This window comes from Alteromonas infernus (assembly GCF_902705815.1).
The window spans coordinates 57458-115128 of sequence record NZ_CACSIG010000063.1; the positions used below are offsets into that span (position 1 = coordinate 57458).

Genomic DNA, 57671 nt, shown 5'->3' on the forward strand with positions numbered 1-57671 from the left:
CTGTCTACTTCTGGTCGATTAATTAGCTCGTCATGGCTTAGCTTAACGCTGACGCAGTGTGCAGCCCAGTCGATTTTATCTACATCGGTCGGTAGAAGAGCAAGGTGTTTTCCGCCTGGAAGCCAATTATTGGTATCTACAACCAGCAGTACAATTTCCCAGCTTCGCGTATCAATAATAAAGTTACTGATGTGGCCGACATTATCAGTGGTTGTAGCCACCTCGTATCCGCCCACCTCTGCAACAGCACGCAGGTGATTCGTGGATTTTTTAGGGTGGACCGTGTCTGATTCCTCAGCGTGCTGTAATTCAACTAACTCATCGGGATGAGCAAACTCCCCCCAAGCTCCTGGTCCTATCCAATAATAGCCATACCCGAAGTATTTGAAGAGATTCTCCTCATATTCACGAGATACAGGTTTATGCTCATCAATAGACGGACTGTTTTTAAGAGTATCAACCGTCATGTTTATTTGAATGGACTCCTCCTCGGCTTCTAAACCTGTCACAGAGATAGGAGATATCACAACCTTGCGGCTAAGTGGAAGCCAGGTGTTTGTATCTGCAACCAAATAGCGTACGGTAAAGGTCTCGTCATCAAAAAGGATATCGCGGATGCCGCCCACTTTGTCATCCACGGCGTGAATGGAAAAGTGAGTAAGCTGTTTTGAACTAATGATCATCGTTGCGCCTCCTTTGCTTGGGCTCGTTATTCAAAGCGATATTAACAAGTAAATTGGCATCGCTTTGTATTAGTCTAAGTGTAGACAGTCCTTAACGTTTCTTCATTTTGTTCTTGCCAAAAGTTGATTGAGATCATTTCGAGTCGTAAAACAAAAAAGCTCGCCGGAGCGAGCTTTTTTAAGAGGGTCAAATGATTATGCTACATCGAATTCATCGTCGGAAAAGTCGTCGTCATAATCCGATTGATTACTCGCGCTGCTGTGAAGCGTATAAAAGTGCTTCTTGCCTCTTGCTAACCGGACATACTTCGCCCACGCCTTTTCTAGGTTGTTACTTGCTTCAACCTTGCCGCTAATGAAGTCAACAAAATGCGCTTCATCGTCGTTTTGTGGTGTAAGTTCACCCGTTTCTAATTGCAGTAACGTTTTACCGTATTGAGTAAGAAGATCTGCTTCTGCAATGCTAAAGTCACCTGATTTGCGAAATCCATAGGGAAATTTTTGACGGTCAATATAAGGTTTTGCTGATGGTCGAATAGCTAAACGTTTCATGATGTACCCAACGTAATGTTTTGTTCAGCGCACTTTTATGACAATTAAAAACGAAGATAAAACAAAAGATTTTTCTCTTATCAATAAAAAATTTTTAACGGTTTAAAAAGTAACAAAAAAATAAAAATGTAGCTTGCTTTTTGAGCAGTTGCTCGGCAAAGAGAAAGGGGCACTGTTATTGCTTTAATTACTTGTAAAATAGCAATAAAAATTATTTTTATAGGGTTTTATAACTTCCGCGCTTACGGTGCACCATAGTACAGCTAACTGGCAGAAACATAGTTTTAAGCCAATCAAAGCGTGAATCATCAAAAATTATTATCGCTACGATGATTAAAATTCGTTTTTCATTTTATGGCTTAGGATAATAATTAAGGCGTGTTAACTACCTAGAGAATGCAATGAGCAAAGACTATCGTTACCAGCGTGAAGAATGGGACTCGGTAGAAGACGAAGGTTTTCACGCTAAAAAGCCAAATGCTAAACGTCATAGCGATGTGAAGGCAAAGCAAAAGCGTGACCTGCAACGTCGTGATAAACAGCGTCGCCTGCACCAAGAAGAGTATTAATTCATCGAGTTGGTGAAATTTTAATAAAGCGTACCGTTACATGCGGTACGCTTCTGTGCTTTTGTGTTTACTTGCCGTATTATCTGTGCCAACTTAGTTTTACTTTGATTTGGTTGTACAACAAGCATGGATATACGCTTTCTCACCACGTTTATAGAAGTGGCAAAAACCCGTCACTTTGGTAAAGCCGCAGAGAATCTTTACCTCACTCAGTCTGCCGTAAGCGCTCGCATAAAGTTACTTGAAGAGTACTTTCATACCACGTTGTTCATAAGGCAAAGAAATAGTATCCAGCTTACTCAATCGGGCGAAAAATTATTGCCCTACGCTCGACAGCTTTGCGCGACGCTAAACGAGGCAAAACAAGAGCTACAAATTCAGTCATCTGAATATGTTGTGTGCGGCGCCACACAACTAGCGAGCGAGTTATTATTACCCCAAATGTTAAGTCACTTGCACAGTACATTTCCCGATTGGTCAGTGAAAGCCGAAGTGCTTACGCTCGATAGCTTGTCCAGACAACTTCATGAGCGTGTAACCGATCTTTCTTTTTCCACCGAACCGCTTAAGTCAGAAGAAGTAAACAGTGAGGTTTTACTAGAACAAGAGTTAGCGCTTTATCGCATTGGAGAGACATCCGATACCATTGATGCGGCAGACTTTGTGGCTATTGATTGGGGAACCAAAGCAAGAGATTGGTTACTGACAGCTTACCCTCAACTGCGCGACGCCAAGTTGAGAACAAATTCACTTAATCTTGCACTAAACAATTTGCAAAGCGAGGGGGGCGTAGCTGTTTTGCCAATCCACGTTGAAAAGCAGTTACCGCAACATATAAAGGTGACGAAAATAAAGGCAGTAGAAAACGTATCGCTAAAAGTATACGTACATAGCATGAAGCAAGTGAGACGCGTAGGTTTAGCTGAAATTATTGACAGCGTATCTACCGCGTACTAACTGCGACCAGTAAACGAAATTTGCATGATGTGCCTATCGCGCCTGCAAAAGACAGAATTTAAGTGAGAACCTTATGTCACAATTACACCCATTATTAGAAAAAAATGCCTTTCAACGCCTAGAAGCGAGCTTAGCTACAATAAAAGCCGAAGAAAAATTATTCATTTTAAAAGATGAGCATGGCTGCGTGATGCTGACAACCGATGAAGAAGACGGCGTACCTGTATGGCCTGACGCTGAGCTAGCACTACTGTGGGCCACTGAAGATTGGGCGCACTGCGAGGCTATGGAGTTAACCACACAGGAATTTTTGACGAAATGGGTACCGGGAATGACGCAAGATGAGCTAATGGTTATAGTATGTCCGGTACCTGCAGAAGAAGGTGAGGTGATTACACCTGAAGAGTTCGCAGAGTATTTATAGCGTGTGATCTTAGAGGCTTTTGCTTAGGTAAACATTAAGCAGGGAGTGTAAGGCTGCTTTATTATGGAAATTTGAACACCGGTTTAAATACGCCAGCGACGCTTAATAAGTACTCCCTATCTCTATAGTATCAAGGAGGCGTTATGTTTACCGAGCAACCCACAATGAATAGCTTGTTTAGTCAACTTGGCTTAGGTAGTTCAGATGAAGAAATTGCCGAGTTTTTCGAGACACATCGCGGTCTAAACAAGAATCAACATCTTCACGAAGCCCCTTACTGGAATGAGAGCCAAGCTGCGTTCTTAAAAGACGCCATTGTTGAAGATGCCGCTTGGGCCGAAGTCATTGATCAACTTAACGTTGAGCTTCACGAGTAGCGGTGGCCCTGTAAACCGGTTTTCGATCTCTTTACTTCGCTACATTTTAATCAAAGGTAATATCAATTTTGTTGCACCCAACTATTGACGACTTGTGGTTTGTCCCCTTAGGGGGCACTGGCGAAATAGGGATGAATCTCAACTTGTACGGCCACAATGGCCGTTGGTTAATGGTGGACTGCGGTGTATCGTTTGACGAGCCTCTCGTTCCAGACTATAAAAAGGGCAGCAATATTGGTTCCACTGAATCTAAAGGTGCAACACATCGGGTGGTTGCGCCAGACCCTTCCTTTATTGCAAATCAAAAAGACGCGTTAGCGGGGATTGTTATCACCCATGCTCACGAAGATCACGTGGGCGCTATACCTTACCTATGGGAAAGGTTTAGAGCGCCGATTTATACAACGTCGTTTACCGCTGAGGTGCTAAGGCGCAAGCTAGCAAGAAGTAAATTGGCAAATCGGGTGCCGATAATAGAAGTAGATGCAGGTGATACCCTTCAAATTGGGCCTTTTAGCGTTAACTGGCTTGCCATTACTCATTCGTTGCCTGAACCATTTGCCCTTAAAATTGCGACGCCGGTAGGTACTGTCCTTCATACCGCAGATTGGAAAATTGATGCTAACCCCATCACAGGCTTGCCGTTTGATGTAAATCTGTATAAGCAATTAGGTAGAGAAAATATTCTCGCCATGGTGGGAGATTCTACTAATGCCCCCAAACCTGGCTTTTCTATTTCCGAAAGAAATTGCTACGACGGATTGCTGAGCACAATTGCTCCTATAAAAGGTAGGGTAGTGGTAGGTTGTTTCGGCAGTAATATTGCGAGGCTTATTTCAATAGCCAAAGTGGCAAAAAAGACTAAGCGGTACATGGCGCTGTATGGCCGTTCGCTTATGAACATGTACGGTATTGCGAAGCAACAGGGTATTTGGCCCGATGACTTGCCAATTACCGATCCTCAGCATTTAGGCTACTTACCTCCTCACGAAGTACTTGCAGTGGCTACAGGTAGTCAAGGGGAGAAAAATACCGCGCTGGCGCGACTAGCAAAAGACAGTCACCCGCATTTACAGCTGGAAAAAGGAGATACCGTTTTATTTTCCTCAATAGTCATACCGGGTAATGAAGAAAGTGTAGAGCGGCTAAGCAAAGCGTTGGCGGCTAAAGGCGTGGCAGTTATCCATAGCGAGGATAGCACATTGCCAATTCACGCAAGCGGCCACCCTTGTGAAGAAGAGCTCAAACTTATGTATCACTGGGTCAAGCCTGAGATTGCTATTCCAGTCCATGGTGAGCATTCACACCTTAAGGCTCACGCAGACATTGCGAAAGCGAGTGGTGTTTCAAAACATTATGTAGGGCAAAACGGCGACTTGTATCGGTTAGCGCCGCAGCCAAGTATTAGAAGACAGGTTATCCCGGTGGGCCGGATCCCCGTTCAACAAGATTAACCACATCGAAGTTAAAAGATAGCGCAAGGCGTGGAGCTGCAGATCTTTAGTACATAGCTTCACACGTAAATTGCAAAAATAGCTTATTATTATCAATACGATAGTCGCTAATAACTTCTGTGTTAAACCTTAGTTATGAAACTGCCCAAGTTTCAAACATTCTGTTACACTTAGACTTATAATAACAATTTCAAACGTGCGACCCATTCCCAATGAGACGTTTTGCTTACTTATTTTTGCTGATGGCAATCACCGCGACGCAAGCGGTGGCGGCGCCTCGGCTCTCTAACCCTGTATTCCAATCACTGTCGACTAAGAACGGCCTTCCCCAGGATATCGTCAACGATATTGTCATCAATAGCGACGGATTTGTTTGGATAGCGACAGACGGTGGGTTGGTTCGTTGGGATGGCATTAGAACGAAGCGTGTTGCTGGGCCGGATAACCTACTTTTCGACGCTTCAATCTACCGTTTAGCACTACAGGGTGAAGAGGCGCTTTGGTTTAGTGTTTACGGCCGTGGTGTGTATTACCTCGATTTAGAATCACAAAAAGTCGTACAAATTGAACCTACTGACTTTCGCGATTTAGAAGGTTTTGTGCAGCACGGTGAAACCTTCCATTGGCAGAGCGATACGCAGTTAATTATTGCGCTGAGCGAAGAAGTACAGCGGTTCAATACACAGACAGGCACCCTTGAAACCTTAGCTAAATTACCCGAAACGCTGCTCGACAATAAGCAAGCCATTAGGGCAGCGATAACGGTTGAAGATATCTTAGTGGTAGCAACCACTGACGGCGTCTACACCAAAAATGTTAACGACATTGCGCAGCCGCTTAAAGAGCTAGATTATCTTGCCGATATTCCCGCCAACTTGGATAACTTAAATGCCAAATTTTTGTTGGAAGACGATAGCGGTAGAGTATGGATTTCCACTGTTTTGGGTGTCTTCGTAGCGAATAAACAGGATTTCCTTCAGCAGGTACGTGGCGAAAAAGAACATGTATTTACGCAAGTAGTTGCAGATAGAAACGTTTGGACGCTAGTACAGCATAAAGATGATGCTTTTTGGATGGGCACTAACAAGGGGCTTTATCAATTAACCTGGTCAGCAAATGATGGCTGGCAATACGAACATATTCTTGAGCCTAATAACGGCTTAACAGAAATATCAAACAAAAAGATTGCGGCAATTGCCAAAGACGAATCCGATAACTTGTGGCTAAGTTCGGTCTACGCAGGCGCGTTGTATTTCGGCACTAAAAGCGCAAATATCTTTGCGATACAAAACGAGCGCTCTGTCGGTAACGACGTTCTTACTAGCCATGTTATATGGGCGTTCGCAGAGACAGAGCCAAATAAACTTTGGCTAGGCACAGAAAACGGGCTAAATCATTACGACTTTTTGGCCAAAAGCGCTGAAAAATACCTGTATTCAAACAGTGAATATGCGATAGCAGGCGATGGCGCAGTCGATGGTATTATACCTGGCCCGGACGGAACAATATTTCTTGAGACCTATGATGGTATACGTATTTTTAACCCAAATAGCGGTGAAGCAAAACGGCCAGAGATAGCAAACGGTGGTGATAGCAGCGTTTTCGATGCTTATGGTCCGGGCGCGACGCTCTCTAGCAACGGCCAACTGTATTTCATTGGCAATGAAGGTTATTGGAAATATGACATCGCCGAAAAATCAATTTCGCCGTTACAGCTCGACCCTCGTGTTTTCGATATTAATTTCTCCTACGGGTTTTTAGGCGAGTCTGAGTATCACCAAAAAAGGTTGTTTTTCGCAACAGAGGGTGGGTTGTGGTTAATTAATCCAGAGACGAGCCAGCACGAAATCGTATACCGTTTCTCTGAGGTTCATCGAGGAAGGGACCGCTCTATTGGTTCTTGGGTAATCGACGATTTAGGTGTGTTGTGGCTTGCTTATAGCGGCGTGGGGTTAATTGGCGTAGACGCTGATACCTTTGAACCCCTTTACAACTTAAATGACAGCAACATATTACTCTCAAACATTGTTTATGGGCTGCAAAAAGATGAGTCTGGCAATATTTGGTTCAGCTCGCATAAGGGGCTACATAAATACGACCCATCAACAGGCCAAATTAAAAACTTTATTTATGGCCGCGAACTTAGCGTGTCCGAGTTTAATCAAGGTGCTTCAATTAAGTTGAAAGACGGGCGACTCGCCTACGGCTCTACAAGCGGGGCTGTGGTTTTTTTCTCCGTCACAATTAGAAAGTTTAGAGCCTGAAGGGAGTTTACTTGGTAAGCAAACCGCGATTACTGAAGTGGCGGTAGACAATCGAGTATTGAATCAACCCTTAAGGAACTTAAATGGGCACCACTTCGACTTAAACTACGAAGATTATGGTTTAACTATCCACTTTTCTTCGTTGACTATGTCGGGCGTCGGGAAAGTTAAATACTATTACAAGTTATTAAATGGCGACAAAGTGGCGACCGAAGGGGTTACGGAAGACGCGAAAATTACGTTTACCAACATATCGCCCGGCGATTACGTCTTCTCTGTGGTACCCACCCCGGGCAGCTTCGATTTTAACGTGTTACCGGCCGAGATAACTCTTTCTATGCCCTATGCGCCGCTGCGCTCACCGTTGGCTTACACTATTTATGCAACGCTTGTTATTGGCTTATTCGTCGCTTATTTACTCTCCAGACAGCGTCAGTTGTTCAAATTACAAAAGGCGAAACAACAGGTTACGCTATTTAGCGATGCCTTCAGACAAACCCGCGATTGGGTATTAATTTTCGATAAAGAAAAGCGCTTAGTCGCAGCTAACCCTGCTTTCGAACAAGTATTTGGTTTTAACAATAAAGAGCCCTTACCCAAGCAACTCGCTAAGTTGTATATGCGCTATCCGAACTTAAATCGCCAGCTGTCTGGAAAACTTCCTGAGATGCAAGGCGGTGACTTTTGGAAAGACGAGGCGGTTATCGATGGCGCTGACGGTAAACGTTACGATGTACTAATTGATATCACAGCAGTAAGCGGCGAAAGCAATGCAGCCGACCATTACCTAATTGTTATCTCAGATATCACTGAACAAAAAAATGCTGAACGTAAATTACTGAAAATAGCCACCTACGACAGCTTAACCGGGTTGGTTAACCGTACTTTGTTACTCGATAGGCTAGAGCATGCTATTGGGCTTGCTCGTCACAATAAGCATCGCGTAGCCGTGATGTTTGTAGACCTAGACAGGTTTAAAGGCATTAACGACTCGCTAGGTCATGACTACGGCGATAAGCTATTGCGCATCGTTGCCAATCGAATGAGAAATTTGGTGGCCGAGTCGGGTACGGTTGCGCGGTTAGGTGGAGATGAATTTGTCATTGTTATTGAAGAAGTGCTAAATGACGACGATTTAAGCTCTTTTGTAGGGCAAATAATTGAATCGGTTGAAACACCCATCTCGTTAGCAGAAGAAGTACTTCGTGTTTCTTGTAGCATTGGCGTGGCATTTTATCCAGAGGATGCCTCTGAACCTGCTGAATTGATAAAGCAGGCCGACGTTGCCATGTATAGCGCGAAAAAAGATGCCCTTAGCGGCTTTACTTACTTTACCCGTGATATGAACGAACGGGCGAAAACGCGTCTGTTGCTAGAGAATAAGGTAAAACGTGCCTACTCAGATGATTGCTTCTTTAATCACTACCAGCCAATCATTGATGCCCGTACCAACACGACAATAGGCGTAGAGCTACTATTACGTGGAAAGCTAAACGATGAACCGCTCTACCCAGATCAGTTTATTCCTGTTCTCGAAGAGCTTAAGTACATTATAGAAGTGACGCGGCAAGCGATGCGCAGAGCAGCCGAAGACTTATCACAGTGGTACGAGCAAGGGTTTAACGGATACGTCTCCATTAACCTATCTGCATTACACTTTAAAACCGAGTTTGATCTTGGTGGTGTGCTGAGCGTGCTTGAAGAGTTTAAGCTTCCTAAATCGGCCTTCCGATTTGAAATTACGGAAGGAGTACTTATGGACGACAGTGATAATGCGTTAAGGCAGATAAAGCGCTTTGTTAAGGAAGGGTTTATCCTTGCGTTAGATGACTTTGGAACGGGCTATTCATCGTTAAGCTATTTGCAGCGCTATCCGCTATCCGTACTCAAAATAGACAAAAGTTTTGTTAACGAAATGGCGGCGGGAAATGCTAATGAAGCCTTAGTAACCACAACAATCACGCTAGCTAGTAATCTAAATATGAGTTGCGTAGCGGAAGGCGTAGAGACACAAGAGCAGGTAAAAGAGTTAATCGATAAAGCCTGTTTTTTCCACCAAGGTTATTTTTATGCCAAACCCTGCACGGCGAGTGAGGTGGCTCCGCTGCTGTTTAAATCTTGGTCATAAAGGCATTTATGGGCAGGGATTTTAAGCTAATAAGCCCATAAAAATGCAAAAGCCCAATCTATAAGAAAACTAAATTAAGGGGCTCAAGCCCCGTCATTCGTCGCATAGAATGTAAACGCTTGTTTAAAAAGCTTGTTTTTCAATAAAAAATAAGGCTTATTAGAAGTCTGTGAAATCATTGTAAAAATGAGCTACATTATAACAACATATGAGTGACCTATGCCGCTAGACATGACAGCAAACGCAAATACCACGGAAGTAATAACATCGCCATTAAGTATGTTGTACCACTGGGAACAGAACCGTGGGAACGATGTATTCCTTACCCAGCCTATTAAAGGTGAATATCACGATTACACGTGGAAGCAAGTCGCCGAACAAGCCAGAAAGGTAGCGGCCCGCCTGCGTGAATTCAATTTTCCACAAGGTAGCCGAATTGGAATTTTTTCAAAAAACTGCGCCGAATGGTTTATTACCGACCTAGGCATAATGATGGCAGGTCATGTCTCGGTGCCTATTTTCTCTACGGCGGGGCCAGACACTGTTCAATACGTATTAAAGCACGCTGATGTACAGTTACTTTTTGTGGGCAAGCTAGATAATACCGCAGAGCAGGTAGCGTCTATTCCAACTGAATACCTAACGGTGGCGTTTCCTTACCCCAACATTGCTACCAAGCAACAATGGGCTGAGTTTATGGATATTGCGCCTATTAAAGATTCGCCTGTACCAGATATGGACGACATCATGACCATTATCTATACATCAGGTAGTACAGGTCAGCCAAAAGGCGTAGTACACAGCTACAATACTGCTTGTTGGGCTGCTCGCCGTTCGTTGGACCAGCTCGGCATTAATGAAAACGACCGTACAATGAGTTACTTGCCTCTGGCGCATATCACGGAACGAGTGCTTGTAGAGCTTTCCAGCTATTACAGCGGTGGAAAGATTCACTTTGTCGAAGACCTGGCTACATTTCAGCGAGATGTGGGGCATTGTCAGCCAACACTATTTATTTCTGTTCCCCGTTTATGGACGAAGTTCCAAATGGGCGTGCTAGCGAAAATGCCGCAAAAGAAACTCGATACCTTGTTGAAAATTCCAATTCTCAACAAAATTGTAGCGAAAAAAATTCGCAATGGTTTAGGCATAAACAACGCGCGTTTGTGGGCCAGTGGTTCTGCACCGTTAGCGCCTGCCGTAATCGAGTGGTTTGCTAAAATAGGTATTAATATTTCTGAAGGGTGGGGCATGACCGAAAACAGTGCTTATGGCACAGGTAGCGTTCCGTTCCGCCACGATAAAATAGGTTGCATTGGAAAGCCTTATGATGGCGTAGATATCCGAACGTCTGAAGAGGGTGAGATACAGGTTAAGTCGCCATGTAATATGCTGGAATATTACTTAGAGCCGGAAAAAACCGCTGAAGTGTTTACCGAAGATGGATATTTGCGTACTGGCGATAAAGGGGTGATTGACGCTGATGGTTACGTAAAAATCACAGGCCGCTTAAAAGACATCTTCAAAACGGCTAAAGGCAAGTACGTGACGCCAGCGCCAATTGAAGCGAAGTTTATGGAAAACCCTATCGTAGAGCAGGTATGTGTAACAGGTACAAACCTTCCTCAACCTGTGGCTCTGCTAGTGCTTAGCGAAGAGGCGCACAAGAAAGATAAGGCAAGCATTGAATCGAGCCTTAAGAAAACCTTTGATGCCATAAATGCTAAGTTGGAAAGCCATCAAGTGATGGATCGTGTTGTGGTCATGAAAAAAGAGTGGAGTATTGAAAACGACTTACTTACACCCACGTTGAAAGTGAAACGACACGTTTTAGAAGAGCGTTTCGAAGGTATTATTCAAGGCGATTACTCCGAAAAACTTGTGTGGGTAAACGCGTAGAGACCCGCGCTATTTAGCTAAGTTCATAGTAAAAAGCTCTGCAACTTGCAGAGCTTTTTTACATATAAGGGACTGTGTTTTGAAATCATACCCCTTTAAGCTGGTGGCGTTCGGTGCTTTCGCCGCTTGTAGGCGGGTGATAGTAGGCAGGGGCGCTTTCTAACACCGCGTGATTTCGTGAAAAGCCTACCTTATGAAGGGTAGCGATTGCGCAGACCTTCATAAACTAAGTCGCTAAATTCAGGCTTAGTTAAATCAAGGGCATCCATTACTTCAACTAAGTGCTCGTTATCTTCGCGGCCTTCCCATACTTTAACGTAGGTACCTTCTTTATAGCCGTTGTCTTGGCGAAAGAAGTTCAGTACGTTTTTACCCACATATTGTCGGTAGAGCTCGTCTGCGCTCATTTCACATTGGTTCACAATAAACATAAACAACGGCACGCTAAAGCGTTTTGCTGCACATAAGCCAGTCATCAACTCTAGGTTGCCCAGCAGTGACTGGTTTGCTGCGTCGTAATCTTTTCCGTCAAACGTTACTAATGTATCGCCACTTGCTAGCTCAGCAGCAATGCTTTTAGCTGACGCTTCAATGTCACCGTTATATTCAATGATGCAAGCGCTTAGGGCAAAGTGCCATATATCAACTAATTCCATTTGCAGTTGCGGTAAGTCTTTTTGCTGCGCCTTCCACCATTTCCAACCGTGGTGCTCAATAGCTTCAACCGACTCAACCATGGCGGCACGCAAGTATCCATAGCCCGCATTCAGCCAATCGGGGTTTACTTTGGCGTTCATTTTGTCTTGAAGAGAAAGCATAGTGGCGAGTTGTTGGGCGGTTAACATTATTGCTCCTGACCGTGAAGTGGCACGCGAAATTGCAGTGATTCTTGTAAAGGCCAAATTGTACTTGAATGACGCTTACTGAGAAACTGATAAATTTTAGTCGGTAATGGCTTAGCATTTTCTTTACGGACTGCTTGCTCTTGGTGCACCTGCACCACGGTGCAACTGTGACCTATTGGTCATGTTTTTTTGATTCTTCTAAGTTATTGAATTATATAAGGTAAAAAACTGGCACTCTATCTGCAAAACAATCATTGTTAACAGTGCTGCGCAGTAGCGCTAACGTGAATGAGTGCCAGGCAACGCTTATTCACGTTGTTACTGAGTAGACCGTAAACCTTACCCATACAGATTTTTCGTGTCCTGAGGTCTGTATGGGTTTTTTTAACAACGGTCTCGATTTTCTATCGTTGCTTTCCTTCGTAAAACCCCACTCGTTTCGTTCTGCAGTATTTTTCATTTTTACGCTTTCAAAAAGCATTGTATTTGGTTTAAGAGTACACGATTTACCCGGTCCAGACGGCATAAGCAATTTACTTAGCTAAATTGGAAAGAAATCACTTAACTACTTCGCTGATTGCGCTACACTAATTTGAATATCTAAGATGAATGTTCGCTATCTATACATTATCTAAGGGCTCGTTCTACAAAGGATTTTTCGATTGCTTGCGCTATATCCCTCTAACAAATTAGAACACTTAAGTTTTCTTCTTACTACGCTTTTACGTCAACAGCCTTTAGACGTATTTACCCCAGAAACGATCTTGGTTGAAAGCCCAGGTATGCAACATTGGGTAAGCATGCAGATGGCTAACAAACAAGGCGTAGCCATGAACATCGACTTCCCACTGCCCGTGCGTTTTATGTGGAATACAGCACGTACTGTATTGGGGGCTGACAAGGTACCGAAACAATCGCCTTACCGCCGCGAAGTACTCACGTGGCGTATAGATAATGTTCTTCAAGATAATGCGCTAATGGATAGCGATGCATTCGAGCAGGTTAACAAATACTGGCAAAGTGCAGGTAGTGAACAAGAGCAGGGGCTTCAGCGCCTTCAGCTTGCTACGGCACTGGCCGACGTATATGAACAATACTTGCTGTACCGCCCAGATTGGTTGTTTAAATGGGAAAAGAACGAGCGAGCCGTATTCGACGATATGGAAGTGTGGCAAAGTGAAATTTGGCGAATTTTAGCGAAAGACCAGCCTTTGCATCCCGCACGCTTACATCAAATGACGCTGGAAGCGCTAGAAGCGGGTAACGTACCTGCTAATTTGCCCAAGCGCGTTATTGTTTTTGCTATAAACACCATGGCGCCCCAACTCATTGCGTTTTTCGATGCCCTTGCCCAGCACATCGATATACATATCTTTCACCTCAACCCCAGTGTTAACTATTGGGGTGAAGCAAAAAGTAGTAATGAGCAAGCCAAGCTGCTTCGTTTAGAAGGGCTTAAAAAGTGGATGGAAGAAGACCAATCTAACCCACTGCTTGGCAACTTAGGAAAGCAGGGCCGAGAACTGTTTAACTTACTCACCGAGCTGGATACGTTTGAAATAAGTGCATTCGACTCGCCAGATTTCGAAAGTGCAGGTGAGGGAGAGGATGAACACGGACAGTGTCATTCCAGAGGCCTGCTCGACTACATTCACAATGATATCCTTCAGGCTGCTCACCCCCAGCCACTGACTCACCAATTAAAGAACAAAGACGACAGTGTCACCGTAATGTGCACCCATTCTGCACTGCGCGAAGTTCAAGTGTTACATGACCACTTGCTGCACTGGTTGTCTCAAGACAAAACCCGCACACCCTCTGACATATTGGTGATGTGCCCGGCGATTGAGAATTACGCGCCGTTTGTTGATGCAGTATTTCACCGTGTGGGTACCAAATCTTTAGGTGGTACTGGCCAGGTACGTCTTCCTTGTACTATTGCTGACAGAAGCCCCATGGATGCAGAGCCCCTTATTGCAGCATTCATGGCCTTGCTACAGTTACCGGATAGCCGCTTTGGTGTATCGGATATTTTGGATTACTTACAGCTCGACTCGGTTCAAAAGCGCTTTTCCGTGTCTCAAGATGATATAGAGCAAATGGTCGTTTGGTTAAAGCAGGCACACATTCATTGGGGCCTTAATAGCGCTCATAAAACTGCGGTGTCAGAAGGCGTAAATTTAGACGACACCTATAGCTGGTGGTGGGGCATTCGCCGTTTACTTATGGGCATGCTTGCGCCAGATAGCGAAATGATAGTGAGTGATCTACTTACCATTCCCGATGTGGAAGGGCAAAGCGCGTTAACGTTAGGTAAGCTCATAGAAGTGGTGGCGTTACTGGGGGAATTTGCTCAAGAGTTAACCCAACCCCGAACGCCAGAACAGTGGTCTAAAGCATTGATTGCGCTTCGTGACGCCTGCTTTATGCCTACAAAAGATCAGCAGCAAAGCTGGGATCTCATCGCCAAAGTCGCCGCAGACCTTGCCGCCCGGTGTGAAGAAGCTAACTATGAGCACGAATTAACCTTGCGACAGGTTCGAGATCTTTTGCTCAATCGATTTTCATCTCCAGATGCCGGAAACCACTTTATGACCGGTCAGGTTACCGTATGCTCTATGCTTCCAATGCGAAGTATACCGTTTAAAAAAGTGTGTATTTTAGGCCTGAATGACAGTGAGTTTCCTCGCAAATCAAGCCCGTTAGGGCTCGATTTAATGGCAAGTGCTGGTCGCAGGGTTGGCGATCGCTCTAGACGATTGGAAGACAGGTACTTATTCCTAGAAGCTATTATCTCAACCCGGGAGAGCCTGTATTTAAGCTATCAAGGTAACGATGTAACGAATAACAGCGAACGACAGCCCAGTCTCGTTTTGGCTGAGTTCATGGATATGCTTGAAAATAACTATGCATTGTCACTAGAGAAATACGCGGTTCATGCGCCGTTACATCCCTTCAGTGAAGCGGTTTTTGCTGGGGCGTTGCCCAGTTATGAAACGGGGTGGCTTCGCCTAGCCGATGCGCTTCAGCACAACAAATTAGGTGCTAACGCGGCTGATACGAATGAAAACGCTGATGTTGTTGATACCTCCCTTGATACGGCGACAGCTGATATTAGCCAGTCGCCCCATGCACTTGCAACACAAGCGCTACGTTTGTCGAATATGCAAATCGCCAGAGCATTTAAAGATCCGCTTGAGCATTTTTCCATACAAAGGCTTGGCGTGAATTTATCGCAATCATTTACCCTGCTTGAGAACAGCGAACCTTTCGAAACCAATGCATTGCTGCGTTATCAGGTGCTCGACGCTATATTTTCCTCGCCTGAGCGCAATAATTCGTCAGAACTTGATGCCAGTGAACTTACATACAGCGAGCAAGTAATTACATTTGCTTCGCTTAGAGGGGATATTCCCAATAACCCAGTGGCAATGGATGAAGTTGAAATGTGGAAAGAGGGGGCGCTAGCGCTAAGTCAAGCTATGGGCCCTCACGATGCCGAGCACAAAAAAGCACAGTTTCAAGGTAAGTATATTACCTTCACGACTTCGGCACTAGAAGGCAGCGACGCATTAGTCGAGCTTTGCGCCGGGAAAGTTGACGCTCATCGGGCGCTAGGCTTTTTCATCTCACAATTGATATTTTCAAGTAGCGATGAAACAACTAGTTACACCCATTACCCATTAGAAATTTACGCCTGCTCGTGGGAAAAAGGCGAAACTATTCTGAAAAAACAGAAATTTCCTGCAGTTGAGCGCGAGACCGCCGTTCAGTTACTCCTGTTTATAGAGCAGCTTTACATGGCTATTTACACCGCGCCAACCCCCGTGCATTTAAGTTTGTTTGGTAGCATTATACCTGGTAAGAGAAATTCAGAATGTAAACCAGTTGTCGACAGTATAAAACCTGAAATGTTTGGACACCTACTTAGGGCGCTATTGAGTGCTGACAATTCCTGTGAAACCGACAAAGCGGTTATTTATCAAGTAAAGCAGGCTATTGATGAAGTCTGCCCCATTGCAGATAACAACACTGTCGATGAAGCAAGCGAAAAAGCACAGCAAATCATGACTCAAGCGGCTGGGCTTTTCGACACGATAGAATTACAACGGGCGCTAACCGATTGGCAGCAAAGTAGTGGGCAGTATAGCGCTGACATGGCTAATAACCCTTATCTTAACTGGCTATTTCCTCAAGGTATCAATTGGAGTGATGTGCCGCATTTAAGTGCCTTTTTACTACTCGCCATGGTAAACAACGCGTCTCAAGAGGAGAAGTTATGAGCAATATTACCCCATCCTCTGCAAGCGATATGGCAACCCAAACCCAGCTTGAAACCAATAAAAAGGCCAACAATGACGCGCAACTGCTTGATGTGGTAGCAATGCCATTAAAAGGGCGGCATCTAATAGAAGCCAGCGCAGGGACGGGTAAAACCTTTAACATTACCCGGTTATATTTGCGCTTACTGTTAGAAAAAAAGCTGACGGTAAAAGAAATATTGGTAATGACGTTCACCAAAGCTGCCACCGAAGAAATAAAAGGGCGTATTGCCAAAACCTTAAGAGAGGCGTTTCTGATTTGGCAGCAAGCCAAAGAGAATGACAATCAAATTGACAGCAACTGCGACCCTGTTTATCAGCATTTGTTTACTCGCTGTAATACCGACGAAAGCCTGGCTTTGCTAAAAGCTGCACAGTTAGAACTTGATGAAGCGTCGGTTTTCACTATTCACGGCTTCTGCCAGCACGTCATTACCCAATTGGCGTTTAACAGTGGTTTTGCCATGTCGTTAAACTTAGGTAATGACACTAGCGATTTGTACCTTCAGGCGGCAGAAGACTACATTCGAAAGGTGAGCAAGAACGAAGACGATTTTAGGCTGTTGGCAGAGTCAGGGTGGCATACACCTGAAAGGCTGTTACTGGAGTTTAATGCCAGCATTAAAAGTACTCTGACCCCATTAATGCTTAGCGAGCAGGATATTGAGCTTGCCTATCAAAGGCAGCTAGATGAATCGCCGCATACTTCTGTAGCCTACGTAAAAACGCTATCGCAAAGCGTAGAAGATAATGAGGGGTTGTTAGTTGAGCAGCTTATTAAAACACCTGCTCATAAGAAAGAAAGGCCGCAGGAATTGGCCGCATTAAAGAGCTGGTTACGTTCATGCGCAGATAGCGGGCAATATTACTTACCCCCGCCTGAAGCAGAGGCATTTGTTAAAGGCACTCGCTACGCGAGAAATTCTTCAGGGGTAAAAGAAATACTAACGCCGATTAAAGAATTTGCTGCTGCATTGAAAAAAGTATTCGGCGAAAAGGATAAGGCACTGGCTAAAGTACCCGTGTTTAAGCTGGTTGTAGAAGCCATTGCGTTCATTAAAGGGCGCGTTGATAAACAGAAAAAGCAACTTGGTGTTATCGATTTTGACGATCTTATTCGCATGTTAGCCGATGAGGTGGTTAAGCCTAACAATACGCTTGTCCCTGAACTTCGTAAAAAATTTCCTGTGGCGCTTATTGATGAGTTCCAAGATACCGATGCCAAGCAATACGCTATTTTGGACGCGGTTTATCCCAATGCATCGAGCAATTCGGCCTCACAAACAGAAACAGATCTTTCAAACGATAACGAGGAGAGCGCGTCGGCAAGAGTCAGTGCGTTATTAATGATTGGCGACCCTAAACAGGCGATATATCGCTTTCGCGGAGGGGATATCTTCACCTACTTGAAAGCGGGCAGACAAGCAGACTATCGCTGGGTAATGAACACCAACTGGCGCTCGGTAGAGGGGATGGTAAAAGCCTATAACCGGTTATTTTATGGTGCACCTGTGGCATCAAATACCCCAACTGATGTGTTTGGCTTTGATATCAAATACAACCCCGTTGAATTTACGCCCAAAGCGGCAGCGGCTAAAACCCCATTGAGAGACCCTGCAGCGCAGCGTAGCGCGATGAATTACGTGAGCCTGTGCTTGGAAGAGAAAGAAAATACCAACATTATGCGTCGTAAAATGGCGCAGTGGATTGCGCAAGAGATTTATCGCCTGCTAAACGAGGCTCAATTTCAATTGGACAACGGCGAAACAAAACCGGTAAAGCCGCAAGATATCGCTATCTTGGTAAAAGACAGGACCGAAGCCGGCGCTATCAAAAACGTTCTACAGCAAAAAGGGTTAGCCTGCGTTTATTTAAGTGATCGCAGCAACTTGTTTGCCAGTGCCGAAGCGAAAGATGTCCTCAGGCTTCTTAACGGTATATGGCATGCGAACGATACAAGCAACGTTTCCTCTAGCTTAGCATCTCCGCTTTGGGGCTATAGCCCGCAGACCCTCATTGAACTGCTTTACCACGAAGATGATACTATGTGGGATAAAGCGATGGACAAAGTATTGTCTTTACGCGACATGTGGCTTCAAAAAGGCTGTATGAGCGTACTTCTGCACCTAATGCAAGACAGCTACGTCCCCCATGCTGATAACGTGGAGCGCGCGCTTACAAACTATCAGCATCTTGCCGAAGTGCTGGAAAAAGCCAGTACCACGCACCAGCGACCTGAACAGCTACTCGACTGGTTAAATAAACAAATTCACAAGCCAGAAAGTGATGAAGAACTTACGTTACGCCTTGAAAGTGACAGCCAGCTAATTCGTTTAATCACCCAGCACGGTTCAAAGGGCCTTGAATACCCCATCGTGTTTGTTCCTTACGCAACCGGCTATAAGGATGCGTCGAAAAATGGTAAATCTACGTCACAAATATTTACCTTTTACGATGAAGACAAGCAAGATTTGCAAATGCAGTTAGGACAGACCGCTCAAGCTATAGCTCGTGTTCAACGCGAAAGCGAAGCAGAAGACATGCGCCTTGCTTATGTTGCGGTGACGCGTGCGGCACACCGTTGTTACATGGGGGTTATTCCACTGGCTAATAACGAAAAAAGCGCGCTGGCCCGCGCCTTGGGCGTGAGTGGCGATGAGAGTACGAACAGAGACTGGCCGAGTGTATTACGCCGTGTCGCCGAGGAGGATGAGTCTCATGCTAGCTATATTGACGGCGATGAATTTGAAGAAATCTATTCAGGTTTTGAACAAGGTGACGCGATACCTCAACTCACAGCACTACAATTTACGGGTACTGCAAGCGAAGAATGGCGGCTCTATTCATTTTCAGCCATGAGCCGTTTAACTACCGTAGGCTCGGTGAAAAGTACAGATACTGTTGAGGGCGCGGGTCAAAGCCTTCCAAGCGTACCTGTACTTCAAACCGTACGCGATGAAGAAGTGTACGCGCTCGATACGCTTTCCACTGACGGAGAGATACTTGGTGCTATAGATGTAGACTCTCACACCCCGTTGACACAAACGAGCGCAGTAACGAAAAATGACTTGCGCTTTACGCTAGAAAAGGGCGCAAGTGCAGGTAACTTACTTCACGATATCTTAGAACACAGTGATTTTAGTGCGCCGGTGTGGGAAGAAAGTGGCAAAGAGTTAGTGAATCGCTTTGGGTTAGAGGAAAAGCGTACGCCTTTTCTTTACGAGTGGCTTGAAGAAGTTTTACAAACGCCTTTGTACCCCAATATGCAATTGTGTATGAGTGACTTGACGTTAGAGCAAACTCTGCGCGAGGCTGAGTTTTATTTTCCAATGAACGATACCCAGTGGAGACAGCTTCGAGATGTGCTTAATACCCATCGGCAAACCGTGGCGGAAACCTTGGGCGATGAGGCTGAACCGGCTCCCCAGCTCATTACGGCTAAACTTAAAGGTATGATGCATGGATTTATCGATTTAATTTTTGAACATGACGGTCAGTTCTTTGTAGCCGATTACAAGTCAACTTGGTTGGGTGATACCCTTGAAAGCTACATGCCTTCAGGTCTGTTTCACAATAATCAGCACCACCTTTATGATCTTCAGTATTTAATTTACTGTTTAGCGTTACACCGCTATTTAAGCAATACGCTGCCTGATTATGACCCCGATATCCATTTTGGCGGCGTTTATTACCTTTATTTACGTGGTATGCACCCAGAGAACGAGCAAGGTGAAGGGGTGTTTTATACCCATATTCCATCCAGTTTACTTCATCAATTGGACGCTATTTTCGCAAGTAAAGGCACTACTCACACCCCTCCAGACCCGCTAGATAATGGGGATGAAAACGAAGCACCGTTAAGTGAACGAGATTCGGCTGACCCACTTCAAAAAGGTACGAATGCTAATTCTTCAAGTGAAAGCCAAAAGCCTTCGGGTCAGCAGCAATTTAGTTTCGACGACGAATAGGAGAAGCAATGAATAACAACCAACATTCAGTGTCGTCGTTTTTCGATAACTTATTTGGCATTGAAGCCATCGACAAATTCGTGGCAAAAGAATTTGGCTTTATAGAGCAACTGTCTCAAGAGGACGCGTTTATATGGGCGGGAATATTGGGATACCTGTCGTATATGCAGCGAAATGGACATAGCTGTATCTATTTGAAAGACGTGGCGGGAACCACGCTTTTTAAAGACGCGGTTGCCTTAGAAAATAATGCGTCAGCGCCTTCAGAAAAAAGCAGTGCCAGTGAGCAACATATGGCTCTCACTCAAGTCATGGAGCCTAAGGTACAGCAAAATAAAGAGGAAAAAGCGCCTAAAACAGGCTTTGAGGTACCAGAGTTAACGCCTTTGCTTAAAATAGTGAAAAGCGCCCTTGGCAACGAGCAATTAGCCAAGCTTTTCGTATACGACAATGGCAGACTTTATAGCCGCCGGTACTATGAATTTGAACAAGAAGTGGCGAGAAGCGTAGTAGAACGCGCAGTACTTCACCCTTTACATGATGATGTAGCCGACAACGTAAAAGCCCTGTGGCCTGCTATATTTCCTACCACCACTACAGATCAACAAGACTGGCAGCAAATAGCGGTAGCCAAAAGTTTGATACAGCGATTTTGCGTAATAAACGGCGGGCCGGGTACAGGTAAAACCTACACCGTGCTGCGTTTATTACTTGCGCTACAGGCCTGCGATGAAGAGCTAAAAATTGTACTGGCAGCCCCTACGGGCAAAGCGCAGCAGCGTATGACTGAGTCTATCATGAATAGCGTAGAAGGGCTTCGCGGTAAGGTAAGCGACACCGCGCTTGATAGTGTGCCTACAGAGGCCGTTACCCTGCATAGGCTGTTAGGACTCAGAGAACATGGCGTTGCGACAAAGTACAATCAACACAACAAACTATCAGCCGACGTACTTATTGTTGATGAAGCCAGTATGGTTGATTTAGCCCTAATGACGCGCATAGTTCGGGCGTTACCTGACCACGCGCGGTTATATTTCATTGGTGATGCTGATCAGCTTCCAGCGGTTGAGCTAGGCAATGTGCTTGAACAGTTAGTTAGCGATGAAACTGCGCTTGATTTTTCTCACGAAAACCCATTAGCCGGTGGTGAAAACAGTAGTAATGAGCGTACACTTGGCGGTGTACCTTCTTCAATGCGACAGCATATTGCCACGCTTTGCCCGCATCTGCCTTTGTTACCTGTAAATGAACAGGCAAAAAGCTACGTGGCAACGTTGCAAGCGCCGCAACGCTTCAAAGGGCAGGTGGCTCGGGTGGCAACGGCAATTCAGCGCGGCGATGCGAACGGTGCGCTTGCTGCTATTGCACAAAAGAATAGTGGCAGTAAGCAAGGCGATAATGCTTCACAGTCGAAAAACGCTGGTGAAAAAAGCATCAATACTAATAGCCGCTCACGTTTACAGCCTGGTGTTCACTTATGGCCAGAAAGTCAACTTGGTGGTCGTGAGCTACAGCAGCTAGCGAAAGAGAGCTTCTTACCTATATTTGAAGCTCAAAGTGCAGAAGAGGCGCTCAACCGCCTTAACTACGTTAGGTGGTTAACCCCTATACGCAAAGGCGCCATGGGGGTGGAAGGTTTGAATAACTTGGTGTTCGATGCCATTAAACACAAGATCAGGCGGCGTGAGGGGCACTTCTATCAAGGTCAGCCTATTATGATTGTAAAAAATCATCATCCACAGCGTTTGTCCAACGGCGAGGTAGGCGTCATTTGGCCGGACAGCACGGGCAAATTGTATGCGTGGTTCTACCAGGATACGTATGTCGAAGGTCAACAAACAGGCAAGAGCTTGAGCGATAGCTCAAATAACAGTAGCGCGCAAAATTTAGGGCAACAGAAGCAAGCGCTACGCAGCATATCGCTATCAAGAGTACCGCAATTTGAAACCGTGTATGCCATGACTATTCACAAGTCTCAGGGCTCTGAGTTTAATCACGTTGTGCTTATTTTGCCCAAACCCGAAAGCGAAAAAGCCGCTAGCCTGTTTCACCGGGGGTTAGTCTATACAGGGTTAACGCGGGCAAAAGACGGGTGCTTAATTATTTCCGATAGCAATACATTCAGCGGCATGGTGGCAACGGTTGATAAACGATATTCAGGCTTATCTAGCGCAATAAGCCGATGCGCTGAAAAAGTACTCTGACCCCCCAACTCGGGCGAGGGCAGAGTGCTTTTCTTGATGATTATTCTACTGGCGTGAATAGACAAAGGCCGCGCTTGTTGATATCGATAGGCGTTTTGCTTATTAAATAAATACGAGTTGGTGATGTAACCCGCAGTATACCGCCTTCTGCTTTTAAAAACTGAGATGGTAGCAGCACGGGTGCTTCGCCGCTTTCGGAATTAGATGTCTCAACTTTTACGTCAAAGTATGACAAGCCGCCATGATCTAGCCAGCCCAATATATTGTCTGGTGTGGCCACAAAGTTATCGTGCTTCAGAACATTGCTGTGAAGCGTAATATTGGCACCGAAAACGGGTTTAGTTTCAATCGCCATTTGCGTGTTAGGCTTTAAATACAATCGGTATAGCCCGTGTGCTTCGGGCACAATGTCGTCGTTTGCATCTGTATTATTCACTAACGTAAGCATACAAGGTTTCGCATGGTAGTACTGATGGTTTATTGTGGCGGACATAAGGCAATGTTGCGTTGATGTGGATCAAGCAGAGTTGAATGCTGTATTGGGCGGGCGAAAATAGCATGAACCCGCCTTGGAAAGTGGAAATAAAGAGATAAATACTGAGAGTAATAGTGACAGAATCCCAAATTAGCGTGCATTTTCGCTTAACAAAATTAGATGCCATGCAGGCGTATACGCTAAAAAGAGAAATTGAAGGAGCATACTTTGTCAAACACGAAGGTTCTGACATTTTTGTTGGTATGGTGCCTTTGAAAGAAACCTTGTTTGATGAGTTAAATGACTACCTTATTCGCCAACAAATTCATTATGACGCCTGCGATATTCATGTAAAAGCGAAGCGCGCTGACGGTGAGATAACAGTACCAAAAGTAGTCAATAAACTGCTTAAGTATATCGACTGTAAGTTAACTTACGCGTTTTCTGCATAGCACCAACACTATTTACGCGCGCTATCTAGTGTAAACCGCCAAGGCAATTGGGCATAACTATTCCCTGTGCGTTTAATATTGCTACCGATATAGATGTTTAACGAAAACGATAGGAATTGAGTTCATAGGGCAGGGCAAAAGCACAGCAGGCTTTTTGCGCTAAGCGAGGGTTTCGACCTGCTTTTGTCTTTGCGTTATAGAACTTCCAGCGGTAGCTATGACCACCAAAGCCACTGCAAACCATTGAGAAAGCGTAAGGCTTTCATCAATAATGATAAACGCTGCTATAGCTGCAACAGCAGGCTCTACGCTCATCATGATACTGAACGTTTGCTTTGGCATATTGCGCATGGCGCTCATTTCTAATGTGTAGGGTATAGCAGATGAAAATATGCCTACGGCACAGCCAATCAACACCGCTTCAGGGGCAAGCAAAGCACTCCCTTGAGTGATTACACCCACAGGTACTACACACATAGCGGCTACCAACATGCCTAAGGTTACCGTAATTCCGCCTGACCCTTCGTTGCCTGTTTTATTGCCAAATACAATGTAGCCTGCCCAAAAAGCGCCTGCCGTAAGCGCCAAAAGCACGCCGAGTGGGTCCAAGCTTTCAGCAGAAGCCCCGCCAATATCAGGAAGTAATAAGCAAACGCCAGCTACGGCTAACAGCGCCCAAGCGAAGTCTCGCTTCTTTCTGGCGCTGAAAAACGCAACAGCCAGGGGGCCTGTGAACTCAAGCGCCACGCCTATACCTAACGGAATTCGCTCAATGGCAAGGTAGAAGATGATATTCATTGCCCCTAAGCAAGCGCCGTAAAAAAAGACGTTTCGCCAACCTTTTGCGCTTAAGCGTGCTCGCCAAGGCCTAAAAATAACAGTCAAAATCAATGCTGCGAAAAAAGCACGTAAAGCACTGGTACCTTCTGGCCCTACAACAGGGAAAAGTTGTTTAGCAAACGATGCACCCGATTGAATGGTTACCATTGCCAAAAGCACGGCAACGATGGCAAGTAAAAAACGTTGATTCACAATGTATTACAGCTTGAAAGAGATAAAGCTGAATTATATTTGTTCTGAAAGTGAAATGCTCGTTGATAAGAGAAAATATTGAAAATTAACGTTAACAACGAGTGCCTACTGACACTAGTTGACTATGTACTCGTATCATTATTTCACATCACTACAATTTGAAATGGGCCATTAGGCTTCGTAGCGTTGGATCGAACCGATCGGGAACCCGTTCAATAGTCATGTGATATTCTGCCACATTCCGAAACATTCCGCCTAAAAGCAGAGCAATAAGCACTTGGTTGGTGACCGTGTCTATGGGGTGTATTTTAACTATGAAAGGGCATCCGCGGTAGATTTCGAACACTATGATAACGGTAATCACATTGATGTATACATAGGAATAAAATAACGCTTTTCAGCAAATTTGCATTAATCTGCATAAACGTAAATTTGAAAACTAGTTGCTATTGCTCGCATGCTCTATACTAAAATGTAGATTATGGCGTGAAGTCGTCGATATCCATTTAATTTCAATGATTTTAAATACACGAGGTTTGTGTGTAAGTACTAAATAATCAGTTGATGTTTCCTCTTTTAAGGAAAGCAATTGCATACGCTTACTCAATTACATATAGACATCGCTCGAAACGCCACGGACGATTTTAATTTATTTCACGATCCTATGCGTTGGCAGCGCATATCATGTAACCCGTTTCGAGGCACCATCGCGCTGGGGTTTCAACTTGGTCTTTATGTAGAAGCCCAGATAAATCAAAGTGCATCTGCCATTGAGCAAAGACAATATTCAGTTTATGAGTTTACTTTCGTTAACCCGGCGAAAGTGGGGGACGAACTCAATCTAGTAGTAAAGCTTATGCCTTTATCAGATATGCTCGATAAAAACAGTTAACCCGGTCGAATTGTTCGGCCAGTTTTCGCTTTATTCAAACAAAAAACCGGCGTAAAAACGCCGGTTTTTTTCAGGTTACGTACTAAACCGTAAATTACATTTTGTATGCTACGGTTACATAGCCAAAGCGGCCAATGTTGTCGTATGCGCCGTCGATTTCACCCGTACCCGTTGTACCTGTTGGTAGCGCACGGTTAAACAGGTTATCAATACCCACGGTTAGGCTTACACCATTTTTAAAGTTGTAACCCGCAGTTACATCGGTTACTGCGTATGATGCAAGCTCCATACGGTTACTTGGGTTAGGGTTACGTGCTAGCTCTTGGTTGTCGTAAAGGCTCGCGCGCTCAATGTAGCGCGTTTTCCAGCTTGCTTCCCAATCGCCACGGCTGTAGTTAACCGTGAAGACACCTTGCCAGTCAGACTCACCAGCAGTGCCGGCGTTTTGATAAAATAGCTCTGGGTTGTCCTGGAATGGGAATTCTTTACGGTCTTTAAGGTAAGTTGCAATTAGGCTTGTACGGAATGCACCTTCAAGTGCATCGAAGTCGTAGCCTAGCTCGAAATCTACACCTTTTGCTTCTTGACCCGCAATGTTCAATGCGTAGCTGCGAATTTGCGTAATTTCGCCGGTTTCTGAACCACGGTCGATTAGGCCGCAGTAAGGGTTATTGATGCCCGTTTCAGAGTCTACGCAGCGATCAAGGATCGTTTGACCGTCAATATTGGTAATTGCGTCGGTAAGTTCAATTTCCCAGTAGTCGACTGTTGCAGTGAAGCCTTCAAACCAAGCAGGTGTGTAAACCAAACCTAGGGTTTTAGAGATAGACTGTTCTGCCTGAAGGTCGATGTTACCGCCGTTTACGCCTTCCAGCGTTGCCGAGTCATAGTCAGAATTAAAATCTGCAGGAACGCCTAACGCTGCGCAGTTTGCAATGCGCTGGTCGGCATTAGCAAGGTCTTCTAGCTCGTCTGTACGACAAGGGTCGTTAACGCTAAAGAACGTTTGGCTTGCTTCACCGTAAAGTTCGCTGATGTTCGGTGCACGAAGGGCCGATGACTTAGTCGCTCTAACACGCAAGTCTTCGAAAACTTGCCAATCTAGACCAAGTTTCCAGCTTTTCGCGTTGCCAATAGATGAGTAATTAGCAATACGGGCAGCGGTGTCGAAGGTTAGCATATCCACGCCCGGTAAGCCTTCAAGAAGCGGAACCGTTACTTCGGTAAATACTTCAGAGACATCGTACTCACCCTTGTCTTCGCCTAGTGCATTGAAAAACGTACCTGCTGCGTTGTCTGGCTCTTCAATTTCGCTTTTTTCTTTGCGGTATTCTACACCTGCGGCAAAACCTACGTAGCCCGCTGGCAACTCGTAAATACCAGAGTTAGCAATCGTTGCGCCCGCATTGTATTGCTCGATTTTGCTTGTACCCACAGAGGTGGTATTCACATAGTCAATAGCGTCTTGTGAAGGCTGTCCGTAACCCATGATGTTAAGCGGCACACAGCCATCTTCGCTGCCTGATGCACAAACAATGTTGCCATTGTCATCTTCAATAGCGTCTATTGCATTATAGAAGTTCTGAAGAATAAGGTTGTTGCGGTTCTCACGCTCTAGCTCAGTTTTACCGTAGTTTACGAACGCCTCGTAGTTCCACTCATCATTGATGTAACCTTCTACACCTAAAACGTAGCGATAAGTTTCGCGTTCATCAGCTTCAGTTCGGCGACCTAGGTCGGTCATCATGCGGTTTAGCTCGATGCTTTCAAGGCCGTTTGCGTCCATGTACTCAGCAACGCTGTCGTCTAAAAATGCGTTGTTGCGTGTGATAGTTGTTTCATCGCTATAGAAGAAAAACGCTGGCTGTGCCATTGAGATAGCGCGCGTGCGGGCGTATTTTGCCTGTGCGTAAACCGTAGTATCGTCGTTAAGCTCGTAGTTACCTTTAACGTTTAGGTTAGTACGATCAAACTCAGGCTGTAACTGCGTGAACTGACGAAGGTTGAAAAGGTCACAGTTAGCGCAGAAAACGCCATCTACCTGATCGCCAATATAGATGTCTTTAATTGAACCGTCAGCGTTAAAGGTTTTTGTTCCGCCGCCAAATACACCTGCGTTATTTAGTACGTAGTAACCTGCATTAGGCGTGTAGAAGTTGTCAGGGAACGCCGTTGAATTAAGCTGGTCTTCCTCGCGCTCATAACCCATGATGCTTTCGAAGCTCATGTTGCGGTACGCCGTAGCAGTCCACGGGTTGTCTAAGGCATCTAGCGATTCTTGTGAGCTATATTCAGCTGCGAAGGCGATGTTACCGCGGTCGTTGTCAAAGTTAAAACCGTAAGACGCTTGGTACTTATCGTTTTTGTAGCCGTTTTCCTGCGCGAAACCTTGCGTTGCGCTAATGTCGAACCCTTCAATATTCTTTTTAAGAATGAAGTTAACCACACCGGTCACCGCGTCGGCACCGTATACAGCAGATGCGCCGCCAGTTACGATTTCTACACGCTCAATCCATGTAGTTGGAATGGTATTCGTATCAACGGCAGCTGTGCCTGCTGATGAAGACACATGACGCTTACCGTCAACCAATACAAGTGTGCGGTCTGTACCCATGCCGCGAAGATCCAGGATGTTTAGACCTGCAGTACCAATGAATTGCCCTGAGTTACCTAGCGAGAACGTATTTGCTAATGACGGCAGTTCGTTTAGAACCTCACCAATGTTCATCGCGCCTGAGTTAAGCAGTGACTCGCCAGAAATTGCGGTTACTGGTGAAGGTGCAATTGCGCCCTGACGAGAAATACGTGAACCGGTAACTTGAATTTTTTCAACATCGGCGCTTTCTGTCGCAGCGTCTTGAGCGATAACGTTAGCAGACGTTAATGCCACGCTTCCTGCCAGCGCTAACTGAACAGCAGTTGCTACTTTTTTCATGGTTTGTTCCTAGTGAATTTTATTTACATGCTTGTTGTTTGGTAAATGCCCCCCTTTTTTTTTTAGGCAAGGGCTGTCCAAAATGCATTACGTAAATTTTTTACTTATGTTTAGGTGGGCGCGCATTTTAGTGAGCTGAATTAGCCCAAATCAATTTTTTGCGATGAATAAAAGAAGTAAGCCTTACCTTTTAACGTACTGTTAAAGTATTTATAAATAGTAGTTTTTAGTTATATTTCTTGGCGTTGTTTTAAAACTATACGAGCATTGTTTTAATGTTGACCAGGCGGTCAATTTGTATCTCTATTGCGCTTATTTTATGCAGGGTTGATTCATTTTGAGAAAGTATCGTCAATGGGTTTTTGCAATGTTTTTAGAAAGCATTAGTACAAGTAGCTTAATAATAAAGCACCATGTAATTTGTTTCGCAGTTTAACTTAATTATTTGTTCATTCACCTCTTTGCTTTAAATTGTTAACCGGTTTGTTAAAAATATTTTGTTTTTGCGGTTGGGAGGTGCTGTATTTTCGCTCTAAATTTTATAAAGAAAAATAGAATTAGTGTATTTTTTAAACCTTTATTCTGCTGTGCGTCACAACTAAATAAATGCCCACGTAAAGTGGGCAAGTTGCGTAAATAATAAATGAGCCTCAGCAAGCAGCTTAAGCAAGACGCGTGTTAGGCATATTTATCGTCTATTTATCGTCTATTAGATTAGGCACTTAGCTTTTGCGCTAATTCTTGCCTTACTATTTCAGCACCAGCGCTAAGCGCTTCAAGCTTACCTCTTGCGACAGAACGGGGCAGTGGCGCCATACCGCAGTTAGTACAAGGGTAAAGCTTATCGGCATCCACGTATTTAAGGGCTTCACGTAATGTAGCGGCGACTTCTTCTGGCGTTTCTATTGTGTTGGTGGCTACATCAATAGCGCCAACCATCACCTTTTTGCCCTTGAGCAATGAAATAAGCTCAATAGGCACGTGGGAGTTATGGCATTCTAACGACACCATATCGATATTCGACTTTGCAAGTTTTGGGAAGCTTTCTTCGTATTGACGCCACTCAGCGCCCAGCGTCTTTTTCCAATCTGTATTGGCCTTAATGCCATATCCATAGCAAATATGAACTGCGGTTTCACATTTTAGCCCTTCAATGGCGCGATCAAGGGCGGCTATACCCCATTCATTTACTTCGTCGAAAAACACGTTAAACGAAGGTTCGTCGAACTGGATTATATTTACACCCACAGCCTCTAGCTCTTTCGCCTCTTGGTTTAGAATTTTGGCAAATTCCCACGCGAGCTTTTCGCGGCTTTTGTAGTGGTCGTCATACAAGGTATCAACCATAGTCATAGGGCCAGGTAGCGCCCACTTAATTGGCTGGTCGGTTTGGCTTCTAAGAAACTTAGCATGTTCTACAAACACCGATTTTGGCCGTGTGACCGCTTGTGTTACAACCGGTACGCTAGCATCATAGCGGTTTCTAATTCTTACCGTTTTTCGGCTCTCAAAATCAACACCGTCAAGATGCTCTATAAAGGTGGTCACAAAGTGTTGACGGGTTTGCTCACCGTCACAAACAATATCAATGCCCGACGTAGTTTGCTCTTGTAGCGTAACGCGTAAGGCGTCTTTTTTGCCTTCTTCAAGTGCTTCACCTTCTAATTTCCACGGCGACCATAGGGTCTCGGGCTGTGCGAGCCATGAAGGCTTTGGAAGGCTGCCTGATATAGATGTTGGTAGTAGCTTTTTCATGTGATTTATTTTCTTTTAGTCGACAATTTGTATTAGTGCATCTGGGGCGAACCGTGCCGCCCCATCAAAATTTGATGGTTCAAACTGAACGCGTTGAACATTGCAATTCGTAAGTTGCGAATTGCCATTGTCAGAGAATTTATCTGGCGTAACTTGCCGTAAATTGCTCCAGCTTGTGCTGATAGGGCTTTAAAAAGTTCTCTTCAACAAATTTACCCTGTTCTACAGCTAACTGAGAACGTTCTTCGCGGTCGTAGACGATGCGTGTTAGCGAGTGATCGCTGTTTTTTAAGTTAGGCTTATAGTAAAGGCCTGCTTGCGCATTCGCGTTGTAAATCTCAGGGCGATAGATTTTCTGAAACGTTTCCATCGTCGCGATAGTGCTAATAAGCTCTAAGTTGGTGTAATCGTTTAACAAGTCACCAAAGAAATAAAATGCAAAAGGAGCTGCACTGTTAGGCGGCATAAAGTAACGCACGTTTAAGCCCATTTTTTTAAAGTACTGTTCGGTTAGCGACGACTCATTAGGCTGATATTCAAACCCCAATACAGGGTGCTGGTTTTCGGTTCTACGGTAGGTTTTGTTGTCTGAAACGCTTAAGCAAATAACTGGCAGCTTAGAAAAGTGTGCTTTATACGCGTCAGAATTCACGAAGTATTTAAATAGCTTACCGTGTAGGTCGCCGAAATCGTTAGGCACACTAAACGAAGACTGGCCGCGGTTGTGATTAGACAGGCGTACGCTGAAGTCATAGTCACGAACATAAGATGAAAAATTGTTACCCACAATACCTTGTGTGCGCTTGCCGGTCTCGGTGTCGATAATGTTGGTTTGCAATATTTCGATAGTAGGAAAGGTGTTGCCATTACCTTCTACATCAATATCTACAGATATAATTTCCAGTTCAACAGAATACCGATCGCCACTTAAATTATCCCAGCTAGCTAATGCATTGAAGCGATTATTAATCATGCTTAGGGCGTCCCGTAGGTTCTCTTTACGGCGCTCTCCGCGAGCTAGATTTGCAAAGTTAGTGGTAATACGCGTGTTATCTGAAGGGCGGTAATCTTCATTAAACTTAACGCTGTTAATGGTAAATGAAAAATCAGTGTTCACGTTTTTGTTCATGAGAATGCGCTTCTATTCCTAAAGTTAAACTGAGTATCGTCAATGCTGTAAAAGCAATGAGTACGTTATACGCTGTTTTATTTATGAATAAAAATGACTTAATTTCATTTTTGCATGAACGAATTTCATGAGTTTGTTGAAGCGATGGGGCATTTCCCTAAGCTCAGCAATTTAAACAATAATGCACCAAGCAGAGGTTGTTCTTCGCTAAGCTATCAGGAAGCTATAATTCCTGCGTGCGGCCTTCGCTGGAAATGTTGTGCTAAGCGCATCAATGATTGCGTAGTGCATCGATTAACTCGTTTTTGCTCATCGTAGAGCGACCTTCGATACCTACTTCTTTGGCTTTTTGATACAGCTCATCTTTGGTGCGTTCTTCGTATTTATTGGCTTTACCACCATCTTTAGACGGCGTTTGCTGACTATTTGCCTGTGCATTAGCGATACGTGCAGACTTTTCTTTACTGTAGCCCTCGTCACGAAGTGCCTCATACGTGTCATCGTTCTTAATTTGATTACCGTGATCCTTAGCCATGTTTAACTCCTGTTGTACAAAGTAAGTGAATAAATCATGTGTTGTAGTGATTCTTACTCGGTATTTGAGCAGATGGTTTACGTTTAGTTATCCAATACTGAGTATTGGAGGTACCACCAAATGAGAGTAGCTTGAGGCGGCAGCTGGGACTATAAAAAATGTCATTCATCGCAAACAGTAAACTGGTTCCGAGAACACTGCACCGCAATGTGACGGCTTAACACGTTAAAACTTCTTGTGTTGTCAATTTTAGTGCGTTTTATGCACGTAAAAAGTGCATTTATCTCAACGGTTTAGGCTTTTTTCGCTATTGCACGTTCAAAATTAAGTCTTTAGTCTAAAGATATTGTAGATGGAAGGCAGAGCGAAATATGAATAAAAATGTACAACAAACCACGGTGAATTCGTCACGTCGCAACTGGTTAAAGTCAGTAGGATTAGGTGCTGGTGCAGTGGCATTGACTACTAGCGTCGACAGTATTATGGGTGAACTTCATGCAGCAGGTATGCCCACCGAACACTTTCCATCAGCTACCCCTAATGTGAACGACGGTCTTATTCGCTTGTCGTCAAACGAAAATGCCTTTGGCCCATCAAAGAAAGCTGCAAAAGCGATGCAAAGCGAGCTTTTAAATCTAGCACGCTATACCGATGCTACGGTTGAAGTATTAGCGCAAAAAATTGCAAAGCAAGAGGGCGTATCTGCCGATCAAATCATTATCACGAACGGTTCTTCACCTATATTATTTGGTTATGCCGACTGGATCACGAAAAACGGTAATAAGCTGGTAACGTCTATGGCCACTTACGAAGGTGTACCGCGAGGCGCTGAATTTATGGGCGCCGATGTTACTTACGTCCCCCTTGCTGCCGATATGACTTTCGATTTAGATGCAATTGAAGCAGCGGTAACAGAAGATACCACTGCGGTTTACGTGTGCAACCCGAACAACCCGACGGGTAGCGTGGTAGATGCAGCCAAACTTACCGCTTTTGCAAAACGCGTGTCGAAAAAAGCACAGGTATTTATTGATGAAGCCTACATTGAGATGTCCGATGCTTACCCTGCTAATGTGCAGTCGAAGCTAGTCGCAGAGGGACACAACGTAGTAATTTGCCGTACGTTTTCGAAAATTCACGCCATGGCAGGCCAGCGCTTAGGTTATGCCATAATGCCGTCTGAGCAAGCTAAAACCATGGGCGGTATGTTGCGAATGGGCGGTGTGAACTACTTGGCACTCGTGGCAGGTATGGCAAGTATGGACGACCATGCAAACCTAAATACCATGCGTTCACGGATTAAAACCGAGCGTGACAAATTAGTAAACGTAGCTAAAGAATTGAAGCAGCCTTATGCGCCGAACCCACAAGGTAATTTCATTTACATGGATACGGGCATGCCGCACGATAAATTCGCGGAAAAAATGAAAGCCCAAGGCATAAAGGTTGTAGGGCGCACATGGCCCGGTTATGACTCATGGTCGCGCATCAGCGTAGGCACGCCCGCAGAAACAGATGCTTGCGTTAAAGCATTAAAAGCAGTACTTGCTTAAAAAAAATAATAACACCTAGCGCAGAAAAAAGGCTGAGCACAAATTGTGTTCAGCCTTTTTCATATCACCAAATCGCTAACTAACACAGCTTTTCGAATTATAGCATCGCGCTTATCACACGAATAAAGCGCTATCTCTAGCGGTTATGCAGTTACCAAGATTTTATTCAACAGTTTTTCCAAACTTGAGCTTGCCGCCGCTACTTTTGATTTTGTTCTTAAACCTTATTTCTCGATAGCAAAGGTTAAGCCCGCTTTTTCTTCCAAGCGGCTAATTAGCTTATCGCCAAAGGCTGCCGCTGGTGTAAAAAAGCCGCCTTGCAGGTTAACGTCTTTACACAAGCAAAGGGCCGATTCTGAAATCATCTTGCTGGTAGAGCCATAGCCTGGGTCTTTGTCGCCTTTTACCGATATCGCAAGCATATCGCCATTGGTGGCTGTGCCCACAAACATTACATCGTAAAATCCGTTTTCACGCTCTTCTTTGCTTGGACCTTCACCAGGTTTAGGGCCATCATCGCTGGCAAGCGACTTATCTTTTGCTACGTGATTCGCCATGGCTTCGCCTTTCTCGCCAGGCCCCGTCATCATCATTTCATCGTACTGGAAGTTTTTACCGTAAGCGTATTCTGCTAGGTAGTTAGAGCGGTGAACGTTCTTAGTATTGATAGCCGCCATAATAAATGGCGCAACCCATGTACCTAATTGTTCATCGAAATAAGGCTTGTTGCCGTCTGGCTGTGGCTGATTTGAAGCGCCGTCGGTTAACGAATGCGGGTTAACAAGCGCCGCCATTACCGACTTATCTTTGTGCGCTGCCGCCATGGTCGCTTTTAAGCTGGCAGCCGTGCCACCAGAGAAGGTTCCCTGCATCTTGCGAACGCGACCTTTAACGTATTCAATCACGTCGCCAGTTTGCTTTTTAGCATGCGCTTGTAAGTAGTGAACACCTAAGTCAAACGGTACTGAGTCGAAGCCGCAAGAAAATACAATGTTTGCGCCAGTTTCTTTGGCCTTCGCTTCGTACTTCTTGATCATTTGGTGCATCCACGCTGGCTCACCGCATAAGTCTGTATAGCCTGTGCCATTGTCTACACACGCAGAAAGCAATTTTTCGCCATAAATTTGATACGGGCCTACAGTGGTAAGTACCACCGCTGTGCGCTTGGTCATGGCATCAAGTGCTTCAGCGTCGTCACCGTCTGCTACAATGCTAGCAACGCTATCGCTAATGCCTAGTTCTTGTTTTACATCATTCAGTTTAGCTTCGTTACGACCTGCCACTGCCCATTTAACATTGCTGTCACTGCCATACTGAGCTTGAAAGTACTCCGCCACTAACTGGCCTGTAAAACCTGTAGCACCAAAAATAACTACATCAAATTCGCGTTCGTTACTCATTGTTTTATCCTGTTTTATTTCGCTTCGGCAGTTCTCGCCAATCTATTATCCCAATATACGCACTAGTGCCGATATCTATCATTTTTTTAGGTAATATTTGTCTATTCACGAAATTAAACGAGGGGCATAAAGCCATTAGCCTAATGATTCAACGAACTTTGCTAGCCGCGACAGGCCTTCATTCAAACGTTCAATGCTGGTAGCGAAAGACAGCCTTACGTACTGATCAGCATTGTGTTCGCCAAAATCATTACCCGGCGTAAGCGCCACATAATATTGCGAGAGCAGGGCATCACAGAATTCGATAGCACTTATGCCTGTATGTTTGATATTGATGTAAGCGTAAAACGCGCCGTCAGGCTTTGCATCTAAACTAAGCCCCATATTTTGAAGTGCATCAAAAACAAGAGTTGCACGCTCTATCAGCGTATTGCGGTTTTGCTCGCACTGCGCCAACGCTTCAGGGGTAAAGCACGCAAGTGCGGCTTTTTGAGAAAGGGTAGAGGGGCAGATAAACAAATTCTGCGCGAGCTTTTCAATGATGGGTGTCATTGCTTCAGGCACTACGCACCAACCAAGACGCCAACCCGTCATACCAAAGTACTTAGAGAAACTGTTAATGACTACCACGGTATCTTGCAAGTCTGCGCTGGCAAGCACGGTTTGAAGTTTAGTGTCGGTGTTGTGGGTTGCTTGGGAAGCTGTAGAATCAACATCGGCAGAAAGCGAAAGATCTAAGTAAATTTCATCAACAATTAAAAAGCCACCCTTGGCTTTGCAGTATTGTCCAATCTTATACAGTTCGTCTTTATCTATCGCCGTGCCTGTTGGATTGGCTGGTGTGGCGATAAGTACACCTTTGGTGTTCTGCTTCCAATTGTCTGCAACACTTGCTGCGGTTAGCTGAAAATTATCCTCACTGCGTGTTGGTACTAGCGTTACCTCTGCGCCAAATGCGTTTAAAAAGCGTCGATTACACGGGTAAGACGGGTCGCCCAAAATCACGTTGTCGCCTGGCTCAACCAATGCTGCGCTTGCCAAAAGTAACACACCAGACGCGCCAGCGGTTACGACCACGCGTGAAGGGCTTACCTTTACGCCGTGTTTAGTTTCGTAAAAGCTAGCAACTGCTTGGCGTAGTTCAGGAATACCCAATGCAGAGGTATAGGGAAAATCAGGGGTGTCCATGCTTTCTTTCATTGCCGCAAGTACGGGTGCGGGTGCGCCGAAATCAGGCTCACCAAGATTTAGTCGAATAACGTCTTTACCTTGCTGTTCAAGTACTGTGGCTTTTTCACCGTAGGCCATGGCGAGAAACGGAGAAATAGCGGTAGCGCGAGAGGTAAACTTCAAAATTAAACCCTTCATAGTTTGAGCTGTTAAATCGATAACGCAATTAGGGCTTACTCTTGGTTGTGATTCAAGTAAATTCTTTAGAGAAAAAGAAACTCGCTTAGTATGCCAGGCGCGTTAAAACGATGAATTACCATGGGCAAACGTCACCACATAGGGTAGGCTAGAAACTCACAATAATAAGGACTAACTGCATGCTGCAATTGAACATTTTTCATAAAGCGGCGCGACAAGTAAAAGCTTCTGGCAAATTTGCCATTGCGATTACGCTATTGTTTGTCGTGTCTACGTCTTCAGCTTGGGCAGCGTTACCAAGCATTGGTGAATTCACCAGCGATATGACCAAAAAAGATGGTTTAATCCCCGTTTACTATGACGATGAAAGCGACAAAGTTTACTTGGCCGTGCCTACAAGCGATGCCGAATATTTGTTCCAAAGCAGTTTGCCTTATGGCGTAGGTTCAAACGATATAGGCCTTGATCGCGGGCAGTTGGGTGATACGCGCTTAGTCAGCTTTGAAAAATTTGGCAATAAGGTTTTATTAAAGCAGCACAACACCAAATACCGCGCGGCCCACGGCAGCGACGCTGAAAAGCAGAGTATTGATGAGGCTTTTGCAGACTCGGTCATAGCTGGCTTTACGCTGGTGGCTAAAAACGACAGCGCCAGCCTTATTGATTATACGCCTTTCTTGTTAAGTGATATTCACGGGATTGGCAACCGTATGGCGCGCACCAACCAAGGTAGTTTCAGCGTAGATAAAATGCGCAGTGGCGTGTACTTACCTAAAACCAAAGGCTTCGAAAAGAATACTGAATTAGAGGCTTTAGTCACTTTTGCTGGTAAAAAGCCGGGCGAATACGTGCAGCAAGTTACGCCCGATCCAGAAAGTGTGACGGTTCACTTGCATCACTCGTATGTGGCACTGCCAGACGATAACTACACACCCAGAGAGTACCACCCATACTCAGGCTACTGGAAGTTCAGTTATTTCGATTACTCAACACCTATCAACGAGCCTACTGAACAGCGTTTTATTACCCGCCACCGTTTACACAAGAAAACACCTCATGCGGCGAAGAGCGAAGCAGTTGAGCCTATTGTGTATTATCTTGACCCAGGTATTCCAGAGCCGGTAATGACCGCGCTTAAAGAAGGCGCAAGCTGGTGGAACCAAGCCTATGAAGCCGCAGGCTATAAAGATGCGTTTCAGGTCAAAGTACTGCCTGAAGGTGCCGACCCTATGGACGTGCGCTACAACGTGATTAACTGGGTACATCGCGCAACCCGCGGCTGGTCTTATGGTTCGTCGGTTGTCGACCCACGTACGGGCGAAATTATCAAAGGTCACGTTACTTTAGGTTCGCTGCGTGTAAGACAAGACTATTTAATCGCCCTTGGCCTAACCAGCCCGTTTAAAGAGGGTAATACCGACACCACTGTGCAGCAAGAAATGGCGCTAGATCGTATTAGGCAGTTGTCTGCTCATGAAGTAGGGCATACGTTAGGCATAGCACATAATTTTGCAGCAAGTGAAAACAACCGTGCGTCTGTGATGGATTATCCCCACCCCAAAATTAGCATTAAAAATGGCAAAATAAGCCTGGAAGGCGCTTATGAAAAAGGTATAGGCGCATGGGATATACACGCCGTAGCATATGGTTATCAAGACTTTGCCAGCGACGTAGAAGAAGCCGAAGCCTTGGCAAAGATTATCGTAAAAGGTCGCAACGAAGGTTTAAGCTTTAAGTCAGACCCAGATACCCGCAGCAGCCGACATGCATCAGCAAACGGCCATATGTGGGAAAATGGTAGCAACCCACTAGATGCTTTCGATGAAATTTCACAAGTGCGCGAACAGGCATTAGCCAACTTAGGTTTGGACACCTTAAGCCCAAGCAGCAGTTTGTCGTCCCTTGAAAATGCTTTAGTGCCTATTTACTTACTTCACCGTTACCAGTTAGAAGCCGTAGCAAAGCAAGTAGGCGGTTTAGTTTATGAGTACGAGCGCAAAGGCGACTATACCCAGGCGCAGGGCCAGCAGTTTGTAGCACCCGCGGTGCAGCAACGTGCAATGCAACAGTTACTGACCGCTACTACCGCAGACTATCTCACTATACCTGAATCGGTACTCACGCTTATTCCACCTACAGCCTACGGTGACGACATTACTCGCGAGCATTTTAAGGGCAAAATGGGCTTAATGTTGGACCCTGTTTCTGCCGCTGCTTCGGCATCCAACTTTGCTTTTGAGTTGTTATTACACCCAGAACGCTTAAACCGTTTAGAGTGGCAAACAAGAAGCACTAAAGACCGACGCAAAAAAGTAGGTGTTTCCATGCTTGTGAAGCAGATACTTAGCGTACACTGGTATAAAAATAAGTCGCAAAGCCCATTTGCAAAACGCTTACAGCTAGTAGCGTTAAATGCAGTGATGAAAGCGGTAACTAGCGATAAGTTGGCGCCCGAAGTAAGAATGGAAGCTGAACTTGCTTTACTTGAATTTAGCGAATGGCTAGACGATAAGGCTGACGACAATCAGTATGAAATACTGAAACAGCAGTTTGATACTTATTGGGCCAGCAAAACATGGCCAAGTAGCTTTGAAGTAGAACCGCTGCCGCCAGGTTCGCCGATTTAGAAAAGCTGATAATTAATGTTAGGGACAAAGCAATTAGAGCAAAACCATAGCCCGAGTAACCAGCAAGTGCCGCAAAGAACCTTTGCGGCCTTGATCACTCCGTTACTCGCTGTGCTAATTCTAATATTAGTTCCATTAGTGGAAAGTCTGCATGGTGGTGTGCTGTGGGGCTTAAACTACCATTCCCCCAAGTTTATGTCACAGGTCGGCGACGCGTTAGCCTTAGTTAAGCTTATAGCGCTTTGCGCAGGGGGGTACCTGCTTTTTACGCAGCAAGGTACATTTAGGCATCTTTTTAAAAGTAAATGGATGTCTATTGTTTTTAGCTTTGTTTTAGCAACAGTGGCGCTCATTCAGATTGCGATAGGACTAATAGGTGTACTGATTGATGCAACACTAGGAACTAACCGAGACTACTTTCATAAAGAATTTGAAATAGAAAATAACACAATTTACGTGTTTACCGCAGATCCAGGTGCCATGGGTACGGCCTACCATTATTTCTATTTAAAATGTCCGCTACCTTTAAACCGCTATGAATTAAAGTTTATTGAAAAAACAAATTGGGTATGGGAGCTTGAGCTTAAAACTTCTGATAATGGTTTTGACGTATTTAATCAGCGTGGTGAGTTTAAATATCGCGTTAGTTTGGGTGAAGTAGGGTGTGATTAGTTACCTTGTAAATTTACGTTGAGTAAGTGAAACCTTGTGTGGTAATCATTGAGTGATACTAAATGAGCCTGTTTGGGTTACTGAGCTACCCTCTCTCAATTACCGCGAGCGACTTTAATTGATTGTCAGCCGCCACCTATTAGTAATGGTAACGACACGAGATAACTGTAATTGCGGTATCGTCCACGGTATATACCAAACGGTTGGTGTCATCTATTCTGCGGGACCAGAAACCTGAAAGATTTTCTTTGAGAGGTTCCGGCTTTCCTATTCCATCAAATAAAGAGCGCTTAACATCGGAAATTAACTTATTGATACGTTTCAAGGTTTTCTTGTCTTGAGTCTGCCAATAAACGTAGCTGTTCCAAGCTTCATCAGTCCATGATAACAACCTGTTACTCATCAATAAGTTCTCGCTGGGCCGTTTTTGCCGCTTTAAACTGTGCTATTGAACGATTTAAGTGTTCAGCGTTCGCTGGAGAACGAAGTAGATGAACGGTTTCCATAAGGCTGTTGTAGTAATCTAATGACATTACAACAGCATCTTCAGAGTCACGACGAGTGATTACTGTTGTATCTGCATCGTTGATTACATTGTCCAAAACGGCCTTTAGACCATTTCTTGCTTCGGTAAAAGAGACTATCCTCATTTTGCATCTCACTTGTACATTATATGGGACAAGTTTAGATCGGAAATGAGCACATGTACAGGATGTTGTGCATTACGGCGCCATGGCAGCTAACAGCTTATTACTTATACTTCATAGTAACACCCGCTTTCCCTTAAAAACTATATTCGGCGTGTTCATAGGAAAGAAAATGAGATGTCTGCTTTACGCCTTGAGTTCAATCGATAGGCACAACGCCGCTGTTCAATACAATAAATTGAACGGCATGACAGAATTCGAAAAATAAACCAGTAACTTGCGCGAGACGTTTCTACGTACTCTAATCAACCATGTTGTAATTAACGTTTTACTCCATCAACTTGCCTATAAAAAACTACAACTCCATATAATTAGTAAACACCTTGTAAAGCTGCGTTCCGCTCAATACTGAAGCCGACGGGAAGTGCAGAATAGGGATCAAATCGCAAGGCGCTTCTAGCGTTCTGCTGCCATTGTCGGTGTCGAGATCATCAATATTTAAAATCTGCGCTAGCGGTTCGCCTTTTTTCACGGTTTGTCCGGGTTTTGCCATGTATTCCACCATGCCACCCCAGTTGGTGAACAGGGTTTTATAGTCTTTTAAATACACGCTTAAACGCTGCATTGCTTTCGGTTTAATATCGCATTCATGCAGCACGCCTTTGGCGTTTAAGTAGCTGAGAATGCTAGTGGCGTCTATGTTACCCTCGTTAAAGTCGATAACCTCTTGGCTACCCATTTCTAGCGTGAAAGCTTCTACATTAAAGCTAATTTCGCGCTCTAAATTACTCTTGATACTTTCTTGAAGTGTCCACCATGGGCAGAAGGTGGCTTCGTCTAGTGCACCTGCAAATACGTTTGGAATAAAAATACAGTGGGGAATATTAAATAGCTTGGCGCTGTCTTTGGCGTATTCAGGTATATAAACGTGGCGGGTAGACACCGGCCCGTTGTGAAGGTCTAACACGAAATCGGCGTTTACCGCCATTTGCTGAAGCTTAAGGTTTAGCTGCTGCGCTAGGCCCAAACCCCACGGCTCGGCCAATTTGTTGTCGATAGCGTTCGACAAGTGCGCGCGAAAACGCTGCTTAATACCATCTATCGACTCTTCGCGTGTGACGGTTTTGGCGAAATGTTCTACTGCACCTTTGTCGAAGAAGTAACCCCGGTTCCAGTTTGTACCGTTTACAGGGTCGAAGCGGCCTAACGTGTACTCACCGGCTTTAATGTTAGTACCAATGGGATTACAGTTGGGTACTAGGATAATTTCACCGCAAATATCTATGTCTTTTAAGCGCTGAATAAGATGGTAAATAACCACGTTACCTTGCACTTCAGCACCGTGAATAGAACTTTGAATGTACACGGTGGGGCCAGGGCGCGCGCCCTTCATTCGATAAATTGGCACGTTCATGTTACGGCCAGACGCGTTTTGCGCCACTACCATGTGTTTTTTTACTACTTGGGTTGTCATTTAAATCAACCTATTTTCTGTCTTATTCTTTGTTTAAAGATGCTGCTTTTAAACACAGCTTTTATCATTAATGCTGCGGAAGTACGTATAGTTAGCAAGCACATAGCTCGCAGTTCACGCCTTTAGGTAGCTTCCAGTTTCGCCACTCGTGCGACAAAGCATCAAACGTCATTAACGTGTTTTTAGGGATATTATCGAAATCCATCAATACTTGCATAGCTAACATGGCTTGGTAAGTACCAACAATGTTTACTACAGGCGAGAATATACCTGCTTCAACACAGCTTAAATCGGGCGATGCAAATAGCGTTCGTAAGCATGCATAGCAACGGCTTTCACCGGGTATAGCTACGAAAAGCTGGCCTTCAAAGCGAATGGCTGCGCCCGATACAAGCGGAGTATTTAATTCAAAACACAATACGTTTATTAAATCTCGCGAGTCGGTATTGTCGGTGCAATCTAATACCACGTCGGCACCTTCTATAGCCTGTTTTGACGTTGGGGATAGCTTAGCTGCGTTAGGCGCTGAAAACGGTTCTGCTATTGCGGTAATGTCACAGTCGCTATTTATTGCGTGAAGTCGTGCTTTTGCAGCTTCTACTTTATTTACCCCGACATCTTGTTCGCTGAACAAGGTTTGCCTTGGCAGGTTGGTGGCCTCAACCGTGTCGTGGTCGATAAGCGTAAGCGAGCCCACGCCGCTTGCGCAAAGGCTAGTGGCGGCCGCGGTGCCAAGCCCGCCAATACCAATGATACAGATATTGGCGTTTAGTAACGCTTCTTGACCGTCTAGGTCTATTTTGGGAAGCACAATATGGCGGTTATAGCGCATAGCCTGCTGATTAGTTAGGCTTTTAGACATAGTTTATGCCAACTTAGTTGTTGAATTCATGGCATGCACCCTTATAAAGTGATTACCAAATAGTATTTTGGCTGGTACTTTATCAAAAACCGCCAAAATGTCGCATATCAAATTAGGATTTCATATGTCAGCTGTCAGCCAACCCCTTAACATTGCCGTTCTTACTATTTCAGATACGCGCACCCTCGAAAACGACAAGTCAGGAGATTACCTGAAAGAGGCGCTTACCTCGGTTGGCCATAACCTTTACGACCGCGACTTAGTAAAGGACGATATTTATCAGCAGCGCGCCGTGGTGTCGAAGTGGATTGCCGACAAGAATATTCACGCGGTATTAATTACCGGTGGTACAGGCTTTACGCATCGCGACTCAACGCCAGAAGCCATTAGCGTATTATTCGACAAAGAAGTCGACGGCTTTGGTGAGCTATTCCGCCAAATTAGCTATGAAGAAATTGGTACGTCTACGATTCAGTCTCGTGCGGTAGCTGGCTTTGCAAACAATACCGTTGTTTTCTGCTTGCCAGGCTCAACCGCCGCGTGTTGCACGGCGTGGGAAAAAATCATTGCTAGCCAGCTAGATGCCGACTTTAGGCCGTGTAACTTTGTAAAGCACTTGGTGGAAGCATGAGTACCTTTAGTCATTTAAACGCTGGTGGCGAAGCCAACATGGTAGATGTTAGCGACAAAGACGTTACCAAGCGAGAAGCCACAGCAGAAGGGTTCTTGTACGTAAGCGAAGACGTCATTCGACAAATTTCTGAAGCAAAAATTGCAAAAGGGGATGTCTTCGCTGTTGCCCGAGTAGCGGGTATCCAAGGGGCGAAACGCTGCGCCGATCTTATTCCTCTTTGTCACCCACTGGCGCTGTCAAAGGTGGATATCAATTTTGACATTCAGGCTGAACAAAACCGAATTAAAGCCACCTGCTATTGCAAGCTAAGCGGTAAAACGGGTGTTGAAATGGAAGCGCTCACGGGCGTTAATGTGGCGCTGTTAACCTTGTTTGATATGTGCAAAGCCATCGACCCTGGCATGCATATGGAAGGGGTCCGGGTACTGGAGAAAAAAGGCGGTAAAACCGGCCACTGGCAATCTGATCGACAACAGGCTTAGTTATCCAGTAAAAACGTTGGAACAAAGCTAGCGCTTGCACGTAGACGTGTACAATGACGTTAACGGAATATACCAAAAGGCGAACTATGCAGATAACGGTTAAAACATTTGCGCAAACCCGAGAGATCACGGGTGAAGATAACATTGCGCTTAACCTAAGTGATAGTAGCACCATTGAAGCCGTGATATCGCAGCTTAAAACTCGCAGCGACAAGTGGACCTTAGCCTTAGAAGGCAGTGTGCTGACTGCCCGTAATCAAGAGCTTTGCGATACCGATACCGTACTTAGCGATGGTGACGAACTGGCGCTATTTCCACCTGTAACTGGGGGGTAGTTATGTTCGCACTTGTTCAAGATGCAGATTTCGATCATGGCGAATTGTATGCTCGTCTAAAACAGTCGGCAGACGAAAGAGCAAGCGGCAATACAGGCGCTATTGTTACCTTTACTGGGCTAGTGCGAGATTTCAATAACGCAGGCGATATAGACGGCATTGAGCTAGAGCACTACCCAGGCATGACAGAAAAAGCGCTGATGAAGCTGGTTGAACAAGCGGTAGTACGTTTTTCACTGAACAGTGCTGGCGCGCTACACAGAGTGGGGCGCATTTATAATAACGAGCAAATTGTATGGGTAGGTGCTGCTGCCCAACATCGCCAAGCGGCGTTTGATGCCGCCAGCTTTTTAATGGATATGCTTAAGCAGTCTGTCCCGCTTTGGAAAAAAGAGTTTAAAGGCGATAACTCTGAGTGGGTTGCTGCAAAAGCGTCTGACGATAAATCTGCGCTTAAGTGGATGCTTAAAAAATAATGGTGGTTGTAGGTTTTAAGCGCTTATTAACAAGGCGCTATCCTTTCGTTTTTAGTGTCGTGAGCAGTATATTCCGCGCTTGCTCTATGCGATTTATAAGCGTGTCTGTTTTCATAAACGTGGTAGTTTTAACAAGCGCTAGCGCCGTTGCTAGCGCTACAGAAACGGACAGCTACACAAAAAGTGCGAAACTCTTCACTAGTGCCGATAAGCAAAACCCTTCATTATCGGTTAAACGGCACGATAAAATTAACGTTGCCGTAGCGGCAAACTTCGCTAAACCTTTAAAAAGCATTGCCCAGCAGTTTACGCAGCTTACGGGCATAGACGTCGCGGTAACCGTGTCTTCTAGCGGAACGCTGTACGCTCAAATTCAGCATGGAGCCGCGTTCGATGTGTTTTTGTCGGCAGACCGTGCCAGGCCACAGGCACTGGTTAACAACAATCTAGTACATGAAAGTAATGTGGTAGATTATGCCAAAGGCAAGCTGGCGTTTGTATATACCGGTAAGCTGCCAGCTAGCGCTAACGCTAATGGCTACGAAAGCGTTGCCAGAGAAGCTCGGCGCACGGCTGAAAATCAGCAGGGCGGAGAGCAAAAAGCGCAGGCTGGCGGGCAAGGTAAGCCGTTAGAGGGTAAGATAAACGCACAACTTTCAAAACAGCTTAGTCAACAGCTTATTCAGTTAACTGAGACCCCAGGTAGCAAAATTGCCATTGCCAACCCTAAACTGGCGCCTTACGGCGAAGCCGCGCAACAAACCCTACAAAACTTATTGCTATGGCAGCACGTTTTACCACACAGAGTGATGGGTAAAAATGTACTGCAAACCCTGCAGTTCTATTCCACCGGCAGCGTTAGAGGAGCGTTCGTGGCATATTCGCTGGCGCTTGATTTACCGAATATGAGTTCGCCAACCTCGGATAAAAGCATCGCTGACGGCAAGGGCGCTACAACGGTTATTATTCCTGTACCAGAAAACTTATACCAACCTATTGTTCAGTCGCTTGTAATTAATGCTAAAACGGCAGCAACGCTTTCGCCTAACGTGTTTGATGCGCAAACTGAAACCCGAACCCCAAATCAAGCCAAAACAAGTGAGCTAACTCGGTTTGATATGACGAAGGCCGAAGGCGTATCATCGCCGAGTTTGTTCGTGCAGTATTTGATGTCGCAAGGGGTACAGCACGGGTTAGCCGAGTGGGGTTACCAGCCTGCGTTGCTCGACATACAACCCCATGCAGAAAGGCAAATAGAAAATAACGCTAACACACCGGTAAAGGCTGCTTCTGAAATAGGCAGCCTAACTGGTAAAGCCGGCAGTTTAGATGCCCGTGGGCGTACTCGCTTTGAACTTAACGGTGCGCATGGATGAACGCGCTTAGCGAATTCTTTGGAGTATATGCCTTTGACGCTATTTGGCTTACGCTTAAGCTGGCGCTAATCACCAGTGGCCTGCTGTTGCTTGTTACCTTACCTTTGGCATGGTTTTTAGCGAACTGGCATAGTAAAGCCAAGCCGTTTGTTATGTCGGTGTTGGCGCTGCCGTTAGTGCTTCCACCTACGGTACTGGGGTTTTACTTACTCATTGCATTCTCACCGCAAAGTGCTTTGGGTCAGGGGTGGCATACCTTAACGGGAAGTAATTTGGCCTTTAGCTTTGAAGGTTTGGTGTTAGGTTCGGTTCTCTATTCTTTACCGTTTGCGCTTCAGCCCCTTTATGGTGGCTTTTCTCAATTAGACGCTCGTTATTTAGATGTGGCTAAAACGTTGGGCTTTTCGGCAACCGAAGCATTTGTGAGAATTGTATTACCCTTAAGCAAAGCGCCCATTATCGTTGCCTTGGGGTTAAGCTTTGCCCACACCATCGGTGAGTTTGGCGTGGTGCTGATGATAGGCGGGAATATTCCTGGCGAAACTCAAGTGCTCTCCATAGCCCTTTACGAGCAAGTCGAAGCGTTGGAGTACGAAAAAGCGCATAATCTTGCCATAGCACTCTTGGTATTCTCGTTTGTGCTGCTAGCTGCCATTTACCGTTTTAATGGCATTGCGAGCCATTTCGGCAGCAGGTCACAAATACCTCGTTCCGCCCCAAACAAGGGCGAGGGTTGATATGGAAATTCACGCTTTCTTGCCTAACAGAATTGATGCCCAAATAACGCTTCAGCCCGCAAGCCGTTTCATTGGCGTTACCGGCCCTTCCGGGGCGGGTAAAAGCAGCCTTTTTCGGGCTTTAGCCGGCGTAGAAAAACGCGCCAAGGTGGCTAAATCATGGTCTTTTGAAAAGATAGGTATCGTGTTTCAGCAGCCCATGTTGTTTCCGCATACTAACGTGCGGGGTAATTTAGCCTTGGCGCAGCGTCATGCTAGCCCCAACCCCTTATCAGTAGAGGCGTGTGTAAAAGGGTGTTACTGCGAGCACCTTTTAGAAAAGCCTATTGATTCACTATCAGGGGGGGAGGCACAGCGTGTGGCGATAGCGCGGGCTTTGGCGAATGGCCCTTCCGTTTTATTGCTAGATGAGTCACTAAGCGCCATCGATATTTTTACCCGGCGCAAAATTTATCAGTTCTTAAATACTCTGTGTGTGTCTGGCCAGCTTACTTGCTTTGTTATCTCTCATGATTTAGATGATTTAGCACTCTTTAGTGATGAACTGGTTTATGTAGAGCAAGGTAAGGTATCGCTTTGCGGTGCGACAACAGATGTGCTTTCTCAAGTATTCGAAAAAGAAGGGGTTGCAATACCTTCAGCCGTATTAGAGGGGCATAAGTGCTCTGAAAGCGTTACGCAAGTTGAAAATATGCACGGCATAACCCGAATTATGGTTGCAGGTCATGAGGTATTTGTTACAGAAGAAGCAATATCATACATGGAAAATACTAAGAGCGCTTACAGGGCACACAGCATTACAGAGGTGAGTAACCCAGAGCAGGATAACGGGCCTGCGCCAGTACGTTTTGCGGTAAAAGCCTGCGATGTGAGCATAGATATTAATGTGGGAGGATTTAACAGCGCGAGCACGGTTAGCATTTTAAATGCGCTACCTTGCACGATAACAAGTATTGAGCCTGTACGGCTCACTTCTAGCCAAAACAAAAAGTCGCATCAGCAAGTTACATGGGGCGGTAAAGTGCTTTTGAAGCTTATTTTAGAGAATGACAGCCAAGCACTTTACGCAAGTATTAGTCATATTTCTTTATCGCGCCTCAACTTAAATGTTGGCGATAAAGTGATTGCCCGATTTAAATTGCCTTAGAGTAATTACTAAGCGTTTCAGTCGCATTTAGGTAGGCATCAAAACGGGTACATACCGCTCTAATAAATATCCGAGCATGTTCTGGTACCCGTATGTGGTGCGCCGAAATTTCAATGATTCCATCGTCTGCAAGACGCTCTAAATTACTTAATGCTTCTGAAAAGTACTCGTCAAAAATAATATGATGCTTGCTGGAAATACTCTGTTTATCTACAGACAGGTTGCACATCAAGCTTGATATTACATCACGACGAACGAGGTCGTCTGGTGTTAACGAAAGCCCAACTTTGGCTGAGGGTAATTGTCTGTCTATACGTTTATAGTACTCTTTCAAATCTTTGGCGTTTTGAGTAAAAGCATTACCTATTGTGCTAATAGCAGACACGCCGACGCCAATTAGGTCGGTATCTCCGCGCAAAGTATAGCCTTGGAAGTTTCGGTGAAGCTTACCTTTGTGCTTAGCGATGGCGAGTGAATCGCTGCGTAACGCAAAATGATCCAGCCCAATCATTTCATACCCCACTTTTTTAAAGCCATTTACAGCAAGGTTGTACAAGGCTGCTTTCTCTTCGCTACTAGGAAGAGTTCCTGGCGCAAACTTTCGCTGTGCGGCAAAGCGCTCTGGCAGATGAGCGTAGCTAAAGAGCGAGATACGGTCTGGCATCATGGCTTTAGTTGCAGCTATGGTAGATGCAAAAGTCTCTTCTGATTGGTTAGGCAGGCCGTAAATTAAATCCAAATTCACCGATTCGAAACCTAAAGTACGGGCTTCGGACACTAAATCTGCGATATGCGAAGTACTTTGAACACGGTTTATTGTTTTTTGCACGTTGTAGTCAGTGTCTTGAAGGCCAAAGCTGATACGGGTATAGCCCAAGCCCCTCAGATTTTGTAAATAGGTTTTATCAACGTTTCTTGGGTCTAATTCAATAGATAATTCAGCGCCTACTTCAAACGTGAAATGTTTTTTCAAAAGGTACATTAAAAAAGTGTGCTGAACTTTATTTAAAAAACTGGGCGACCCACCGCCTAAATGCAGCGAAACTACAGGCTTATCGTCTGCTAAATAACGCTTAGAAACTATCTCTTTTTCTAAGTAGTCTAAATAGTCGTCTGCCTTTTCGTTGTGCCGAGTCACAAGTTTGTTGCAGCCGCAGTAATAGCAAAGCGTTTTACAAAAAGGAATGTGCACATACAAACTCACGGCTTTCGCTTTAGACACGGTTAGCGCGTGAGGGGATAAATCTTCTTTTAGCGATTCGAACTTAAGTGCAGTAGGGTACGAGGTATAACGAGGTGCATGTTGCGCATATTTGGTTATAGTGGAATTATCGCGAAGTTGTTTTATAGCAATGGTGTTCATTTTTTATCTACACTTATGTTGAACCATCTTGGTGGTTATTCACCAATATAGATTTAGCATAATGAATAAGGCAGGGGCTTGTTTTGATCTACTTCAAGGTTTTTGCGTTAAATATAGTTACAGTTTTGATTATGCCCTTAATTCTGGTACAGGGGCTTTGGGTTCGCAAAAAAACGCAAGTGCTGCCTGAGCCTAGGGGGGAGCGGGTATTTGCCGCTTTTAAAAACATTAAGGCAACATCAAATCGTGTTTTAGTTGTGGGCGACTCAGCGGCCGCGGGCGTTGGGGCTGATACACAGCACCGTGCGCTATCAGGGCTGCTGTATGCTGGCTTGTCTAAGCATAGCCCCACCCACGTATCGCTACATGCCAAAACGGGTTATAAAAGTGAAGATGTGATAGCGCTTCTACATGGACTACCTGCTGAAAGCTTCGCATCAGCATTGGTTTCTATTGGTGTAAACGATGTCACTAAGTTTGTTTCAATAGCCCGCTGGCGAAAAAATATAGAAATTGTGCATAAGCTATTAACCCAAAAATTCGGCTGCCAACGAATCGTGTTTACCGCGCTGCCACCAATCCACAGTTTTCCCGCACTACCCCAGCCTTTGCGGGCGCTACTTGGGTTAAGGGCGCTTCTGCTAAATCAAGTGCTTGAGCAGTGTGTTGTAAATTGGGCTAACACTGAAGTGCTTTATGTACCAGCGCTTAAGGTAACGGGTTCGGTTCAAGGTGTTCAGCAAAGTGGGCTAATGGCAGAAGACGGCTTTCACCCGTCTGCAGAGGGATATCATCTGTGGGCACAGCATGCGCTAGAGCGATTAAAACGATAATTTATTTTTCTACGGCAGCTCTAAATAAAGCATCCCTTGGGGTTGAAGTTTCTTTTAGTAACCTCATTTTGTTACCAACCTTATCTAGTTACTAGCCTTATCTAGTTACTAACCTTAACTAAGTAATAACGATTTCAATAAAAGAGAGCAAATATGCAGAAAGTGACCGTAAATATGGTGTCCGATGTGGTTTGTCCGTGGTGTATCGTAGGGTACCAGCGTTTACAAGAAGCCATTAAAGCGCTTGACGATATTGAAGTCGACATTAAGTTTCACCCCTTCGAGCTAAACCCAAACATGCCTGAAGAAGGACAGAACTTACGTGAGCATATAATGGAGAAATATGGCATTGGTGCAGAACAAAGCGCGCAGAATAGAGCACGCCTTGTAGAAGCAGGCAAAGGCTTAGGCTTTGCGTTTAATTTCGACGACGACTCTCGCATGCAAAATACCTTTAAAGCCCATCAACTTATTCACTTTGCAGCCGAGAAGGGGCTTGAAGAACAGATGAAGCTAAGTTTGTTTAGCGCTTATTTTACCGATGGCAAAGACATAAATGATAATGCCGTGCTAGTAAAGCTTGCCGCAGGGGCAGGGCTTGATAAGTCACAGGCCAGCGAAGTGCTAGAAAGCGGTAAATACGCGTCTGTTGTGCGTGAAGAAGAAACACTGTGGATGCAGCGAGGAATTCAAAGTGTTCCTACCTTTGTGATTGGCAATCAGGGCGTAGCGGGGGCACAAGAGCCAGCCACACTTGCGTCATTTATCAAAGAAGCAGCATCGCAGTAATAAGCAGTTTAAACAAGCGCTAGGGTAATTATGAGCAATCACGTTAATCATCTGCTGTCGCAGTGGCTACCGCTAAAAGATAAGCACAAGTGGGTGCTTGGTTTCATTTTTAAGACTGAGGGGTCTTGCTATCGAAAAGCGGGCGCCATGATGCTTTTCAGCGATGCGGGCCATCAACTTGGTATTTTAAGTGGTGGGTGTTTAGAAAGTGACATTGTTAAAAAAGCGCAGCGGGTAATGACTGATGGTGTGAGTCGCACGGCGGTTTACGATGATGAAGATGAAGAAGATATCGCCTTTAAATTGGGCGTAGGTTGTGGTGGCGTGGTGCACCTATCGCTTGTACCGGTTAACCAAGACAATCAGTACCTTTCTCTTGATGCGGTCAGTAAAACGCTAACAAATGGCAATGCGTGCGAGTGGGCCTGTACGGTAGACGGCACGCGAGGCGTGTGCGAGGCAGTAGAGTATTCGAATGCTAAACCAAGGAAGGCATCGCTTGAAACCATCAAGGGAAAGCGTACTTTATCGGTACTAATGCTTCCGCCTATTCACCTGCTTGTTATTGGTGGGGGCTATGACGCTACCTTTATGACGCGCCTTGCCAGCCTTCAAGGGTATTTGGTAAGCCTTTGGGACCCAAGGCCCGCCCAAGCCAGAATTGAGCATTTCCCCGAGGTTAATTATTTAATAGAAGACCCATCTGTTGAAGGTTTGCGCTTACACTTAAGCGAGCATAACATTCAAGCTGCCGTGCTGATGTCGCACCACCGTGAAATAGACGCCAAAGCCTTGCAAGTACTGAGTAAACGCGCGTTAACCTATACGGCCATGTTAGGGCCCCTTCATCGCAAGCAAGAAATTATGGATTTAGCGGGCATTCAAGACACCGACTTTAGCCAGTACTTCGCCAGTCCCGCGGGCTTCGATATTGGTGGCGAACTGCCTGAGCACATTGCCTTGTCTGTGATAGCACAGTGCCACGCTGTTTTTCACACGAAACCTACGAATTTAAAGCGTTAAAACGTCTTTCTGAAAGTCACGCCAAAGCTTCTTGGTGCGCCGGGATAGGCCATGATTTTGCCGGTTTGTACCGGCACGTCGAAACCGCTTCGCGCAACGTACTGTTCATCGAATAGGTTGCGCGACCACGCTATGATTTCGCTGTCCCATTGAGTAATCTTCACGCGTAATCTTGCATTAAACAGCGAAAATGCGCCTGAGTATTTGTAAGGGTCGTTGGCATCATCAAGAAAAACATCACCTGTGTATTGATAGTCAATACTGGCGGTAAGCGGGTAATTACCAAGCGCAAAATGGTGGTTAAGCATCAGTGATAGAGAATTTTGCGGCTCGAACCCCACGCGATCGCCGTCTCTTGCACAAAACGGATCGCCAGGATTAACCCGGCCCGGGTCGTCGATGCCGGTGTGCCAGGTGTAAGCCACCCAACACGTGCCTTGTTTAAACTCGTCAAAATTAGCAAGCGTGCGCGATGCGTTAGCGTGTAATTCAGTGTTTGATGTGATTAGCCACATTGCTTCTAGCTCAATACCTTTAACCGCGATATCTCCCGCGTTTTGCAAGTTAAACCCAGTGCCAGTAAACGTGGTTGCCTGAAAATCTTGAATTTTTGTGTAGTGCGCCGCCGCATTTACCCTAAGGCCGACGTCCTCAAAGTCGTGTTTTATACCGACTTCAGTGCTTCGAGATTTTTCTGCATTAAATAGCGGGCTTAGGCCCGGAAGAATTCTATCTGTGTTAGTCCCTCCCGCTTTATAGCCAGTGGCGAAGCTTGCATACGCTAAGGTGTTGTCTTGAGGGTGGTAAGCTAGCTTTACTGTACCTGTGAGCTGGTCATCATCTATGCTTTCATTCAAATCTGGGCGGGGCATTACGGCAGCTGAGCCTAAAAAGAAGTAACCCCAGCCCGCTCGTTGGAAGGGGGCTATGGCGTTAAGCGAACTTTGTGAAGGAAAGTCCCCTTGCGCCAATGCGGCCCCAATTTCTTGCAAGCCAAGGAGAGCGCTGTTGATATTCGGCCACTTTGTAGGAACTTGTTCCATGCCGACAATCCCTGGCCCTTGTTCATCAAATTGGCCTTTAATTGTTTTCTTTTCTTGCGTAAATCGTAACCCCGAGGTCAGGGTTAGCATATCGCTAAACCGCCAATCGAATTGAGTAAACACTGCAAAACTGTCTTGCTCTTGATCTGCATTATGTATAAAAGCGGTGTTGGGTGGCGCTGGAGAAGCAGAAGGGGCAATAAGCCCAGAGGTTAGCGCATTGAGTTTATCTATAGCGCTTGCTATTGGGAGTAAGTCACCTGCGACCGCATTAAAAAACACACTGAAATCGGCCTGAGTTGTTGTATCAAAAGTAAGGTCTAAATTTTGACTGTAATAGTAGGCACCAATGAGTCCTTCAAGTACACCACTGCGATAGTGAAGCCTTAGCTCCTGAGAGAACGACTGTTGCTGCGCATCGTTGGTCGCATTAAGTAAATCCGCGTTAGAAAAGTCAGTATCTACCGAGTCTAGGCTGTCAAATGCCCGATAGGCACTTATACTTACTAAATGCCACGCCTTATTTATATCGAAATCAACTTGAACCGATAGGCCTTTATCTTCCATTTGAGAAATGGGTGTTTGAGACAGCGACGTATTGAAACGGTAAAAGTCTTCGCGCCCATATACCGTGGCGTTAAAAGGGGGCTGTAAAAGTAACGCATCAGTACCGAACTTACCCTTTACTTGGTTTGCTTGTATATTGTTTTGGTAGGTAAGAGCGCCGCAGCAGCGTTCGTCTAACTCGCCATAGTCGGCAATTACCTTTACGCTTACGCTGTCACTAGGTGTATACAGCAACTGCGCTTTGATAGCAGAGCGATTTCGGTTGTTAAGCGTTTTTCCACTTTCTTCGTCTGTAATAAAGCCGTCGCTGTGCGACGTGAAGCCGGATAGGCGAAGCGCCAGAATATCTTCAACAAGTGAAAAGGACGAGCCGGCGCTTAAGCGCACAAGCGCATCGTTCCCGACAATGGCTTCAGCAAAACCGTCGCGATCGTTATGGGAAGGGGGAGTAGTGGTAAGTGTCATGGCCCCCGCCGCAGTATTTTTGCCAAACAAGGTGCCCTGCGGGCCGCGTAAAACTTCTATCGATTCAATATCGACTACATCATTGATAAGAGCATTCTGCCGAGAGCGATAAACGCCATCAACATAGAGTCCAACAGAAGACTCGAAACCAAAGTTTTGTGAAGAAGTACCGATACCTCGTATAGAAAAGCCTGAGTTAGTTACACTTTGGTTTTGAAACGCGCCGAAAGCAGGCACGTAATTTTGAAGGTCAAACACATCTCTGCTTACGGTTTCGACTAAATCCTTGCCAGATAACGCAGTAACTGCCACTGGCACATCCTGCAAATTCTGCGGTGTTTTCTGGGCATGAACAACAATGTGCTCAAGCGTGCTCGTAGTGGGTTGAGAAACATCATCAACTTCTGCATAAGCCAGAATAGGTATAGCCACGAGTAAAGGCGCACCCAATAGGTAAAATGTGATTTTATTTAACGTAGGCAGAGCAGGTTTAGGCGATTTCATTTTGTTTCTTTTGAATGGGGAAGCCGTGCGCTTCCAGCAAAACTTATCACGACGAGGTCGCGTCCAATTACGCGCAATCCCTTACACTTTTCCTTTGTCTACATCCATACGACATCACTAATGCTGCATTAATATACAATCTTAAGCACTAAAATTGCACGTACTTGGTCTCATGCATGTCAAATTTTGTTTTGAACGTATCAAAAATACTCAACTCGCTTCAGCGAATAGTTTCACCTGATGCATACTCATTCAAAATATCAATTAAACTTATATTGCTGTTTTCCTTAGTATGGTGAAAGCAAGTTAACATATTAATAACATCAGGCAGTGGTATGACAGACATCTACTTAGTGCGCCATGGTCAAGCATCATTTGGTAAAGCTAACTATGACAAACTTAGCGACTTAGGTGGGCAGCAAGCCATTTGGCTTGGGGATTATTTCAAACACCGCGATATTCATTTCGATGAAGTCTTCACTGGCGATATGGTGCGCCATCACGAAACCAAAGACGGCATAGCCGCTGGCCTAGCGTCAAACCGATACACATTACCCGAAGCATCGGTAAACAGTGCGCTAAATGAATTTAACTTTCAAGCCCTAGCCAAAGCGTACTTAACCCGTTACCCAGAAGCGAAAGTGCCGGAAGGGGCGTCGCCATCCGAATATTACCGGCTGCTCAAAAAAGCCATGATTGCGTGGTCGCAAGACGAACTTGCCCACGATCTGCTCGATGAAACTTGGGGACAGTTTGAAGATAGAGTGCATTCAATGCTCACTCACCTTAAAAGTACCGACGCTAAACGGGTATTAGTGGTTAGTTCTGGGGGCGCTATTGCCATGATGCTTAAACATATACTTGGCTACGATTCAGCCACGGTTGTGAATATGAACTTGCAGATACGAAACGCCAGTTTTTCGCAATGCTTCGCTAATGCGCGAGGTGTTCATTTAAATAACTTCAACAGCGTACCTCACCTGGATGTGACTGACAGGTTGCACGCCATTACCTACAGCTAAATGGGGCAATTATGAACTTTGAATATAATGAAAAGACCCAAGCACTTTTAGAAAAGCTAAAAGCGTTTATGAAAGACGAAGTGTATCCAATTGAAAAGGAATATATTCACGCCGTAGAAAATAGCTCAGCGACCAACGGCGAAGGTCGTTGGAAAACGCCTGAAATGATGCAAACGCTGAAACAGCGTGCCAAAGACGCCGGTCTTTGGAATTTGTTTTTACCAGAAGAGTACAAACCCTATGGTGCAGGGCTTACTAACGCAGAATACGCGCCCCTTTGTGAAGAGATGGGGCGCGTGCTATTCAGCGCTGAAATATTTAACTGTAGCGCACCTGACACCGGCAATATGGAAGTATTAGCCAAATACGGCAACGACAGTCATAAAAAGCAATGGCTAGAGCCTTTGTTAAACGGCGAAATTCGCTCAGCGTTCGCAATGACTGAGCCGGCTGTAGCATCGAGTGATGCCACCAACATTGAAACTTCGATAAAGCGCGATGGCGATGAATACGTGATCAATGGTCGTAAGTGGTACACCAGCGGAGCGATGAACGAAAACTGCAAAATTATGGTGGTAATGGGTAAGACAGACTTCGATGCGCCTCGTCACCAACAGCAGTCACAAATTCTGGTGCCTATGGATACCAAAGGCGTAACCATTGTTCGCCCAATGGCCGCAATGGGCTATTACGACGAGCCTGTAGGTCATGCTGAAGTATTGTTCGAAGAGGTACGCGTACCGGCTGAAAATTTATTACTCGGTGAAGGGCGAGGCTTTGAAATAGCACAAGGCCGTTTGGGCCCGGGTCGAATTCATCACTGTATGCGCTTAATTGGATGCGCCCAGCGTGCATTAGACATGGCCTGTGAGCGTGTTGAACAACGCGTGGCGTTTGGTAAGCCGTTAGCTAAACAGCAGTCGATAAGAGAAAACATTGCGCAAATGCATTGTGATATTGAGCAAGCGCGGTTACTTACGCTAAAAGCGGCAGACAAGATGGACCGCTATGGGAACAAAGTGTCGCGAGACATCATTGCTGCCATCAAAATAGTGGCACCTACTATGGCGTGTAAAGTCATTGATCAAGCGATTCAAATGCACGGTGCGGCGGGAACCAGTCAGGATTTCGTGTTATCTGCTATGTATGCCTATGCACGCACAATTAAGTTGGCTGACGGCCCTGACGAGGTTCATATGATGCAGCTTGGGCGTAACCTGATTGCTGAAAAAAATGCCTAAGGAGTAAGTGTGTCTCAAGACAATACTAAAAACGCCCATGCAATAGATTTGGCGGAGCTAAATTCATACCTTGCTAAGGCATGCCCCAGTGTTGGCCACGTAGAAAGTGCTGATAAGTTTGCAGGCGGACAGTCAAACCCAACGTTTAAGTTAACGACGGATAACGGCGTATATGTATTACGCCGTCAACCTCCGGGCAAACTGTTAAAATCAGCCCATGCGGTAGACCGGGAATTCCGGGTTATTAACGCTCTGCAAGGCTCTGATGTGCCGGTGCCTAAAGTGTACCATTTGTGTGAAGATACCAGCATTATCGGAAGTATGTTTTACATAATGGCCTTTGTTGAAGGTGAAATTTACTGGAATAGTGCGCTACCTGAAATTGCGTCTTGTGCTACTCGCGGTGCTATGTACGATGAAATGAACCGCGTGCTGGCCGCGCTTCACAGTGTAGATATCGAAAATGCCGGTTTACATGATTACGGAAAACCGGGCAGCTACTTTGAACGTCAGCTAAGTCGCTGGACAAAGCAGTACCGAGCGTCTGAATTAGAGCATATCGAAGAAATTGAAAGTTTAATTCAGTACCTCGAGTCGAATTTACCTGAAGACGATGGGCAGGTGTCTTTAGTTCACGGTGATTTTCGTTTAGACAATATGATGTTTGATATGTCTAACAACGAACAGCCAAAGGTTGTTGCCGTTTTGGATTGGGAGTTATCTACCCTAGGGCATCCGTATGCCGATCTAGCATACCAATGTATGCAGCTGCGCCTTCCGTCTGATATTGCGCATGCTGCTGGTCTAGGAGGGCTAGATAGGAAGCAGTTAGGCATTCCCAGTGAACAGGAATACATAAATACCTACTGCCAGCGCAGAGGTATTGACGCTATCGATAATTGGACGTTTTACCTTGCCTTTAGCTTTTTCCGATTAGCCGCTATTTTACAAGGTGTAGTAAAGCGCGCACACGAGGGTAATGCATCAAGTGAAAAAGCCATGCAGCTAGGTGCAATGGTGCGCCCGCTTGCGCAAATTGCTAATAAAACCATACACCATAGCGAATAAACGAAATATAACCCATTTAACGGCCTGTATTCGCTGAACTCAACTTACGGGTCGAACAAAAAACTGGAGACAGTATGAAAGCAATTGTATGTGAAGCCTTTGGTCCACTTGA

Annotated in this window: 47 protein-coding genes (2 of these 47 running past the window's edge); 30 read left to right on the forward strand and 17 right to left on the reverse strand. The window is 45.2% G+C overall.

All coding sequences use genetic code 11. The features are described 5' to 3' along the window. Nucleotides 1-683, reverse strand: partial view of a PRC-barrel domain-containing protein gene (locus ACX5J7_RS15535; protein WP_012518759.1) — the 5' portion only. 67 nt of this gene lie to the left of the window's left edge; the window shows 683 of its 750 coding nt (coding positions 1-683); it begins with the start codon at nt 681-683; its stop codon lies off the left edge, out of view. A gap of 195 nt (nt 684-878) precedes the next feature. Next, nucleotides 879-1235: a MaoP family protein gene (locus tag ACX5J7_RS15540; RefSeq protein ID WP_015067441.1), complete on the reverse strand. Its 357-nt coding sequence runs from the start codon at nt 1233-1235 to the stop codon at nt 879-881. Between the two features lie 401 nt (nt 1236-1636). Here ACX5J7_RS15540 and ACX5J7_RS15545 point away from each other — a divergent pair, with 401 nt between their 5' ends. The 8 genes from ACX5J7_RS15545 (at nt 1637) to ACX5J7_RS15580 (ending at nt 11307) form a co-directional block, all read left to right on the forward strand. Then, nucleotides 1637-1804 (forward strand): hypothetical protein, encoded by a 168-nt coding sequence (locus tag ACX5J7_RS15545; protein WP_015067440.1) that lies wholly within the window; start codon nt 1637-1639, stop codon nt 1802-1804. Between the two features lie 126 nt (nt 1805-1930). Next, nucleotides 1931-2761 (forward strand): LysR family transcriptional regulator, encoded by an 831-nt coding sequence (locus ACX5J7_RS15550; protein WP_020746123.1) that lies wholly within the window; start codon nt 1931-1933, stop codon nt 2759-2761. 73 nt (nt 2762-2834) lie between these two features. After that, on the forward strand, nt 2835-3185 hold the full coding sequence (locus ACX5J7_RS15555; RefSeq protein ID WP_012519160.1) for a DUF2750 domain-containing protein: 351 nt from the start codon (nt 2835-2837) through the stop codon (nt 3183-3185). 143 nt (nt 3186-3328) lie between these two features. Then, nucleotides 3329-3562: a DUF2789 domain-containing protein gene (locus ACX5J7_RS15560; RefSeq protein WP_498707459.1), complete on the forward strand. Its 234-nt coding sequence runs from the start codon at nt 3329-3331 to the stop codon at nt 3560-3562. Between the two features lie 68 nt (nt 3563-3630). Beyond that, nucleotides 3631-5016 carry a ribonuclease J gene (locus tag ACX5J7_RS15565; protein WP_278384591.1) on the forward strand — a complete coding sequence of 462 codons (1386 nt, stop codon included), beginning with the start codon at nt 3631-3633 and terminating at the stop codon, nt 5014-5016. Between the two features lie 212 nt (nt 5017-5228). Beyond that, complete coding sequence (locus ACX5J7_RS15570; protein WP_498707460.1) at nt 5229-7280, forward strand: ligand-binding sensor domain-containing protein; 2052 nt, start codon at nt 5229-5231, stop codon at nt 7278-7280. A gap of 37 nt (nt 7281-7317) precedes the next feature. Next, nucleotides 7318-9408 carry an EAL domain-containing protein gene (locus tag ACX5J7_RS15575; protein WP_498707462.1) on the forward strand — a complete coding sequence of 697 codons (2091 nt, stop codon included), beginning with the start codon at nt 7318-7320 and terminating at the stop codon, nt 9406-9408. Nucleotides 9409-9627: 219 nt separating this feature from the next. After that, nucleotides 9628-11307: an AMP-binding protein gene (locus ACX5J7_RS15580; protein ID WP_012519156.1), complete on the forward strand. Its 1680-nt coding sequence runs from the start codon at nt 9628-9630 to the stop codon at nt 11305-11307. Between the two features lie 191 nt (nt 11308-11498). Here the strand turns inward: ACX5J7_RS15580 and ACX5J7_RS15585 are convergent, their stop codons facing one another. Beyond that, entirely contained in the window at nt 11499-12152 is a 654-nt protein-coding gene (locus ACX5J7_RS15585) for a dUTP diphosphatase (RefSeq protein ID WP_474115909.1), read from the reverse strand. 662 nt (nt 12153-12814) lie between these two features. Here ACX5J7_RS15585 and recC point away from each other — a divergent pair. From recC to recD, 3 genes are read left to right on the forward strand one after another with little or no spacing between them, the layout of a single operon-like run. Further along, complete coding sequence (recC, locus tag ACX5J7_RS15590) at nt 12815-16435, forward strand: exodeoxyribonuclease V subunit gamma (protein WP_498707463.1); 3621 nt, start codon at nt 12815-12817, stop codon at nt 16433-16435. Continuing rightward, nucleotides 16432-20442, forward strand: coding sequence for an exodeoxyribonuclease V subunit beta (gene recB, locus ACX5J7_RS15595; RefSeq protein WP_498707464.1), 4011 nt, complete (start codon nt 16432-16434; stop codon nt 20440-20442). The genes recC and recB overlap by 4 nt, the downstream gene beginning before the upstream one ends. A gap of 8 nt (nt 20443-20450) precedes the next feature. After that, nucleotides 20451-22646: an exodeoxyribonuclease V subunit alpha gene (gene recD, locus ACX5J7_RS15600; protein WP_498707465.1), complete on the forward strand. Its 2196-nt coding sequence runs from the start codon at nt 20451-20453 to the stop codon at nt 22644-22646. 40 nt (nt 22647-22686) lie between these two features. Here the strand turns inward: recD and ACX5J7_RS15605 are convergent, their stop codons facing one another. Beyond that, the gene (locus tag ACX5J7_RS15605; protein ID WP_278384584.1) at nt 22687-23094 is read right to left on the reverse strand and encodes a hypothetical protein; all 408 of its coding nucleotides are present in this window, start codon (nt 23092-23094) and stop codon (nt 22687-22689) included. Between the two features lie 161 nt (nt 23095-23255). On the opposite strand from ACX5J7_RS15605, the gene ACX5J7_RS15610 reads away from it, so the two are divergent. After that, nucleotides 23256-23573 carry a hypothetical protein gene (locus ACX5J7_RS15610; protein ID WP_015067432.1) on the forward strand — a complete coding sequence of 106 codons (318 nt, stop codon included), beginning with the start codon at nt 23256-23258 and terminating at the stop codon, nt 23571-23573. 159 nt (nt 23574-23732) lie between these two features. Here ACX5J7_RS15610 and ACX5J7_RS15615 read toward each other — a convergent pair whose 3' ends face one another. Continuing rightward, nucleotides 23733-24605, reverse strand: a complete 873-nt coding sequence (locus ACX5J7_RS15615) for an EamA family transporter (RefSeq protein WP_012519148.1) — start codon at nt 24603-24605, stop codon at nt 23733-23735. Between the two features lie 589 nt (nt 24606-25194). Here ACX5J7_RS15615 and ACX5J7_RS15620 point away from each other — a divergent pair. Beyond that, complete coding sequence (locus ACX5J7_RS15620) at nt 25195-25497, forward strand: hypothetical protein (RefSeq protein ID WP_012519147.1); 303 nt, start codon at nt 25195-25197, stop codon at nt 25495-25497. 94 nt (nt 25498-25591) lie between these two features. On the opposite strand, the gene ACX5J7_RS15625 is transcribed toward ACX5J7_RS15620, so the two are convergent. The 4 genes from ACX5J7_RS15625 to ACX5J7_RS15640 all read right to left on the reverse strand — a co-directional run bounded on the left by ACX5J7_RS15625 (nt 25592) and on the right by ACX5J7_RS15640 (nt 31851). Beyond that, nucleotides 25592-28432 (reverse strand): TonB-dependent receptor domain-containing protein, encoded by a 2841-nt coding sequence (locus tag ACX5J7_RS15625; RefSeq protein ID WP_498707466.1) that lies wholly within the window; start codon nt 28430-28432, stop codon nt 25592-25594. Nucleotides 28433-29146: 714 nt separating this feature from the next. After that, on the reverse strand, nt 29147-30187 hold the full coding sequence (locus ACX5J7_RS15630) for a methionine synthase (RefSeq protein WP_498707467.1): 1041 nt from the start codon (nt 30185-30187) through the stop codon (nt 29147-29149). Between the two features lie 139 nt (nt 30188-30326). Beyond that, nucleotides 30327-31304 (reverse strand): DUF1852 domain-containing protein, encoded by a 978-nt coding sequence (locus tag ACX5J7_RS15635; RefSeq protein ID WP_015067428.1) that lies wholly within the window; start codon nt 31302-31304, stop codon nt 30327-30329. 283 nt (nt 31305-31587) lie between these two features. Next, entirely contained in the window at nt 31588-31851 is a 264-nt protein-coding gene (locus tag ACX5J7_RS15640; RefSeq protein WP_015067427.1) for a DUF7218 family protein, read from the reverse strand. Between the two features lie 371 nt (nt 31852-32222). Here ACX5J7_RS15640 and ACX5J7_RS15645 point away from each other — a divergent pair, with 371 nt between their 5' ends. After that, nucleotides 32223-33404: a pyridoxal phosphate-dependent aminotransferase gene (locus ACX5J7_RS15645; protein WP_278385010.1), complete on the forward strand. Its 1182-nt coding sequence runs from the start codon at nt 32223-32225 to the stop codon at nt 33402-33404. A gap of 224 nt (nt 33405-33628) precedes the next feature. Here the strand turns inward: ACX5J7_RS15645 and ACX5J7_RS15650 are convergent, their stop codons facing one another. Together ACX5J7_RS15650 and ACX5J7_RS15655 are read right to left on the reverse strand one after the other, a co-directional pair. Next, nucleotides 33629-34804 carry a saccharopine dehydrogenase family protein gene (locus ACX5J7_RS15650; protein ID WP_278385008.1) on the reverse strand — a complete coding sequence of 392 codons (1176 nt, stop codon included), beginning with the start codon at nt 34802-34804 and terminating at the stop codon, nt 33629-33631. A 135-nt stretch (nt 34805-34939) separates the two neighbouring features. Continuing rightward, nucleotides 34940-36157 carry an aminotransferase class I/II-fold pyridoxal phosphate-dependent enzyme gene (locus ACX5J7_RS15655; protein ID WP_498707469.1) on the reverse strand — a complete coding sequence of 406 codons (1218 nt, stop codon included), beginning with the start codon at nt 36155-36157 and terminating at the stop codon, nt 34940-34942. Between the two features lie 194 nt (nt 36158-36351). Here ACX5J7_RS15655 and ACX5J7_RS15660 point away from each other — a divergent pair, with 194 nt between their 5' ends. After that, a complete protein-coding gene (locus ACX5J7_RS15660) occupies nt 36352-38799 on the forward strand; it encodes a zinc-dependent metalloprotease (RefSeq protein WP_278385005.1) in 2448 nt (815 codons plus the stop codon). A gap of 15 nt (nt 38800-38814) precedes the next feature. Beyond that, nucleotides 38815-39471: a hypothetical protein gene (locus tag ACX5J7_RS15665; protein WP_485165745.1), complete on the forward strand. Its 657-nt coding sequence runs from the start codon at nt 38815-38817 to the stop codon at nt 39469-39471. A 139-nt stretch (nt 39472-39610) separates the two neighbouring features. On the opposite strand, the gene ACX5J7_RS15670 is transcribed toward ACX5J7_RS15665, so the two are convergent. From ACX5J7_RS15670 to ACX5J7_RS15685, 4 genes are all read right to left on the reverse strand, one after another. Next, nucleotides 39611-39874 carry a Txe/YoeB family addiction module toxin gene (locus ACX5J7_RS15670; RefSeq protein WP_071959387.1) on the reverse strand — a complete coding sequence of 88 codons (264 nt, stop codon included), beginning with the start codon at nt 39872-39874 and terminating at the stop codon, nt 39611-39613. After that, nucleotides 39867-40121, reverse strand: coding sequence for a type II toxin-antitoxin system Phd/YefM family antitoxin (locus ACX5J7_RS15675; RefSeq protein WP_012519136.1), 255 nt, complete (start codon nt 40119-40121; stop codon nt 39867-39869). Before ACX5J7_RS15675 ends, ACX5J7_RS15670 begins: the two co-directional genes overlap by 8 nt. A 352-nt stretch (nt 40122-40473) precedes the next feature. After that, on the reverse strand, nt 40474-41592 hold the full coding sequence (locus ACX5J7_RS15680; RefSeq protein WP_485165744.1) for a peptidase M14: 1119 nt from the start codon (nt 41590-41592) through the stop codon (nt 40474-40476). A gap of 91 nt (nt 41593-41683) precedes the next feature. Next, on the reverse strand, nt 41684-42454 hold the full coding sequence (locus ACX5J7_RS15685; RefSeq protein ID WP_498707471.1) for a HesA/MoeB/ThiF family protein: 771 nt from the start codon (nt 42452-42454) through the stop codon (nt 41684-41686). Between the two features lie 124 nt (nt 42455-42578). On the opposite strand from ACX5J7_RS15685, the gene moaB reads away from it, so the two are divergent. The 7 genes from moaB to ACX5J7_RS15720 all read left to right on the forward strand — a co-directional run bounded on the left by moaB (nt 42579) and on the right by ACX5J7_RS15720 (nt 47641). After that, nucleotides 42579-43085 (forward strand): molybdenum cofactor biosynthesis protein B, encoded by a 507-nt coding sequence (gene moaB / locus ACX5J7_RS15690; protein WP_278383407.1) that lies wholly within the window; start codon nt 42579-42581, stop codon nt 43083-43085. Continuing rightward, nucleotides 43082-43570, forward strand: coding sequence for a cyclic pyranopterin monophosphate synthase MoaC (moaC, locus tag ACX5J7_RS15695; protein WP_024016449.1), 489 nt, complete (start codon nt 43082-43084; stop codon nt 43568-43570). Before moaB ends, moaC begins: the two co-directional genes overlap by 4 nt. An 86-nt stretch (nt 43571-43656) precedes the next feature. After that, nucleotides 43657-43905, forward strand: a complete 249-nt coding sequence (locus ACX5J7_RS15700; RefSeq protein WP_012519131.1) for a MoaD/ThiS family protein — start codon at nt 43657-43659, stop codon at nt 43903-43905. A gap of 2 nt (nt 43906-43907) precedes the next feature. Beyond that, nucleotides 43908-44381: a molybdenum cofactor biosynthesis protein MoaE gene (locus tag ACX5J7_RS15705; protein WP_015067416.1), complete on the forward strand. Its 474-nt coding sequence runs from the start codon at nt 43908-43910 to the stop codon at nt 44379-44381. Next, on the forward strand, nt 44381-45757 hold the full coding sequence (modA, locus tag ACX5J7_RS15710; RefSeq protein WP_498707473.1) for a molybdate ABC transporter substrate-binding protein: 1377 nt from the start codon (nt 44381-44383) through the stop codon (nt 45755-45757). Before ACX5J7_RS15705 ends, modA begins: the two co-directional genes overlap by 1 nt. Beyond that, a complete protein-coding gene (gene modB / locus ACX5J7_RS15715) occupies nt 45754-46494 on the forward strand; it encodes a molybdate ABC transporter permease subunit (protein ID WP_498707475.1) in 741 nt (246 codons plus the stop codon). The genes modA and modB overlap by 4 nt, the downstream gene beginning before the upstream one ends. Nucleotide 46495: 1 nt before the next feature. Beyond that, nucleotides 46496-47641, forward strand: a complete 1146-nt coding sequence (locus ACX5J7_RS15720; RefSeq protein WP_287148648.1) for an ATP-binding cassette domain-containing protein — start codon at nt 46496-46498, stop codon at nt 47639-47641. Here the strand turns inward: ACX5J7_RS15720 and hemN are convergent. Next, on the reverse strand, nt 47628-49004 hold the full coding sequence (hemN, locus tag ACX5J7_RS15725; protein WP_287148647.1) for an oxygen-independent coproporphyrinogen III oxidase: 1377 nt from the start codon (nt 49002-49004) through the stop codon (nt 47628-47630). The two genes, ACX5J7_RS15720 and hemN, sit on opposite strands and share 14 nt — an antisense overlap. A gap of 131 nt (nt 49005-49135) precedes the next feature. Between hemN and ACX5J7_RS15730 the strand changes: the two genes are divergently transcribed. From ACX5J7_RS15730 to ACX5J7_RS15740, 3 genes are all read left to right on the forward strand, one after another. Continuing rightward, nucleotides 49136-49837 (forward strand): SGNH/GDSL hydrolase family protein, encoded by a 702-nt coding sequence (locus ACX5J7_RS15730; RefSeq protein WP_498707478.1) that lies wholly within the window; start codon nt 49136-49138, stop codon nt 49835-49837. 153 nt (nt 49838-49990) lie between these two features. Next, complete coding sequence (locus tag ACX5J7_RS15735; protein ID WP_498707479.1) at nt 49991-50626, forward strand: DsbA family oxidoreductase; 636 nt, start codon at nt 49991-49993, stop codon at nt 50624-50626. 30 nt (nt 50627-50656) lie between these two features. Further along, a complete protein-coding gene (locus ACX5J7_RS15740) occupies nt 50657-51649 on the forward strand; it encodes an XdhC family protein (RefSeq protein ID WP_498707481.1) in 993 nt (330 codons plus the stop codon). Here ACX5J7_RS15740 and ACX5J7_RS15745 read toward each other — a convergent pair. Beyond that, the gene (locus ACX5J7_RS15745) at nt 51646-54228 is read right to left on the reverse strand and encodes a TonB-dependent receptor (RefSeq protein WP_498707482.1); all 2583 of its coding nucleotides are present in this window, start codon (nt 54226-54228) and stop codon (nt 51646-51648) included. The two genes, ACX5J7_RS15740 and ACX5J7_RS15745, sit on opposite strands and share 4 nt — an antisense overlap. A gap of 335 nt (nt 54229-54563) precedes the next feature. Here ACX5J7_RS15745 and ACX5J7_RS15750 point away from each other — a divergent pair, with 335 nt between their 5' ends. The 4 genes from ACX5J7_RS15750 to ACX5J7_RS15765 form a co-directional block, all read left to right on the forward strand. Further along, a complete protein-coding gene (locus ACX5J7_RS15750) occupies nt 54564-55250 on the forward strand; it encodes a histidine phosphatase family protein (RefSeq protein ID WP_278383264.1) in 687 nt (228 codons plus the stop codon). A gap of 11 nt (nt 55251-55261) precedes the next feature. Then, entirely contained in the window at nt 55262-56491 is a 1230-nt protein-coding gene (locus tag ACX5J7_RS15755; RefSeq protein ID WP_278383265.1) for an acyl-CoA dehydrogenase family protein, read from the forward strand. A gap of 9 nt (nt 56492-56500) precedes the next feature. Beyond that, entirely contained in the window at nt 56501-57559 is a 1059-nt protein-coding gene (locus ACX5J7_RS15760; protein ID WP_020746099.1) for a phosphotransferase family protein, read from the forward strand. A 74-nt stretch (nt 57560-57633) separates the two neighbouring features. Next, nucleotides 57634-57671, forward strand: the 5' end (the start) of a protein-coding gene (locus ACX5J7_RS15765) for an NADPH:quinone oxidoreductase family protein (protein ID WP_498707484.1). It continues 937 nt past the right edge of the window; only the first 38 of its 975 coding nucleotides appear in the window; its start codon is at nt 57634-57636; its stop codon lies beyond the right edge, outside the window.

What these genes read in the sequence shown, in the direction of transcription:
- ACX5J7_RS15730 (WP_498707478.1), top strand. Translation starts at nt 49,136, where the DNA reads ATGCCCTTAATTCTGGTACAGGGGCTTTGGGTTCGCAAAAAAACGCAA.
- ACX5J7_RS15675 (WP_012519136.1), bottom strand. Translation starts at nt 40,121, where the DNA reads ATGAGGATAGTCTCTTTTACCGAAGCAAGAAATGGTCTAAAGGCCGTT.
- ACX5J7_RS15550 (WP_020746123.1), top strand. Translation starts at nt 1,931, where the DNA reads ATGGATATACGCTTTCTCACCACGTTTATAGAAGTGGCAAAAACCCGT.
- ACX5J7_RS15540 (WP_015067441.1), bottom strand. Translation starts at nt 1,235, where the DNA reads ATGAAACGTTTAGCTATTCGACCATCAGCAAAACCTTATATTGACCGT.
- ACX5J7_RS15605 (WP_278384584.1), bottom strand. Translation starts at nt 23,094, where the DNA reads ATGCTTACGTTAGTGAATAATACAGATGCAAACGACGACATTGTGCCC.
- recB (WP_498707464.1), top strand. Translation starts at nt 16,432, where the DNA reads ATGAGCAATATTACCCCATCCTCTGCAAGCGATATGGCAACCCAAACC.
- ACX5J7_RS15740 (WP_498707481.1), top strand. Translation starts at nt 50,657, where the DNA reads ATGAGCAATCACGTTAATCATCTGCTGTCGCAGTGGCTACCGCTAAAA.
- ACX5J7_RS15735 (WP_498707479.1), top strand. Translation starts at nt 49,991, where the DNA reads ATGCAGAAAGTGACCGTAAATATGGTGTCCGATGTGGTTTGTCCGTGG.
- ACX5J7_RS15630 (WP_498707467.1), bottom strand. Translation starts at nt 30,187, where the DNA reads ATGAAAAAGCTACTACCAACATCTATATCAGGCAGCCTTCCAAAGCCT.
- ACX5J7_RS15625 (WP_498707466.1), bottom strand. Translation starts at nt 28,432, where the DNA reads ATGAAAAAAGTAGCAACTGCTGTTCAGTTAGCGCTGGCAGGAAGCGTG.
- ACX5J7_RS15555 (WP_012519160.1), top strand. Translation starts at nt 2,835, where the DNA reads ATGTCACAATTACACCCATTATTAGAAAAAAATGCCTTTCAACGCCTA.
- ACX5J7_RS15645 (WP_278385010.1), top strand. Translation starts at nt 32,223, where the DNA reads ATGAATAAAAATGTACAACAAACCACGGTGAATTCGTCACGTCGCAAC.
- moaB (WP_278383407.1), top strand. Translation starts at nt 42,579, where the DNA reads ATGTCAGCTGTCAGCCAACCCCTTAACATTGCCGTTCTTACTATTTCA.
- ACX5J7_RS15705 (WP_015067416.1), top strand. Translation starts at nt 43,908, where the DNA reads ATGTTCGCACTTGTTCAAGATGCAGATTTCGATCATGGCGAATTGTAT.
- modA (WP_498707473.1), top strand. Translation starts at nt 44,381, where the DNA reads ATGGTGGTTGTAGGTTTTAAGCGCTTATTAACAAGGCGCTATCCTTTC.
- ACX5J7_RS15580 (WP_012519156.1), top strand. Translation starts at nt 9,628, where the DNA reads ATGCCGCTAGACATGACAGCAAACGCAAATACCACGGAAGTAATAACA.
- ACX5J7_RS15700 (WP_012519131.1), top strand. Translation starts at nt 43,657, where the DNA reads ATGCAGATAACGGTTAAAACATTTGCGCAAACCCGAGAGATCACGGGT.
- ACX5J7_RS15750 (WP_278383264.1), top strand. Translation starts at nt 54,564, where the DNA reads ATGACAGACATCTACTTAGTGCGCCATGGTCAAGCATCATTTGGTAAA.
- ACX5J7_RS15720 (WP_287148648.1), top strand. Translation starts at nt 46,496, where the DNA reads ATGGAAATTCACGCTTTCTTGCCTAACAGAATTGATGCCCAAATAACG.
- ACX5J7_RS15665 (WP_485165745.1), top strand. Translation starts at nt 38,815, where the DNA reads ATGTTAGGGACAAAGCAATTAGAGCAAAACCATAGCCCGAGTAACCAG.
- ACX5J7_RS15680 (WP_485165744.1), bottom strand. Translation starts at nt 41,592, where the DNA reads ATGACAACCCAAGTAGTAAAAAAACACATGGTAGTGGCGCAAAACGCG.
- ACX5J7_RS15570 (WP_498707460.1), top strand. Translation starts at nt 5,229, where the DNA reads ATGAGACGTTTTGCTTACTTATTTTTGCTGATGGCAATCACCGCGACG.
- moaC (WP_024016449.1), top strand. Translation starts at nt 43,082, where the DNA reads ATGAGTACCTTTAGTCATTTAAACGCTGGTGGCGAAGCCAACATGGTA.
- hemN (WP_287148647.1), bottom strand. Translation starts at nt 49,004, where the DNA reads ATGAACACCATTGCTATAAAACAACTTCGCGATAATTCCACTATAACC.
- ACX5J7_RS15660 (WP_278385005.1), top strand. Translation starts at nt 36,352, where the DNA reads ATGCTGCAATTGAACATTTTTCATAAAGCGGCGCGACAAGTAAAAGCT.
- ACX5J7_RS15585 (WP_474115909.1), bottom strand. Translation starts at nt 12,152, where the DNA reads ATGTTAACCGCCCAACAACTCGCCACTATGCTTTCTCTTCAAGACAAA.
- ACX5J7_RS15560 (WP_498707459.1), top strand. Translation starts at nt 3,329, where the DNA reads ATGTTTACCGAGCAACCCACAATGAATAGCTTGTTTAGTCAACTTGGC.
- ACX5J7_RS15745 (WP_498707482.1), bottom strand. Translation starts at nt 54,228, where the DNA reads ATGAAATCGCCTAAACCTGCTCTGCCTACGTTAAATAAAATCACATTT.
- ACX5J7_RS15640 (WP_015067427.1), bottom strand. Translation starts at nt 31,851, where the DNA reads ATGGCTAAGGATCACGGTAATCAAATTAAGAACGATGACACGTATGAG.
- modB (WP_498707475.1), top strand. Translation starts at nt 45,754, where the DNA reads ATGAACGCGCTTAGCGAATTCTTTGGAGTATATGCCTTTGACGCTATT.
- ACX5J7_RS15545 (WP_015067440.1), top strand. Translation starts at nt 1,637, where the DNA reads ATGAGCAAAGACTATCGTTACCAGCGTGAAGAATGGGACTCGGTAGAA.
- ACX5J7_RS15670 (WP_071959387.1), bottom strand. Translation starts at nt 39,874, where the DNA reads ATGAGTAACAGGTTGTTATCATGGACTGATGAAGCTTGGAACAGCTAC.
- ACX5J7_RS15755 (WP_278383265.1), top strand. Translation starts at nt 55,262, where the DNA reads ATGAACTTTGAATATAATGAAAAGACCCAAGCACTTTTAGAAAAGCTA.
- ACX5J7_RS15685 (WP_498707471.1), bottom strand. Translation starts at nt 42,454, where the DNA reads ATGTCTAAAAGCCTAACTAATCAGCAGGCTATGCGCTATAACCGCCAT.
- recD (WP_498707465.1), top strand. Translation starts at nt 20,451, where the DNA reads ATGAATAACAACCAACATTCAGTGTCGTCGTTTTTCGATAACTTATTT.
- ACX5J7_RS15650 (WP_278385008.1), bottom strand. Translation starts at nt 34,804, where the DNA reads ATGAGTAACGAACGCGAATTTGATGTAGTTATTTTTGGTGCTACAGGT.